This is a genomic window from Amycolatopsis sp. NPDC114505 (genome assembly GCF_055633615.1).
In genome coordinates, this window is sequence record NZ_JBVKDV010000007.1 from 226410 (window position 1) to 282999 (window position 56590).

At 69.9% G+C, this 56590-nt stretch carries 54 protein-coding genes (2 of these 54 only partly in view); 25 read left to right on the forward strand and 29 right to left on the reverse strand.

What is annotated here, in order from left to right:
- The 4 genes from ACZ7OU_RS49800 to ACZ7OU_RS49815 form a co-directional block, all read left to right on the forward strand.
- Window positions 1–805 carry the 3' end of a LamG-like jellyroll fold domain-containing protein gene (locus ACZ7OU_RS49800; RefSeq protein WP_470260708.1) on the forward strand. It extends 1694 nt beyond the left edge of the window, so only the last 805 of its 2499 coding nucleotides appear in the window; its start codon lies beyond the left edge, outside the window; the stop codon is at window positions 803–805.
- Window positions 806–889: 84 nt separating this feature from the next.
- Window positions 890–3247 (forward strand): DNRLRE domain-containing protein, encoded by a 2358-nt coding sequence (locus tag ACZ7OU_RS49805; protein ID WP_470260709.1) that lies wholly within the window; start codon window positions 890–892, stop codon window positions 3245–3247.
- 34 nt (window positions 3248–3281) lie between these two features.
- On the forward strand, window positions 3282–3680 hold the full coding sequence (locus tag ACZ7OU_RS49810; protein WP_470245590.1) for a carboxymuconolactone decarboxylase family protein: 399 nt from the start codon (window positions 3282–3284) through the stop codon (window positions 3678–3680).
- Window positions 3677–4342 carry a Rossmann-fold NAD(P)-binding domain-containing protein gene (locus tag ACZ7OU_RS49815; RefSeq protein ID WP_470260710.1) on the forward strand — a complete coding sequence of 222 codons (666 nt, stop codon included), beginning with the start codon at window positions 3677–3679 and terminating at the stop codon, window positions 4340–4342. Before ACZ7OU_RS49810 ends, ACZ7OU_RS49815 begins: the two co-directional genes overlap by 4 nt.
- Here ACZ7OU_RS49815 and ACZ7OU_RS49820 read toward each other — a convergent pair.
- Genes ACZ7OU_RS49820 through ACZ7OU_RS49830 form a run of 3 tightly spaced genes read right to left on the reverse strand, consistent with a single transcriptional unit; the run spans window position 4302 to window position 6797 of the window.
- Window positions 4302–4964: a TetR/AcrR family transcriptional regulator gene (locus ACZ7OU_RS49820; protein ID WP_470260711.1), complete on the reverse strand. Its 663-nt coding sequence runs from the start codon at window positions 4962–4964 to the stop codon at window positions 4302–4304. The two genes, ACZ7OU_RS49815 and ACZ7OU_RS49820, sit on opposite strands and share 41 nt — an antisense overlap.
- 19 nt (window positions 4965–4983) lie before the next feature.
- The gene (locus ACZ7OU_RS49825) at window positions 4984–5400 is read right to left on the reverse strand and encodes a PGPGW domain-containing protein (protein ID WP_470245593.1); all 417 of its coding nucleotides are present in this window, start codon (window positions 5398–5400) and stop codon (window positions 4984–4986) included.
- Window positions 5367–6797: a serine hydrolase domain-containing protein gene (locus ACZ7OU_RS49830; protein ID WP_470260712.1), complete on the reverse strand. Its 1431-nt coding sequence runs from the start codon at window positions 6795–6797 to the stop codon at window positions 5367–5369. Before ACZ7OU_RS49830 ends, ACZ7OU_RS49825 begins: the two co-directional genes overlap by 34 nt.
- A gap of 133 nt (window positions 6798–6930) precedes the next feature.
- Between ACZ7OU_RS49830 and ACZ7OU_RS49835 the strand changes: the two genes are divergently transcribed.
- Both ACZ7OU_RS49835 and ACZ7OU_RS49840 read left to right on the forward strand, forming a co-directional pair.
- Window positions 6931–7266, forward strand: a complete 336-nt coding sequence (locus tag ACZ7OU_RS49835; RefSeq protein WP_470245594.1) for an ArsR/SmtB family transcription factor — start codon at window positions 6931–6933, stop codon at window positions 7264–7266.
- Window positions 7263–7721 carry an SRPBCC family protein gene (locus ACZ7OU_RS49840; RefSeq protein ID WP_470260713.1) on the forward strand — a complete coding sequence of 153 codons (459 nt, stop codon included), beginning with the start codon at window positions 7263–7265 and terminating at the stop codon, window positions 7719–7721. The genes ACZ7OU_RS49835 and ACZ7OU_RS49840 overlap by 4 nt, the downstream gene beginning before the upstream one ends.
- Before the next feature lie 659 nt (window positions 7722–8380).
- Here the strand turns inward: ACZ7OU_RS49840 and ACZ7OU_RS49845 are convergent.
- Genes ACZ7OU_RS49845 through ACZ7OU_RS49855 form a run of 3 tightly spaced genes read right to left on the reverse strand, consistent with a single transcriptional unit; the run spans window position 8381 to window position 10517 of the window.
- Window positions 8381–8815 carry a VOC family protein gene (locus ACZ7OU_RS49845; protein WP_470245596.1) on the reverse strand — a complete coding sequence of 145 codons (435 nt, stop codon included), beginning with the start codon at window positions 8813–8815 and terminating at the stop codon, window positions 8381–8383.
- 23 nt (window positions 8816–8838) lie between these two features.
- Entirely contained in the window at window positions 8839–9426 is a 588-nt protein-coding gene (locus ACZ7OU_RS49850; RefSeq protein ID WP_470245597.1) for a CE1759 family FMN reductase, read from the reverse strand.
- Window positions 9423–10517 carry an LLM class flavin-dependent oxidoreductase gene (locus ACZ7OU_RS49855; protein WP_470260714.1) on the reverse strand — a complete coding sequence of 365 codons (1095 nt, stop codon included), beginning with the start codon at window positions 10515–10517 and terminating at the stop codon, window positions 9423–9425. The genes ACZ7OU_RS49850 and ACZ7OU_RS49855 overlap by 4 nt, the downstream gene beginning before the upstream one ends.
- A gap of 107 nt (window positions 10518–10624) precedes the next feature.
- On the opposite strand from ACZ7OU_RS49855, the gene ACZ7OU_RS49860 reads away from it, so the two are divergent.
- From ACZ7OU_RS49860 to ACZ7OU_RS49870, 3 genes are all read left to right on the forward strand, one after another.
- Window positions 10625–11953, forward strand: a complete 1329-nt coding sequence (locus ACZ7OU_RS49860; protein ID WP_470260715.1) for a phospholipase D-like domain-containing protein — start codon at window positions 10625–10627, stop codon at window positions 11951–11953.
- Between the two features lie 136 nt (window positions 11954–12089).
- Complete coding sequence (locus ACZ7OU_RS49865) at window positions 12090–14141, forward strand: DNA gyrase/topoisomerase IV subunit B (protein WP_470245600.1); 2052 nt, start codon at window positions 12090–12092, stop codon at window positions 14139–14141.
- Window positions 14142–14168: 27 nt separating this feature from the next.
- Window positions 14169–16652: a DNA gyrase/topoisomerase IV subunit A gene (locus ACZ7OU_RS49870; protein ID WP_470260716.1), complete on the forward strand. Its 2484-nt coding sequence runs from the start codon at window positions 14169–14171 to the stop codon at window positions 16650–16652.
- Window positions 16653–16704: 52 nt separating this feature from the next.
- Here the strand turns inward: ACZ7OU_RS49870 and ACZ7OU_RS49875 are convergent, their stop codons facing one another.
- A complete protein-coding gene (locus ACZ7OU_RS49875) occupies window positions 16705–17067 on the reverse strand; it encodes a hypothetical protein (RefSeq protein WP_470260717.1) in 363 nt (120 codons plus the stop codon).
- Between the two features lie 81 nt (window positions 17068–17148).
- On the opposite strand from ACZ7OU_RS49875, the gene ACZ7OU_RS49880 reads away from it, so the two are divergent.
- The 7 genes from ACZ7OU_RS49880 (at window position 17149) to ACZ7OU_RS49910 (ending at window position 28148) form a co-directional block, all read left to right on the forward strand.
- A complete protein-coding gene (locus ACZ7OU_RS49880; RefSeq protein ID WP_470260718.1) occupies window positions 17149–21504 on the forward strand; it encodes a hypothetical protein in 4356 nt (1451 codons plus the stop codon).
- 69 nt (window positions 21505–21573) lie between these two features.
- Entirely contained in the window at window positions 21574–22296 is a 723-nt protein-coding gene (locus ACZ7OU_RS49885; RefSeq protein WP_470260719.1) for a Crp/Fnr family transcriptional regulator, read from the forward strand.
- A gap of 63 nt (window positions 22297–22359) precedes the next feature.
- Complete coding sequence (locus ACZ7OU_RS49890; protein WP_470260789.1) at window positions 22360–23052, forward strand: Crp/Fnr family transcriptional regulator; 693 nt, start codon at window positions 22360–22362, stop codon at window positions 23050–23052.
- Window positions 23053–23193: 141 nt separating this feature from the next.
- Window positions 23194–24702 carry a hypothetical protein gene (locus tag ACZ7OU_RS49895; protein ID WP_470260720.1) on the forward strand — a complete coding sequence of 503 codons (1509 nt, stop codon included), beginning with the start codon at window positions 23194–23196 and terminating at the stop codon, window positions 24700–24702.
- A gap of 218 nt (window positions 24703–24920) precedes the next feature.
- Entirely contained in the window at window positions 24921–26648 is a 1728-nt protein-coding gene (locus ACZ7OU_RS49900; RefSeq protein WP_470260721.1) for a hypothetical protein, read from the forward strand.
- Window position 26649: 1 nt separating this feature from the next.
- On the forward strand, window positions 26650–26898 hold the full coding sequence (locus tag ACZ7OU_RS49905) for a hypothetical protein (RefSeq protein ID WP_470260722.1): 249 nt from the start codon (window positions 26650–26652) through the stop codon (window positions 26896–26898).
- Window positions 26895–28148: a CHAT domain-containing protein gene (locus ACZ7OU_RS49910; protein ID WP_470260723.1), complete on the forward strand. Its 1254-nt coding sequence runs from the start codon at window positions 26895–26897 to the stop codon at window positions 28146–28148. Before ACZ7OU_RS49905 ends, ACZ7OU_RS49910 begins: the two co-directional genes overlap by 4 nt.
- Before the next feature lie 5 nt (window positions 28149–28153).
- On the opposite strand, the gene ACZ7OU_RS49915 is transcribed toward ACZ7OU_RS49910, so the two are convergent.
- From ACZ7OU_RS49915 to ACZ7OU_RS49960, 10 genes are all read right to left on the reverse strand, one after another.
- Window positions 28154–29284 carry a hypothetical protein gene (locus tag ACZ7OU_RS49915; RefSeq protein WP_470260724.1) on the reverse strand — a complete coding sequence of 377 codons (1131 nt, stop codon included), beginning with the start codon at window positions 29282–29284 and terminating at the stop codon, window positions 28154–28156.
- Window positions 29281–29973 carry an SMODS-associated NUDIX domain-containing protein gene (locus ACZ7OU_RS49920; RefSeq protein ID WP_470260725.1) on the reverse strand — a complete coding sequence of 231 codons (693 nt, stop codon included), beginning with the start codon at window positions 29971–29973 and terminating at the stop codon, window positions 29281–29283. Before ACZ7OU_RS49920 ends, ACZ7OU_RS49915 begins: the two co-directional genes overlap by 4 nt.
- Before the next feature lie 62 nt (window positions 29974–30035).
- The gene (locus ACZ7OU_RS49925; protein ID WP_470260726.1) at window positions 30036–31214 is read right to left on the reverse strand and encodes an acyl-CoA dehydrogenase family protein; all 1179 of its coding nucleotides are present in this window, start codon (window positions 31212–31214) and stop codon (window positions 30036–30038) included.
- Complete coding sequence (locus ACZ7OU_RS49930) at window positions 31211–32047, reverse strand: SDR family oxidoreductase (protein WP_470260727.1); 837 nt, start codon at window positions 32045–32047, stop codon at window positions 31211–31213. The genes ACZ7OU_RS49925 and ACZ7OU_RS49930 overlap by 4 nt, the downstream gene beginning before the upstream one ends.
- Window positions 32047–32868: a MaoC/PaaZ C-terminal domain-containing protein gene (locus tag ACZ7OU_RS49935; protein WP_470260728.1), complete on the reverse strand. Its 822-nt coding sequence runs from the start codon at window positions 32866–32868 to the stop codon at window positions 32047–32049. Before ACZ7OU_RS49935 ends, ACZ7OU_RS49930 begins: the two co-directional genes overlap by 1 nt.
- Window positions 32865–33296 carry a type II toxin-antitoxin system Rv0910 family toxin gene (locus tag ACZ7OU_RS49940; protein WP_470245605.1) on the reverse strand — a complete coding sequence of 144 codons (432 nt, stop codon included), beginning with the start codon at window positions 33294–33296 and terminating at the stop codon, window positions 32865–32867. Before ACZ7OU_RS49940 ends, ACZ7OU_RS49935 begins: the two co-directional genes overlap by 4 nt.
- An 8-nt stretch (window positions 33297–33304) precedes the next feature.
- On the reverse strand, window positions 33305–34489 hold the full coding sequence (locus ACZ7OU_RS49945; RefSeq protein WP_470260729.1) for a lipid-transfer protein: 1185 nt from the start codon (window positions 34487–34489) through the stop codon (window positions 33305–33307).
- 71 nt (window positions 34490–34560) lie between these two features.
- Entirely contained in the window at window positions 34561–35868 is a 1308-nt protein-coding gene (locus tag ACZ7OU_RS49950; RefSeq protein ID WP_470260730.1) for a family 1 glycosylhydrolase, read from the reverse strand.
- Between the two features lie 67 nt (window positions 35869–35935).
- Complete coding sequence (locus ACZ7OU_RS49955) at window positions 35936–37216, reverse strand: ThuA domain-containing protein (protein ID WP_470260731.1); 1281 nt, start codon at window positions 37214–37216, stop codon at window positions 35936–35938.
- Window positions 37217–37248: 32 nt separating this feature from the next.
- On the reverse strand, window positions 37249–39075 hold the full coding sequence (locus ACZ7OU_RS49960; protein ID WP_470260732.1) for a glycoside hydrolase family 3 protein: 1827 nt from the start codon (window positions 39073–39075) through the stop codon (window positions 37249–37251).
- A 154-nt stretch (window positions 39076–39229) separates the two neighbouring features.
- Between ACZ7OU_RS49960 and ACZ7OU_RS49965 the strand changes: the two genes are divergently transcribed.
- Window positions 39230–39721, forward strand: a complete 492-nt coding sequence (locus ACZ7OU_RS49965; protein WP_470260733.1) for a mycothiol transferase — start codon at window positions 39230–39232, stop codon at window positions 39719–39721.
- Between the two features lie 14 nt (window positions 39722–39735).
- The gene (locus ACZ7OU_RS49970) at window positions 39736–40581 is read left to right on the forward strand and encodes an alpha/beta fold hydrolase (RefSeq protein WP_470260734.1); all 846 of its coding nucleotides are present in this window, start codon (window positions 39736–39738) and stop codon (window positions 40579–40581) included.
- On the opposite strand, the gene ACZ7OU_RS49975 is transcribed toward ACZ7OU_RS49970, so the two are convergent.
- From ACZ7OU_RS49975 to ACZ7OU_RS50000, 6 genes are all read right to left on the reverse strand, one after another.
- Entirely contained in the window at window positions 40578–41075 is a 498-nt protein-coding gene (locus tag ACZ7OU_RS49975; protein WP_470260735.1) for a YbaB/EbfC family nucleoid-associated protein, read from the reverse strand. The two genes, ACZ7OU_RS49970 and ACZ7OU_RS49975, sit on opposite strands and share 4 nt — an antisense overlap.
- A 6-nt stretch (window positions 41076–41081) precedes the next feature.
- The gene (locus tag ACZ7OU_RS49980) at window positions 41082–41462 is read right to left on the reverse strand and encodes a YbaB/EbfC family DNA-binding protein (protein WP_470245613.1); all 381 of its coding nucleotides are present in this window, start codon (window positions 41460–41462) and stop codon (window positions 41082–41084) included.
- A 9-nt stretch (window positions 41463–41471) separates the two neighbouring features.
- A complete protein-coding gene (locus ACZ7OU_RS49985) occupies window positions 41472–42593 on the reverse strand; it encodes a C40 family peptidase (RefSeq protein WP_470260736.1) in 1122 nt (373 codons plus the stop codon).
- Window positions 42590–42928 carry a hypothetical protein gene (locus ACZ7OU_RS49990; RefSeq protein ID WP_470245615.1) on the reverse strand — a complete coding sequence of 113 codons (339 nt, stop codon included), beginning with the start codon at window positions 42926–42928 and terminating at the stop codon, window positions 42590–42592. Before ACZ7OU_RS49990 ends, ACZ7OU_RS49985 begins: the two co-directional genes overlap by 4 nt.
- A 111-nt stretch (window positions 42929–43039) precedes the next feature.
- Entirely contained in the window at window positions 43040–43777 is a 738-nt protein-coding gene (locus tag ACZ7OU_RS49995; RefSeq protein ID WP_470260737.1) for a DsbA family protein, read from the reverse strand.
- A 72-nt stretch (window positions 43778–43849) separates the two neighbouring features.
- A complete protein-coding gene (locus tag ACZ7OU_RS50000; protein ID WP_470260738.1) occupies window positions 43850–44377 on the reverse strand; it encodes a MauE/DoxX family redox-associated membrane protein in 528 nt (175 codons plus the stop codon).
- 67 nt (window positions 44378–44444) lie between these two features.
- Between ACZ7OU_RS50000 and ACZ7OU_RS50005 the strand changes: the two genes are divergently transcribed.
- The 4 genes from ACZ7OU_RS50005 to ACZ7OU_RS50020 all read left to right on the forward strand — a co-directional run bounded on the left by ACZ7OU_RS50005 (window position 44445) and on the right by ACZ7OU_RS50020 (window position 49726).
- Window positions 44445–45275, forward strand: a complete 831-nt coding sequence (locus ACZ7OU_RS50005) for a glutamate ABC transporter substrate-binding protein (RefSeq protein WP_470260739.1) — start codon at window positions 44445–44447, stop codon at window positions 45273–45275.
- Window positions 45272–47953, forward strand: a complete 2682-nt coding sequence (locus tag ACZ7OU_RS50010; protein ID WP_470260740.1) for an ATP-dependent RNA helicase — start codon at window positions 45272–45274, stop codon at window positions 47951–47953. Before ACZ7OU_RS50005 ends, ACZ7OU_RS50010 begins: the two co-directional genes overlap by 4 nt.
- 79 nt (window positions 47954–48032) lie before the next feature.
- The gene (locus ACZ7OU_RS50015) at window positions 48033–48947 is read left to right on the forward strand and encodes an ATP-binding cassette domain-containing protein (protein ID WP_470260741.1); all 915 of its coding nucleotides are present in this window, start codon (window positions 48033–48035) and stop codon (window positions 48945–48947) included.
- A complete protein-coding gene (locus tag ACZ7OU_RS50020) occupies window positions 48944–49726 on the forward strand; it encodes an ABC transporter permease (RefSeq protein ID WP_470260742.1) in 783 nt (260 codons plus the stop codon). The genes ACZ7OU_RS50015 and ACZ7OU_RS50020 overlap by 4 nt, the downstream gene beginning before the upstream one ends.
- Window positions 49727–49762: 36 nt before the next feature.
- Here ACZ7OU_RS50020 and ACZ7OU_RS50025 read toward each other — a convergent pair whose 3' ends face one another.
- Window positions 49763–50296, reverse strand: a complete 534-nt coding sequence (locus ACZ7OU_RS50025) for a TetR/AcrR family transcriptional regulator (RefSeq protein ID WP_470260743.1) — start codon at window positions 50294–50296, stop codon at window positions 49763–49765.
- A 50-nt stretch (window positions 50297–50346) separates the two neighbouring features.
- Here ACZ7OU_RS50025 and ACZ7OU_RS50030 point away from each other — a divergent pair, with 50 nt between their 5' ends.
- Window positions 50347–51492, forward strand: coding sequence for an FAD-dependent monooxygenase (locus ACZ7OU_RS50030; protein ID WP_470260744.1), 1146 nt, complete (start codon window positions 50347–50349; stop codon window positions 51490–51492).
- Here ACZ7OU_RS50030 and ACZ7OU_RS50035 read toward each other — a convergent pair.
- Genes ACZ7OU_RS50035 through ACZ7OU_RS50045 form a run of 3 tightly spaced genes read right to left on the reverse strand, consistent with a single transcriptional unit; the run spans window position 51437 to window position 54420 of the window.
- A complete protein-coding gene (locus ACZ7OU_RS50035) occupies window positions 51437–52111 on the reverse strand; it encodes a response regulator (RefSeq protein ID WP_470260745.1) in 675 nt (224 codons plus the stop codon). The genes ACZ7OU_RS50030 and ACZ7OU_RS50035 overlap by 56 nt on opposite strands.
- Window positions 52108–53673 (reverse strand): sensor histidine kinase, encoded by a 1566-nt coding sequence (locus tag ACZ7OU_RS50040; RefSeq protein WP_470260746.1) that lies wholly within the window; start codon window positions 53671–53673, stop codon window positions 52108–52110. Before ACZ7OU_RS50040 ends, ACZ7OU_RS50035 begins: the two co-directional genes overlap by 4 nt.
- A gap of 21 nt (window positions 53674–53694) precedes the next feature.
- Complete coding sequence (locus ACZ7OU_RS50045; protein WP_470260747.1) at window positions 53695–54420, reverse strand: dienelactone hydrolase family protein; 726 nt, start codon at window positions 54418–54420, stop codon at window positions 53695–53697.
- Window positions 54421–54447: 27 nt separating this feature from the next.
- On the opposite strand from ACZ7OU_RS50045, the gene ACZ7OU_RS50050 reads away from it, so the two are divergent.
- Both ACZ7OU_RS50050 and ACZ7OU_RS50055 read left to right on the forward strand, forming a co-directional pair.
- Complete coding sequence (locus ACZ7OU_RS50050; protein WP_086863938.1) at window positions 54448–54657, forward strand: hypothetical protein; 210 nt, start codon at window positions 54448–54450, stop codon at window positions 54655–54657.
- A complete protein-coding gene (locus tag ACZ7OU_RS50055; protein WP_470260748.1) occupies window positions 54654–55397 on the forward strand; it encodes a hypothetical protein in 744 nt (247 codons plus the stop codon). Before ACZ7OU_RS50050 ends, ACZ7OU_RS50055 begins: the two co-directional genes overlap by 4 nt.
- Here the strand turns inward: ACZ7OU_RS50055 and ACZ7OU_RS50060 are convergent.
- Complete coding sequence (locus ACZ7OU_RS50060; RefSeq protein ID WP_470245628.1) at window positions 55379–55600, reverse strand: hypothetical protein; 222 nt, start codon at window positions 55598–55600, stop codon at window positions 55379–55381. The two genes, ACZ7OU_RS50055 and ACZ7OU_RS50060, sit on opposite strands and share 19 nt — an antisense overlap.
- Window positions 55601–55608: 8 nt before the next feature.
- A protein-coding gene (locus ACZ7OU_RS50065; RefSeq protein ID WP_470260749.1) for an inorganic phosphate transporter crosses the window boundary here: on the reverse strand, window positions 55609–56590 show its 3' portion. It continues 143 nt past the right edge of the window; 982 of the gene's 1125 nt are visible here — the last part of the coding sequence; its start codon lies beyond the right edge, outside the window; the stop codon is at window positions 55609–55611.

The following is a 56590-nucleotide window of genomic DNA, read 5'->3' on the forward strand; positions in this document are numbered from 1 at the left end:
CGTCTCGGCCGGCGTCTACACGCAGACCACCGACGTCGAGAAGGAGGTCAACGGCTTCTTCACCTACGACCGGCAGGTGAAGAAGATGGACTTCGCGGCGGTCCGCGCGGCGAACCTGGCCGTCATCAAGGGTGCCACCGGTGCGCCGGTGACGTCGGGTCCCTCGGTACCCGCCGGAACGCCGGGCATCGACGGCATCGCGGCCTACGGCTTCGACGAGAACACCGGCACGACGGCGGCGGACTCGGTCGGCGACCACGACGCCACGCTCGTCGGCGGCGCGTCGTGGACCGAGGGCAAGAGCGGTTCGGCGCTGGCGGTGAACGGGTCGGGCCAGTACGCCGACACGGGCGCGTCCCTGCTGAACACGGAAGGCAGCTACAGCGCGGCGGCGTGGGTGAAGTTCAACGCCGTGGGTGACGGCTTCCAGACCGTGGTGAGCCAGGACGGCGACAACACCAGCGCGTTCTTCCTGCAGTACTCGGGCCAGGACCACCGCCTGGCGATGAGCTTCGTGGGCACGCGGGCCCTGGCGCCCACGGCTCCGGAGGCGAACCGCTGGTACCACGTGGTCGGCGTCCGCGACGCGGCGGCGGGCACGCTGAAGCTGTACGTGGACGGCCAGCTGGCGGCCACGAAGAGCGTCTGCCTCGGCGACGCTTCGACGGGCCACACGGTGATCGGCCGCGGCAAGTACGGCGGCGGCCCGGTCGACTACCTCAACGGCGCGGTCGACCAGGTCCACGTCTACGACCGGGCTCTGTCCGACGCCGACGTGAGCGCGTTGTACAGCAGCGGCAAGTAAGCAACCGAAAGCACACCTGAGGCGTGTTGGACCCGGGGACCGCGATCGCGGGCCCCGGGTTTCGCACTTCAGGGGGTGAGCCTTTTGGGCTCTCGAAGAACGAAAGCGGGCATCGTCGCCGCCACGGCGGCACTGCTGCTGGCCGGCACGGCGCTGCCGGCTTCGGCCACGCAGATCACGTCGATCCAGTCGACGTCGTGGTCGTACATCGACTCGGCCCAGCCGGGGAAGAGCTTCGTCGACCCGGCCGGGGACGCGCCCATCGGCGCGAAGGTCGACCACGGCAAGAAGCACGTTTCCAAGTCCTACTTCACCTTCGACCTCACCGGGCTGCGCGGCGCCAAGGTGCTGTCCGCGGAGCTGTCCGGCCGGGAGACGGCGGTCGCCGACTGCTCGGCGCCCCGCGGCACCGAGCTGTGGGTCACGGCCCCGGCGAAGAAGGCGCCGACCTGGAACGACCAGCCGCGCGAGCTCACCAAGCTGGCCGGGCCGGGCAGCCTCGACGTCTGCCCGTCGGACTACCTCGACTGGGACGCCGGACCGGTGCTGCAGCAGGCGATCGACGCCGGCCGCACGTCGCTCACGATGGTGCTGCGCCTGCCGGACAACCAGCAGTCCAACCCGCGTTTCGGGCGCACGTACCGGCCGCTGCTGTACGTGAGCCTGGAGAAGAACCAGCCGCCGGTGACGCCGACCGCGCTCAAGACCGGTGAGCACCCCTGTTCAGAAGCCCCGCTCGTCCGCCGCGGCGGTGCCGCGATGTCGGCCACCGTCAGCGATCCGGACGACTACAGCTTCTCGGCCGAGTTCGCCTGGTGGCCGGTGGACCACCCCGACCAGCGCGCGACCGGCACGGACGACGTCTACGGCTCCGGCGCGTACTTCGACCCCGACAGCCGGCTCGCGGACGGCGTCACCTACGCGTGGCAGGTCCGCGCGAAGGACAGCCTGGCCGCGAGCCCGTGGAGCGAGACCTGCCGGTTCACCACGGACTTCACCGCACCGGCCACGGCGCCGGCGATCACCTCGACCGACTACGTGTACGAAGTGCCCGGCAAGGGCGGCATCGGCATCCCCGGCGACTTCACCCTCGACGCGGGCGGCGACACCGCGATCGTCGGCTTCCAGTGGCAGGCCGGGTTCACCGACAGCGGGTACGTCGCGGCCGACCGGCCCGGCGGCAAGGCCACCGTCCGGTACACCCCGCGCGACGACGGCCCGATGAGCATGTCGGCGAACGGCCTCGACGCCGCCGGGAACTACGGCCCGTCGGGCGACTACCGGTTCTTCGTGGCCCGCAACGGCCCGTCGATGACGTGCACGCCGGCCCGGGCCTTCCTGGGCGAGACCCGGCAGTGCGTCTTCGGCCCGCACGGCACCGACGGCGCCACCGAGTTCCTCTACAAGATCGACGACGAGCCGGAGGTCACCCTGCCCGCGGGCCCGGACGGCACCGCGGCGATCAGCGTCACCCCGGCCGACGCCGCGAAGTCCTACCGCGTCAGCGTGCGGGCCCGGATGACCAACGGGAACCTGTCCGGCGACGGCGGCGGCCAGATCGACGTCGACCGGGGCGCGCCCACGGTCGACGCGCCCGCCGACGCCATGGTCGGCAAGCCGGTCGTCCTGACGCTGCACGCCGTGCTGCCGGGGTCGGCGTCGTTCACCTACGACTGGGACTACGGCGAGCCGGCGACCGTCCCGGTGGGCCCGGACGGCACGGCGCGGGTCACCGTGGTGCCGGACCGGCCGTACTACCACACGATCCGGGTGTCCACGACGACCGCGGCCGGGCTCGTGTCGGCGACGAACGAGGAGAGCGTGCGGGTCGGCTCGGACGAGCCGACCGTCACGAGCACCGATTTCCCCGAGTGCTGCGAAGGCGGCTACGAAACCACGCCGGGCACGTTCACGTTCTCGTCGTCGCTTCCCGGCGTCGTGAGCTACACGTACTCGTACTTCGGGGCGCCGCCGGTCACCGTGCCCGCGGGACCGGACGGCACGGCGAGCGTCACCCTGACGCCGCTGAGCACCGACACGCAGTACCTGAACGTGACGAGCAAGTCCGCCGACGGATGGGTGTCGCAGCCGGGCTACTACCGCTTCCACCCGAAGTCGGCCGCCCCGCCGCTCACCTGTGACGCGACCGGCAACCTGCGGCCCGGCCAGGTGGTCCGCTGCACGCTGACGCCGGTCCAGCCGGGGTTGGCCTCGTACGGCTACCGCATCAGGGCGGACGAGACGACGCCGGACGTGGTGGTCCGGCCGAACGCCGACGGCACGGGGACCTTCGAGTTCACCGCGCCGCCGACCGACAGGAAGATCTTCCTGTACGTGGACGCGTGGAGCGCCAACGCGGCGGGGCAGCGCACGGAGACGTCGTACGAGAGCTACTACGTCGATCCGGACGCGACGGCGAGGCGGGTGACACGCGCCGTTTGACCTGGAGCCCGCTCCAACCGCTAACGTCGTGGTCATGACCGAAGATCGTTTCGAACGCGGCAAGCGGGCTCTGGTCGACCTCAACGGCGAAGAGACCGCCCAGCGCGTGCTGGACAGTCTGGAAGACGTCTCGCCGAAGCTCTCCGACAGTCTCGTGTCGTGGGGCTTCGGCGAGATCTACACGCGGCCGCAGCTCGTACCGCGGGATCGGCAGCTCGTCACGCTCGGGATGCTGACCGCGCTCGGCGGGTGCGAGCCGCAGCTGGAGGTGCACGTCAACGCCTCCCTCAACGTCGGGCTCACCCCGGCGGAGATCGTCGAGGCGCTGCTGCAGTCGGCCGCCTACTGCGGGTTCCCGCGGGCGCTGAACGCGACGGCCGTGGCGAAGAAGGTCTTCGGCGAGCGAGGACTGCTCCCGGTGGCCGGCGCATGAAGGCCGTGGTGTTCGGCGCGACCGGCATGGTCGGGCAGGGCCTGCTGCGCGAGTGCCTGCTCGACGACCGGGTCGAGGCCGTCCTCGCGGTCGGCCGGTCCGCTCTCGGCGAAGCGCACCCGAAGCTGACCGAACGCGTCGAAAAGGACCTGTTCGCCCTCGAGCCGATCACCGGCTACGACGCGTGCTTCTTCTGCCTCGGCGTGTCCTCGGTCGGGATGGCGCCGGAGGAGTACGAGCGGATCACCTACCAGCTGACGCTTTCGGTGGCCGGGAAGCTGCCGGCGGACACCACTTTCGTGTACGTCTCGGGCGCCGGCACCGACAGCACCGAACGCGGCCGGGTGCGCTGGGCGCGCGTCAAGGGCGCCACGGAGAACGCGCTGGCGAAGCTGCCGCTGCGGACGTTCTCCGTCCGTCCCGGCTACATCCAGCCGCTGGGCGGGATCACGTCGAAGACCACCCTGTACCGGACGCTCTACCGCGTCGCGATGCCGCTGTACCCGGTGCTGCGGCGGCTGTTCCCCCGCTTCGTGACGACCAACCGCGAGCTCGGCCTGGCGATGCTGGAAGTCGCCGAGAACGGCTACGAGAAGCCGGTGCTCGAGAACACCGACATCGTCACCGCCGCCGCGCGACGAGCCCGGCCAGCAGGTTCGTGAGCCCGTCGGCCAGCCCGGCCGCGAACGACGGCATCCCGCCCAGCTCGGCCGTGGCCGCCGCGACGGCGTCGGTCGGGTTGGCGTAGGGCCACGCCCCCGACACGAGGATCACCACGCCGAACGCGAACTGCCGGGCGCCGTCGGGCGACAGCTCCGGCACCCGCTTGCGGACCAGCTCGCCGAGCCGCTCGGTGCTGGCCGCCGCGCGGCGCTTGAAGCTACGGGCGAACCCCGGCGAGATGTTGCGTTCCAGCACCGGCGCCATCGCGCTGATCAGCTCGCACAGCAACCGCCGCTCGGCGAGCGTCTCGGCGATCTTCCCGGCGACACGCTCTTCGCGCGCGAAGCCGGGATCCGCCGGAGCCGGGTCGCCGAGGTTGCCTTCGAGGTCGTCGAGCCACTCCGTCCACGCCGTGTCGAGGACCTCGAGGAAGACCGCCTCGCGGCTGTCGAAGTAGCGCAGCACGTTGGACTTCGCGAGCCCGACGTGACAGGCCAGCTCCCGCAGGCTGATCTCGGCGACCGGGCGCTCGGCCAGGAGCTCCCGCGCGGCGGCGAGGATCGCGGTGCGGCGCGCCTCGATCTGCTCGGGCCGCCGGGCTCGCTGGAATCCGGCGCTCATGGCGCCGACAGTATCGTCCTCAGCCGGGGTGCACGGACTCCCGCCGCGTCTTGACCCGGCGGTAGCTCCAGATCAGCAGCGCGAAGAGGATCACCGACGACAGGATCAGGCTCGACCCGGTGCTCCAGCCGCCGAACGGCAGCGACTTCACCAGGCCCCAGACGATCCCCGCCGCCAGCAGCGCCAGCCCGGCCAGCACCGAGCCCGCGATCCGCAGCGGCGAGGACACGCTGTCTTCGGCCGCCTTCATCGCGCGGTCGCGCACCGGGTCGACGTACCGCTCGAGCGCCGGGAACTCCGACGCGAGCAGCAGGAGCCCGGCGAGCACGAGCAGCAGCCCGGGGCCGGGCAGGACGAGCAGCAGCACCCCGACGATCAGCAGGACGGCGCCCGCCACCGTGATCAGGATCCGCTTCGCCTGTTTGCCGATGCCCACTGGGTCGCTCCCCTCGTTTCGCCCGATTCTTCCTGGTTGTGGCCTCGCGTGCCACTCACGACGGCCCGCGCCCTCGCCGCGGCCACGACCAAGCCCGCCAGCGCGACCACGCCGAGCGCGGCCACGAGCCCCGGCCAGACGTAGAGCACCTGGGCGTAGGTACCCCGTCTTCCGGCGAATACCACCCCGAGCAGCTGAGGCAGGAACAGGAGCGGGACGAGCGGCAGCAACGGCGGCACGACCCGCCACCACCGCGGCTTGCGCCGGGCCCGCCGGAGGCCCAAGACGGCCAGCCCGACAGCGAGCAACGCCAGCGCCGCGAGCACCCGGTCGGCGATCACCCCCGCCGGCAGCCCAGGCTCCGGCGAACCGCCCCGGACCAGCTCCGCGATGCCCTGGGCCAGCAGCTCGGCCTCGTTGTCCAGCGACATCCCCATGGGCGTCATCACCGCGATCCCGTAGCCGTCCGGGAGCAGGATCTGCGCCGCGGTGTGGCTGAACCACTCCCCGGTGTGCGACACCTGACCGGCGCAGACGCTCCAGCCCAGCGCGTAGTCACGGCCGGGCGCGGGCGTGTGCGCGCGCCGGACCGACTCCGGGGACAGCACGCCGCCGCCGTCCCGCTGCGCGACCAGCCATTTCGCGAGGTCCTCGGCGGTGGTGACGACGCCGTGGCTGCCGCCGGTGAACCAGTCCGGTTCGGCCACCGGCACCTCGAAGCCGAAGGCCCGGACGTACCCGGCGGTCCCGGCCGGCGGCTCGTCCACAGTGGTGCTCGACGCCATCCCGAGCGGCGCGAAGAGCCGCGTCCGGAGGTACTCCGCGAACGGCTGCCCGGCCACGACCTCGACGATCCGGGCGGCCACTTCGTAGTTCGGGTTGTGGTAGTGGAACTCCGTTCCAGGTTCGCTCGCCAGGCCTGCGTCACGTAGCCGCTCGACCGCTTCGGCGAGGGTGTGCGGCTGGGGAAGCGCGAGGTCGGGGAAGGCGGAGTCGGCCATCCCGGACGTCTGGTCCAGCAGCATCCGGACGGTGATCCGCGCACCGCGGGGATCACCGAGCCGGAACTCCGGCAGGGAGCGCGTGACCGGCTCGTCGAGCCCGATCCGGCCGGCTTCGGCGAGCTGGAGCACCGCGAAGGCCGTCATGGACTTGCTCAGCGACGCGACCGGCAGCCGGGTCGACGCGGTGATCGGCGCGCCCGCGGTGTCGTGGCCGTAGCCGGCGACGCGGACGACGTCGCCGCCGTGCGTCACGGCGACCGCGGCGCCGGGCAGGCCGGTGTGGTCGAGGTAGGCGCGGACGTACCCGTCGACGTCGGTCGTGGCGGCGGTGGCCGGGGCCGGGGTGGCGGTGCCGAGCAGGAGCACGGCGAGGACGAGGAAAAGCCTGGTCATGGAGGTCAAGGTAGGTATCGCGGGCGGTCGCCGGCCGCTGCCGGACGACGTCGGCCACCCCCGACTTTCGACGGGGTCTTGACAGCCCACCTATAGTCAACACATCGGTTGATAAACAGATTGGTTGATAAAGATGACGGTTGACGAGGAGGCGCTGGACCGGGCGTTCACCGCCCTCGGCGACCCGGTCCGCCGGGCGCTGGTCGCGCGGCTGTCCCGCGGCGAAGCGACGGTCAACGAGCTGGCCGAGCCCTTCGCGATCACGAAGCAGGCGGTGTCCCGGCACATCCAGGTGCTGGAGCAGGCCGGCCTGATCACGCGCAGCCGCGACGGGCAGCGCCGGCCGTGCCACCTCGTGCCGGCCGCCCTCGAAGCCCTCACCGGCTGGATCGACACGTACCGGCTGGCCACCGAACGCAGCTACCGGCGGCTCGACGCCGTCCTGGACACCCTGGAGGAAACGCCATGAGCACCACGATCACCGCCCAGCCGGGAACGCCGTTCATCGAGATCACCCGCGAGTTCGCGGCCCCGCCGGCCGCGGTCCTGCGCGCCCACACCGACCCGGAGCTGATCGTGAGGTGGCTGGGCCCGCACGGCATGGAGATGGAGCTCGTCGAGTTCGACGCCCGCTCCGGCGGTGCGTACGACTACATCCACCGCGACGAGCGCGGCGAGTACCGCTTCCGCGGCGTCTACCACACGGTGGGGCCCGACCGGATCATCCAGACGTTCGAGTTCCTGGGCGCACCGGGAGAAGTCACGCTCGAATCGATGACGTTGACCGCCGTCGACGGCCGCACCCGCATGGTGGCGCATTCGGTGTTCCCCTCGGTGGAGGCACGCGACGCGGCGCTGGAGAGCGGGATGAGCCGCGGCATCACGGAGTCGTTCGAGCGGCTCGACAAGGTACTGGCGGACTGAGATGGCCACCGTCGTCGCGAGTTTCTGCATGTCATTGGACGGGTTCGTCGCGCGCCCCGACGATTCGGTCGGGCCACTGTTCGACTGGTACACCGCGGGAGACGTGGAGGTGCCGATGGTCGGCTACCCGATCACGTTCCGCGTTTCACCTTCGAGCGCGGACTACTTGCGGTCCTTAATGGACACGGCCCGAGACGGCGCGTTCGTCTGCGGGCGGCGGGTGTTCGACTACACCCAGGGCTGGGGAGGCCGGCCGCCTGGCGGAGGTGCGGCTTTCGTCGTCACGCATCGGCCGCCGCCGTCGGACTGGCCTGCTTCTCAGCTGGAGCCGTTCACGTTTGTCTCTTCGGTGTCGCAGGCGGTCTCGCTGGCCAAGGCTGCCGGTGATGGGTTTGTCGGTGTGTCCGGGCCGAATATTGCTCAGCAGTGCTTGAACCTCGGGCTTCTCGATGAGGTTCGGGTTGATCTTGTGCCTGTTTTTCTCGGGTCGGGGGTTCGGTACTTTTCTTCCCTGGACACGGATGCGTCGCTTGAGCGGGTTGAAGTTGTTGCCGGGGAGGGGGTTACCCACTTGCGTTATCGGGTTCGGTACCCGGGAGACCGAACCGGCCGCTTCGACGACGAAACCGGCGCCAGAGCGCCACAACCGCGAGCACCCCTCAGTCGAGGCAGAACTCGTTCCCCTCGACGTCCTGCATCACAATGCAAGACTCATTGAACCCATCAGCGAGCAGCACCTCGACAAGCACGGCACCCAACCCGATCAACCGATCCCGCTCAGCCTCAAGCGCGGCCAACCGCTCGTCACCCACCAGCCCGGTACCCACCCGCACATCCAAATGCACCCGGTTCTTCACAACCTTGCCTTCCGGCACCCGCTGGAAGAACAACCGCGGCCCCACCCCGGACGGGTCACCACAGGCAAACGCCGCCCCCCGACGCTCCAGCGGAAGCGACCGGTCGAAGTCAGCCCAGGTGGCGAACCCCTCCGGAGGTGGCGGCACCACGTACCCCAGCACCTCGCACCAGAACCGAGCCACCCGCTCGGGTTCCGCGCAGTCGAACGTGATCTGGACCTGCCTGATCGACCCCATCACCCCACCCTAGTGGCTCCCGATCACTCCCCCGCGCCCGCCAGCAGCTGGTCGAAAGGCACGAAATCCGTCACGGCCGCCACCGCGGGCCGTCCCGCGGCCAGGGAAGCCAGCTCCGCCCCCGCCTTCTCGATCCGTCGCTGCAGCGCGCCCTCTCCGCTCCCCCAGTCCGACGAAGCCGCGTACACCCCCGTCGCCACCGGGTCCGCCTTCAAATAACCGAACAACGGCCGCAGCTGGTAGTCCAGGACCAGCGAGTGGCGCTCGGTTCCGCCCGTCGCGCCCAGCAGGACCGGCTTGCCCACCAGCGAGTCCGCGTCCAGCACGTCGAAGAACGACTTGAACAGCCCGCTGTACCCGGCCGTGAACACCGGCGTCACCACGATGAGCGCGTCCGCTTCCACCACCGTCGCGATCGCCGACCGCAGCGCCGGGCTCGGAAACCCCGTCAGCAGGTTCTTCGTCACGTCCAGGGCGATGTCGCGCAGCTCCACCACCGAAACCGACACCGGCGAATCGGACGCCGCCACCGTCGCCGCGGCCAGGCGGTCGGCCAGCAGCCGGGTCGACGACGGGACCGACAGCCCCGCCGTCACCACCGCGAGCTTCATGCCGACACCGCCTCGGAAGCCGAAGCCGACGCAACCAGCGAAGCGTGCGTAGGCGCGTCCGGCACGTGCGCCGGCCGCATCGAGTCCAGCTCCTTGCGCAGCACCGGGACCACCTCGGAACCCAGCAGGTCGAGCTGCTCCAGCACCGTCTTCAGCGGCAGGCCCGCGTGGTCCATCAGGAACAGCTGGCGCTGGTAGTCACCGAAGTGCTCGCGGAACGTCAGCGTCTTGTCGATGACCTCCTGCGGGCTCCCCACGGTCAGCGGCGTCTGGTCGGTGAACTCCTCCAGCGACGGCCCGTGGCCGTACACCGGCGCGTTGTCGAAGTACGGGCGGAACTCGTTCCACGCGTCCTGGGACTTGGGCCGGATGAACGCCTGCCCGCCGAGCCCGACGATCGCCTGGTCCGCCGTTCCGTGGCCGTAGTGCTCGAAGCGCTGGCGGTAGAACGCGATCAGCTGCTGGAAGTGCGACGTCGGCCAGAAGATGTGGTTGGCGAAGAAGCCGTCGCCGTAGAACGCGGCCTGCTCGGCGATCTCCGGGCTGCGGATCGACCCGTGCCACACGAACGGCGGGACGTCGTCCAGCGGCCGCGGCGTGGACGTGAAGCCCTGCAGCGGCGTGCGGAACTTGCCTTCCCAGTCGACGACGTCCTCGCGCCACAGCCGGCGCAGCAGCGCGTACTTCTCGATCGCCAGCGGGATGCCCTGGCGGATGTCCTCGCCGAACCACGGGTAGACCGGGCCGGTGTTGCCGCGGCCCATCATGAGGTCGACGCGGCCGTCGGCGAGGTGCTGCAGCATCGCGAAGTCCTCGGCGATCTTCACCGGGTCGTTCGTGGTGATGAGCGTCGTCGACGTCGACAGGATGATCTTCGACGTCCGCGCCGCGATGTGCCCCAGCATCGTCGTGGGCGACGACGGCACGAACGGCGGGTTGTGGTGTTCGCCGGTCGCGAAGACGTCGAGCCCGACCTCCTCCGCCTTCAGCGCGATCCGGACCATCGCCTTGATCCGCTCGTGCTCCGTGGGGGTGGTGCCGGTGGTGGGATCGGCCGTGACGTCGCCCACCGAGAAGATTCCGAACTGCATGACGTGCTCCCTTCGCGACCCTCATCTTACATGCGCGTTCAACTACTTCCAAGCAAGAGATATTCCGGCCGTCAAAGCCGTAGGGGGCACCAAGTAAGGTCTGGGACATGGACGCGGAGCTCGGTCGGCTGGGTCTGGCAGAACGTTCGGTACGACTACTCACGGGCCGCGACATCTGGGGCTCGATCACCCCACTGCTCGCGCCTCGCCGGAACCTGGTGGCCGCCTTCGGCCACGTCGGTCCCGGTGCGGCTGCCCTGTTGCCGTTGGAACCCGGCGACACGGTGATCACGGACGCGAGCCTGGACACCGTGCTGTCCGGTGCGACGAGCCCGCACGCCCTGCTGCACTGGGTGAAGGCGGGCGTGATCGTGCACTCGCTGCGCGGGCTGAACGCGAAGCTGGTGATCGCCGAGGACGACCCGTCGTTCGTGGTCGTCGGCTCGGCGGACGTCACCGCCGCCGGTCCGCGGCAGCTGTTCGAGGCGGTGACGGTCTCCCACGAGAAGCACACCGTCGAGGAGGCCCAGGAGGCCTGGCTCGAGTGGTGCGACCTGGCGGGCCCCGCGCTGACGGCGAGCGACCTGGAGCCGCTCCTGGAGCAGTACGGCGCCGGCAAGCCGGTGACCGCGCAGCGCCCCGCCGCCCCCGCCCGTTCCACTCCGCCCGCCCGGCCCGTCGTCACGAGCCGCCCGGCGACCCCCGTCCGGCCCGCCGCCGCGACGCCGGCGCCGTCGCCCGTCCGCCCCGCCCCGCCCGCTCCGGCGCCGTCCCCGGTCCGGCCCGCTCCGACACCGCCGCCGGAGCCCGCGCCGGTCGCCGAGGTCGCGCCGCCGCCCGCCCCGGTGGAGACGCCGGCCCCGGAACCGGTTGCGACAGCAGCCGTCGTGACCGAGCCGGAAACCGGCGACACGCCGGAGACGCAGACCGACGTACCTCGCCCCTCCTGGCCGCGCCCGGCCGAGCTGTACCTCGTCAGCCTCGTCGAGGGCGGCGAGCCGTCGGCGGAGGCCGAGTACCGGCTCGAAGAGCTGGCGCGCGAGTACACCCATCCCGGCGAAAACGGCGAACAGCCGTTCCGCGTCGAGCTGTTCTGGGCCGACGACGGCCAGGGCCAGGACCCGCCGCGCACGCTGCGCGCCGGCGTGCACGTGATCCGCGTCTACAGCCAGAAGCAGGGCCGGGCCCTGGTCGGGTCGCGGATCGAGGCCCCCGGTCTCGTGCTGCAGGCCCACACCGACGAGTTCGCCTACCCGCGCCGCACCTACTGCTACATCCTGACCCGGGAGTCGTCCGCGCGGCCGGCGTTCGGCGAGCTCCGCAAGGGCCTCGCGACGATCGGCGAAAAGCCGAACTTCCGGAACAGCTTCCAGGTCCCGCGGAAGATCGAAGCCCTGCTCGGCCTGTGGCCCGACCTGGGCTACGACCCCAAGTAGCGAGCGGCGCGCGCCACTCCGGAGCAGGGAGCGCGCGGAAGTTGTCGGGGTGGGCGGATATCCTGCAGTACGGTGCAGGCCGAGTCCGCACCACCACCAGCACTTTTCGCGAGCCACGATCCGGGAGAACGACCCTGTGACTGCCGAGACCTTGTACGGGGCCGACGACCTGACCCATCTCGAAGGTCTCGAGGCCGTCCGCAAACGCCCCGGGATGTACATCGGCTCCACCGACAGCCGGGGCATCAACCACCTCTTCTCCGAGGTGGTCGACAACTCGACGGACGAGGGTGTCGCCGGCCACGCGACGCGCGTCGTCGTCACCCTGCACGCCGACGGCAGCGTCCAGGTGGACGACGACGGCCGCGGCATCCCCACCGGCACCCACGCGAAGTCCGGTTTGTCCGGCGTGGAGCTGGTGCTGACCCGGCTGCACGCCGGTGGCAAGTTCGGCGGCTCCGGCTACAAGACCTCAGGCGGCCTGCACGGCGTCGGCGCTTCGGCGGTCAACGCGCTGTCGCACCGCTTCGACGTCACGGTGAAGCAGGACGGCAAGGTCCACCAGATGTCGTTCAAGCACGGCGTCCCCGGCACCTTCGACGCGCCCGGCCCGAAGGCGAAGTTCACCCGCCGCTCCGGGCTGAACCTCGTCGGCAAGATGAAGCGCGGCGAACGCGGCGGCACGTCGATCCGCTACTGGTACGACTCGCGCTACTTCGAGTCCGGCGCGGCGCTGGACGTCGAGGGCGTGCGGGCCAAGCTGCGCAACACCGCGTTCCTCGTCCCGGGTGTCACGTACGTGCTGCGCACCGCGATCGAAGACACCATCAACGAAGAGACCTTCCACTTCCCGCACGGTCTCGCCGACATGGTCGACTTCCTCGCCCCGTCGGGCGAAAAGCCGGTCTGCGGCACGCTGCTGATCACCGGCGAGGGCACGTACAAGGAGAACGCGGCGGACGCGGCGGGCGTCATGCAGTCCAATGTGGAGCGCCGGGCCGAGGTCGAGGTGGCGCTGCGCTGGGGCACCGGCTACGAGCGCACGGTGGAGTGCTTCACCAACACGATCCGCAACGTCCACGGCGGCACGCACCGCCGCGGCTTCGACCGCGCGATGGCGAAGGCGTTGCAGGACGCGATCTCCAAGACCCGCGGGCTGCTCAAGCCCAAGGAGGACATGCCGACGATCGAGGACGTCCTCGAGGGCATGACCGCGGTCATCCACGTCCGGCTGCCGGAGCCGCAGTTCACGTCGCAGACGAAGGACGAGCTGTCCACCGCCGGCATCACCCGCGTCCTCCAGGGCATCGTCGACAAGCACGTCAAGGCCTGGACCGAGGACCGCAAGACGAAGTCCGAGGCCAAGGTCGTGCTGCAGAAGGTGGTCGACGCCTCCCGCGTCCGGCTCACCCAGAAGCAGCAGAAGGACGCGGCCCGGCGCAAGACCGCGCTCGAGGGCGCGGCGATGCCGCCGAAGCTGGTCGACTGCCGCACCACCGGCGTCTCCCGCAGCGAGCTGTTCCTGGTCGAGGGTGACAGCGCGCTCGGGTCGGCGCGCATGGCGCGCGTGTCGGAGTACCAGGCGCTGCTGCCGCTGCGCGGCAAGATCCTGAACGTGCAGAAGGCGTCGCTGGGCGACACGCTGAAGAACGCCGAGATCGCGTCGATCGTGCAGGTCCTCGGCGCAGGCACCGGGCGCACGTTCGACCTGACGACCATGCGCTACGGCCGCGTCATCCTGATGGCGGACGCGGACGTCGACGGCTCGCACATCCGGACCCTGCTGATCACGCTGTTCGCGAAGTACATGCGCCCGGTGATCGAGGACGGCCGGCTGTACGCGGCGATGCCGCCGTTGCACAAGCTCGTCACCAAGGGCCGCAACCCGGAGACGCACTTCACCTTCACGCAGCAGGAGATGGAGTCGAAGTTCGCCGAGCTGGAGCGGGCGGGCAAGAGCATCGTCACGCCGGTGCCGCGGTTCAAGGGCCTCGGCGAGATGGACGCCGACGAGCTGTGGGACACCACGATGAACCCGGCCAGCCGCTCGGTCCGCCGGATCACCATGGACGACGCCGAGGCCGCCGAGGGCGCGCTGGAACTGCTGATGGGTGAGAAGGTCGAGCCCCGGCGGAACTGGCTGGTCGCCTCTTCGGACCGGATCGACCGCGACGCCATCGACGCTTAAATTTCGCAGCTACCAAGGAGTTCAGCCGTGGCACGCCGCAAGGGCACCACCACCAAGGTCGATCCCAGCGCGTTCGACTCCGCCGGGGCGAACGTCTTCGACAACTCGCTGAAGACCGAGATCGAAGACAGCTACCTGGAGTACGCGTACTCGGTCATCCACTCGCGCGCCCTGCCGGACGCGCGGGACGGGTTGAAGCCGGTGCACCGCCGGATCCTGTACTCGATGAACGAGAACGGCTACCGCCCGACGCACGCGTACGTGAAGTCGTCGCGCGTGGTCGGCGACGTGATGGGCAAGTACCACCCGCACGGTGACGTCGCGATCTACGACGCGATGGTGCGGCTGGCACAGGACTTCTCGCTGAACGTCCCGCTCATCGACGGCCACGGCAACTTCGGCTCGCCCGACGACGGCCCGGCCGCGTCGCGGTACACCGAAGCGCGCATGTCGCCCGAGGCGATGCAGCTGGTCGGCGAGCTCGGCGAGGACACCGTCGACTTCCGCCCGAACTACGACGGTTCGCTCGAAGAGCCGACCGTGCTGCCGGCGGCGTTCCCGAACCTGCTGGTCAACGGCACTTCCGGGATCGCGGTCGGGATGGCGACCAACATGATCCCGCACAACCTCGGCGAGGTCGTGGCGGCCGCGCGGTGGCTGATCACGCACCCCACCGCGACGCTCGACAAGCTGATGGAGTTCGTCCCCGGCCCCGACCTGCCGACCGGCGGCAGCCTGCTGGGCCTCGACGAGGTGCGCCGCGCGTACGAGACCGGCCGCGGCGTGGTCCGGATGCGCGCGAACTGCGAGACCGGGCCCCTCGAGGGCAGCCGCGGGCGGCAGGCGATCACCGTCACCGAGCTGCCCTACGGCGTCGGCCCTGAGAAGGTGATCGAGAAGATCACCGACGAGGTCAACAAGTCCAAGCGGCTCACCGGCATCGCCGACGTCAAGGACCTCACCGACCGCGAGAACGGCACCCGGCTGGTCATCGAGTGCAAGGTCGGCGTCAACCCGCAGGCCCTGCTCGCGGACCTGTACCGGCTGACGCCGCTGGAGCAGTCGTTCGGCATCAACAACCTGGTGCTCGTCGACGGCCAGCCGCAGACGCTGGGGCTGAAGGAGCTGCTGGAGGTCTTCCTCCGGCACCGCTACGAGGTCGTCACGCGGCGCACGAAGTACCGGCGCCGCAAGCGCGAGGAGCGGCTGCACCTGGTCGACGGCCTGCTGGTCGCGCTGCTGAACATCGACAAGGTGATCAAGCTCATCCGCGAGAGCGAGAACGCGCAGGCCGCCAAGGACGGCTTGATGACGCGCTTCAAGCTGTCGGAGATCCAGGCGACGTACATCCTCGACACCCCGCTGCGCCGGCTGACCAAGTACGACCGCCTCGAGCTGGAGTCGGAGCAGGAGCGGCTGCGCGAGGAGATCGCCGAGCTGACCAAGATCCTCGACGACGAGTCGGTGCTGAAGAAGCTGGTCTCGGCGGAGCTGGCGAAGATCGCGAAGGACTTCCCGACCGAGCGCCGCACGTCGCTGATCGACGGTGACCTGAAGGAGGTCCTGGCCGCGTCGAAGCCGTCCGGGCCGCTGGAGGTCACCGACGACCCGTGTCAGGTGATCCTGTCGGCGACCGGGCTGGTGGCGCGCACCGCGGCGGAGTCCGAGGAGTCGACGGAGACGCGCCGGCGCAACGGCCGCGTGAAGCACGACGCCGTCGCGGCGGTGGTCCACACGACCGCGCGCGGGCAGGTGCTGCTGGTGACGAGCCGCGGCCGGGCGTTCAAGACGGACGTGCTGCCGTTGCCGGTGCTGCCGGAGCAGGCGGGCACGGTCTCGCTGCGCGGCGGCATGGCGGCGCGCGAGCTGGTGCCGTTGGAGAAGGGCGAGACGGTCGTCGGGATCGCGCCGCTGGGCGAGCAGGCGGCGAGTTCGCCGGGCCTGGCGCTGGGCACGAAGGCCGGCGTGGTGAAGATCTGTTCGCCGGAGTGGCCGGTCCGTTCGGACGAGTTCGAAGTGATCTCGCTGAAGGACGGCGACGAGGTCGTCGGCGCGACGTGGCTGAAGGACGGCTCGGAGACGCTGGCGTTCGTGTCCTCGGAGGCGGCGCTGCTGAAGTACGCGGCCTCACTGGTCCGCCCGCAGGGCCTGAAGGGCGGCGGCATGGCGGGCATCAACGTGGGCGCGGGCACGGTGGTGTTCTTCGGAGCGATCCGCACGGACGACGACGAGCACGGCGAACCCCTGGTCATCACATCGTCCGGCCAGAGCGTGAAGGTAACGCCGTTCAGCGAGTACCCGGCAAAGGGCCGCGCGACGGGCGGAGTCAGGGCCCAGCGCTTCCTGAAGGGCGAGTCGGCCCTGCGAGTGGCCTGGATCGGCCCCCGCCCAGCGGGCGCGGCCCGCAACGGAGACCCGGTGGAGCTCCCGGAGATCGACGTCCGCCGAGACGGTTCGGGCCACGCGCACCCAGGCCCGGACGTGGTAGGCCACCTCATCGAGCGCGACTGACTGAGACCGGTGCCGGCGTTGTCCCGTGCGGGGCCGCTCCGGCACCGGTCGTTCAGGTTTCTTCGGGCATGGGAACGCCAAACAGTGGACAGCCGGGCAGTTCTCCCGGCGCCGCTCGCACCACCCGGTCGCAGAGCGCACGAGGACATCGGTGCGTTCTCGTCAGGCCGTATGCCACGAACAGGTCGTCGTCGACGATGCCGTGGCGGACCGTCTGGTTCTCCTCCGCCGCGGTGAGCCGGACTACTTCCGCCTCGAACGCCTGCCAGCCGCCGAGGGTGTCGTTACCCGCGCGCGTCTGCGCGAGCAGTGTGTCGAAATCTCGGCGCAGTCCGTACCAGTCGGCGTCGCCGACGATGCGCCGAAATCGGGTGCACAGATCAGTCCACCTGGTACGACGTGCGTTCTCCGACATACGACCTCCGGTGTTTCCGCCGGTGACAGGACCTCGGTAGAGTGTCAGCCTACGCATGGACGCCTCGCCGGGGAGGTTCAGGTGGCCCACGTCGAGATTCTTACGCAGGACGGTAAATTGCCGCCCGATTGGAACGGCATGGTCCGGCACGCGCTGCAGCGAATCAGCGACTCCGAATCAGGCTGGCAGGGGCCGGTCGAAACCATCGAGATCACTCGCGTGATCGAGGGCGGCCGGAGCGACGCCGTTGTCCTCGAAATCGTCCTCCGTGCCGGTGGAGAATCCCGGCAACGCGTCGTGAAGATCGGCCCGGCAGACGAAATGGCCGCCGAGTACGCCAACTACAGCCGTTTCCTGCCCGGATACCCGGCCACTGTGTGCGCACCCGTCGTGGGAGCGACCCCGGGGGCGGTGGACGCCGCCGCGGCGCGTGAGGGTGAAGTCGAAGCGGTGGTGTATACGCACGTCGCCGACTACGCGGGCCGGCCGCACACGCCCGCACCCACGCTCGAAGACCTCGTCCGGCAGGCCTTCGACGACCCGACCACCGTGCCGGAAGTCAGGTACATGATCGGCGAGCTGTTCAGAAACATGGCCACCCCGTTCCACAACCGGCTGAAGCTGCGCGAAGCATTGTCCCTGCGGGATCTGAATCCGTCACTGGGCCCGGATCTCGTGCTCAAAGCCGCACCGGTGCAGGAAAAGCCCATCTATGCGGAGGACGTGCTCGACGGCTCTCTCGGCTCACGCGAATTCCGTCCCGGGCGGGAACTGCGCGTAGCGACTTCCGGCAGTCCCGAGATCCGGATCGAAGTGCGCGGCGGCCATCCCGGCGACGAACCCGCCGGCCATGTGCTGCGGAGTCGATTCACCGATCAGCGCAACAAACTCGACGGTGCGTTCGCAACCCTCGAGCGAGCGGAGAAGTCGGTCGTCGCGGACGGGGTGCGGACCGCCGATCCGGCCGCCGGACTCCGGGCCTCCCTGACGGATCGGCGCTTCGGCCGGGTTCGCGGCGTGGTGCACGGGGATCTCAACGCGCGCAACGTGATGTGCGTCGATCGTCGGCCGATGGTGATCGATTTTGCCCGGACGGCCGACGACCAGCCGATCCTCTCGGACGCGGCCTGGCTGGAGATCAGCCTCCTGCGCGACGTCTTCGCTACGCTGCCGTACGCGGACCTCGTTCGGCTGCAGCGCCTTCTCGCGCTCGCCACGCGGATCAGGCCACTGGTCAACGAGGTCGCCAAGCTCGAGACGACCTTGGACGACCTCCTCACCGGACCGGCGCTCGTGGTCTTCCGGATCCTCCACGAGGTACGGGTCAGTGCCCAGCGGGCGTTCCCCGTCTCCGACGCCTGGCTCGACTACCTGGCTCAGCTGCACGTGTCGGCCTACCGCACGGTCAAGTGGGACGGGCAAAACGACGCCGAGCTGCGCGCGGTGCACGCGGCCGCCGCGGTGGCCGCCGAATGGCTCACCGACGAAGGACCATTCACCCATTGGGACGAACTACCAGAGCTCCTGCGACGGCTCTCGCCGATCATGGATCTCACCCACCCGGATGCGGTGACGGTGGTGACCGGTCTGCTGACCGCCGTGGACGCGCGGCACCCGGGTGTCGAAGCGCCCGGAGTCGACGAACTGAGGGACCGGTTCGTCCGGGCGCGATATGTCGACCGGGCACGAGAGCTGGTCGTCGAGCTGTCCCGCGAGCACAGCGCGTTCCACGAGACAGGTGCCATCTCCCGACATGACGTCTCGGCCGTACTGGCCGGCGGCCCCGGCGCCGGGAAGTCCCGGCTTCTCCGCGAACTGGCCTACCGGAGCGCGATCGACATCGCCGGCCCCGGACCACTGACGAGCCCACTGCGGCTGCCACTTCTGATGACCGCCGCCGACCTTCTGCCGGGCTTCGTGCCACTGTCGCAAGAAGCACTCGTGCTCGGCGCACCCCACATCCTGCTCGACGGACTGGACGAGGTGTCCGCCGAAGACCGCACTCGAATCGCCGCGTGGTCCCGTGAACTGCTGGCCCGCTACCCGCGAGTCCGCCTGACAGCGGCGGCACGCAACGGCGCATGGGCCGCCGACGCGTTCGCGATTCCGATGATCGAACTGGAACTCTGGGACAGCGAGGAAGTCAACTGGTACCTCAGGGGTCGCGGTTTCCCGGAGTCGATGACAAACGAGCTGGAACAGGAAATCGTCGACGTCCACCGCACCGACGGCGGAGCGTCGCCCGGATTCGTCACCATGATCGCCGAAGCCGCATTGAAAGCGAGGCGGCTGCTGCCGATCGGTGACTCGTACGAAAAGTACTTTGTCGGAGACATCACCGAAGACACCGTGAAATCGCTGGTTCCGCTCGCCGCGGCCGCGGTCGATACCTTGGCGCCCGTGCGATCCGACGCCGATGTCACCACCCTTGTGGACCACGGGATCCTCGAGGTCGTCGGAGAAGGCGTACGGTTCGTGAGATTGGCTGTACGTGACTTCTTCGCCGCACAGGCGCTCTTGGCAGGCGGCGACTTCGTCCGGCAGCGCGCACGCGCGTTCGCTTGGCGGGAAATCTGTCTGCTCGCGGCGAAGCTGCCGAACATCCCCGACGCGGTGGTGGACCTGATGGTCAGCAGTGTCGGTACAGCCGATCCGCGCTTCGCGGCGCGGTTGCTCTCCTTCCGGCCGAGCGCAGCGCTCGCCCACCTCCCAGCTTGGACGGCTGTGCTGAGCGACGAGGCAGCAGGTCCGTACGCGCACCGAGCCGCGGCGGAGGCCCTGCTCCTCACCGGCATTTCGCCGGCTCTCCAGAGTCTCGGCACTGTTCTCCTGGACCGGGGTACTCCCGTGTCGACTCAGGTCGAGATCTTCGCAGCAGTCGAGCAGGAGTTCATCCGGCGCCGCGCCGACCTGGCGTTCAAACCCTGGCTTCGCCACGTTCTCGGCGCGGTGCTGACCGGTGACTACGCCCCTGACACGCAGATCGCGGCGATCGAGGTGATCGACATGGGCGATGTCCAGGGGCTGGAAGTTCTCCTGGCGGACCTGCTCATGTCCGGTGAACCGCGGGTCGCCGGCGTCGCCGACGAGTTGTTGGCCGCGTTCGGTGTGGTAGTTCCGAAAAGCATGGAGACGGTCCGGGCCACCCTTGTCTCGAGCCGCCTCGAACGGCTCGAGAAACTCCTTCCGACGTTGTCCGGCAGCGCCGAGATCCGAGCTGCCGGCGAACTGCGACTCAGGCTGCTCGAGCGAGTGAAATCCGGGCCACAGCTGCTGCGCAGGCGGTTCTCCTACGGCGTCGGGTACTCCGTCGCCGACCTTCTCACCGGGGTACCGCTCGAGAAGCCACCAGCGGCTTCGGCGTCCCGATTGGCGGATCTTCCGGCGGACGACGCCGCGGCGGTGGCCCACCGAATACTTTCGACGGACCACGGATCGGATGAAGACCGGGAAGCGCTGGTTCTTTCCGCTCAGGTGGACTCCCCGTTGCACCTCTTGCTGATCGCCGCCGAGGCGGTCACTTCGCCTGGCGGGATGGAGCACGCGGCCGATCTGGTCACGGCTCTGGCCGAGGTCGTGACGGCGGATCGGATCGAAGGCCTGGCCGCCCTCTCCCACGCCGTCACGAAGTACGACAGTCGTCGTGGGTTCGCCGTGAGGTGGCACGCGACCCGGGTGCTTCGCGACCGCGATCTCGCGGCGCGCCGGCATTGGCCTTGGATCACGATGATGGCTCACAGCAGACCCGCACCTGCGCTCCTCGGCAGTTTCCTGGTAGAGCGGATCGACGGCGCCATCGAGGAACTGGCTCACTACGCGCCGACCTGGGACGGCCAGTACCAGCGAGTGCAGCTCAGCGCCGCCGCACAGCATTTCGTGCTCGAGAACCATCGCGACGACGACGTCGAATGGGCACTCGCGGCAGCGGCTGCCGGGCTCGCCGAAGCAGTTTCCTCCGTACTGGAGGTCGCCGGGAAGCGCGAACTCGCTACCGTCACGGAAACAGTTTCGACCGGCCGTTATGGAATCGTTGAAATGGCGCCACACGCCCGACTTCTCGCCGCGCTGGGCGGACTCGCCCGCGAGACCGGTCAAGTCACCCAGGCACACCGCCTGCTCGAAGAATTCGACACCTCGGATCTGCATTCGAGCGTCGAAGTCGGACGGCTGACCGGGCTGGCGTTTCTCGGCGACTGCGAGCCGCTGTTCCGGGCCGTACCCGGCGACGGCGGCCCCCTGGACCAGGCATCCCGCCAGGCGATCCGCTGGTGGTTGCCTGGCCCGAGAAGCCCGGCCGGGTTCCGCGAACCGGGGGACGTCGCGGCGGTCCTGTTGGAGCTGTCAACCGAAGCTGGAACAACGCCAAGCCGCCGGTCCCTGCTCGAAGAAATGATCAACAAACTCGAACAATCGCATGGGTCACTTTTAGCCCGCTGATGGAAAATTGGGCCGAACGGGTTGTAACACTGACACCTTTTCGGGCGAGCCTAGTGAGGTGAAACAGGCATGCTCGGCACGGAAGAGGTGAGATCGCCTGTGGCCGCCAGCGATCGGATACTGCCGGACCAGGGACTGTTCACCGCACTGTCCCCTTCGACCGTTTCCGGGCTGCTCCGGATCGGTGCCGGGCGTGTCTTCCAGCCCGGTGACGTGCTGGTTCGCGAAGGGGAGTCGACAACCTACGTCGTCCTCCTGCTTACCGGCTGCGCGAAGGTCACCGCGACGACCGCTGACGGAGGTCGGGCCCTGCTAGCGGTCCGCGGCGGCGGGGAGCTGGTCGGCGAGCTTTCCGGACTTGACGGACAACCCCGCTCGGCCACCGTCACCGCGGTCGGGGAACTGACCACGCGGGTGGTGGGCCGAGCCGAGTTCGAAAACTTCCTCTTCCGTCATCCGGACGCGGCAATGGCCGTCAACCGGATGGTGGCTGCCAAGTTGCGGTGGTCGACAGAGCGCCGCATCGACTTCAGCGGATACGACGTGGCAGTGCGCTTGGCCCGGATCCTCGTCACACTCGTCTCGTCCTACGGCGGGCTCACGTCCCGCGGCTGGGAGATCGGCTTCCCCCTCACCCAGCCCGAGCTCGCGGAGCTGATCGGTGCCGCCGAGCCGACCGTGCACAAGTCACTCACCGAACTGCGCCGCCGGAAGGTGCTGGACACGGGGTACCGACGTATGACGATCATCGATCTGCCCGCGTTGCGCATCGCGGCCGGACTGGCAACCTGAAACACCGAATCCCGTGCCAGCACGGGGTTCGGTGACGCCGGACACGGCACAGTGCGGTCGGTGATGGGCGAGAAGTGGCCGCGCTATTCCCTGCTCGGCAGGCTCGGCAAGCGGACGCGGGAGACGTTGCTCGGGCTCGGCACGCCGGTGGGCTACGAGGCACACCAGCGCATAATCCGCCAGGGCGACTCCGCGCGGCACACCCTGCTCGTCCTCAGCGGTCTGCTCAAGATCGTGGTCGATACCGAGCGGGGCCGCGACGTCGTGCTCGCGGTCCGCGGTCCGGGCGACCTGCTCGGCGAGATGGCGACCCTCGAACGGCGACCGCGGTCGGCACATGTGATCACCTGCGTCCCGGTCGAGGGAAGGATCATCCACAGCCCGGACCTGAACGACTTCCTCGAGCACAACACGGAAGCGTGCCTGGCCATGGCCAGGGTGCTGAGCGAACGGCTGCGCGGCTCCGACCGCCGGGGCATCGACGTCATGGTGTGCCCGGCTCCGGTGAGAGTCGCCAGGACACTTTTGGAGGTCACGCGGCGCTGGGGTGAAACCGGTGCGGCGGGCAAGGTCGGCATCCCCCTTTCACAGAAGGACATCGCCTCCCTGGCCGGCACGGGACTGAGCTCGGTGGAGAAGGCGTTCAAGCTTCTCGAAGAGGCGGGCGCGCTCGATCGCCGCTACCGGCAGGTCTTCGTCACCGACTTGAGCTGTCTGCGTCGATTCGGCGAACTTCCTGACGAAATCCCGTACTAGTACGGGGTCGGCGGTCGCGTTCTGTCACAGAGTGAGGGCCGTCATCCCCGTGCCACCGCCGTTCGAAGGACTTCTCCGCATCTGGGTGCGGGCCTTCTGGCCGACGTCGTTGGGCACGAACCGCGCTGAAAGGGTTTCTCGATGCCGACTCCCCGGGACAGGGTCCAGCAGGTGCGCAAGGCCGTCGGTGGACTCGGCAGGCGCCGAGCCGGGCCGGAGTCGGGCGAGGACGTTTTCGCCCGCGCCTACCCCGAAACCGTGCGGGTGACCGAGCGCTACCACTACGAGCAGGAGATCTCCCGGAACTCCTCCACCCGGCGCAGCAGGACGCCGACGGGCGAAATCGAGATCGTCGTGCCGTTCGACGGCGCCGACCACTTCACGCGCCAAGCGTGCGACGACGTCGCGACCGCGATGCAGCGCCGACCCTCGGACGAGCCGGCCACCGCGCTGATCGGGCACATGCTGTTCGCCGGTCACCAGCAGAGCGATCTGGGCGAGCAGCTGGGCCTAGACGACACCTACGGCGCGCTTCCCATCCGCGTCCCGATCACCGGCGAAGGCGGCCCGAGCAAGATCGACGAGCTGAGCGGCGACCGGCTCGCCTGCGTGATCAGCCACGACTACGCACCGAAACCCGGGCTCCTCGAAGTGGTTCCGATCGACGTCGAAGTCGGGCTGCTGGACCCGGACACCGTGGGCGACGCCGACGAGCTGCCGCGGAGCCGACAAGGCGAGATGGACTTTTCGAAGCTGAGCCAGCAACCGAACTTCGAGTCGTTCCTCTGCTTGGTGGTCCAGGTAAGGCTGGTGCTGCCGTGGAAAGAAGACCGGGAGCCGCCGAACCCGGTGATCGACCGGGTTGCACTCGATTGGCCGTCCATCACATCCCTGCGCGCGCTCACACTGCACAGCAACGGGAACGAGATTCCGATCACCTACAACCCGGTCGAGCGCAGCATCGAATGGCGCGACGTGCCGCTGCACGCCAAACCACCCACCAAGGGACGGGAAGACGAGCTCGAATATCTCAGCGCACCGATGGTGCTGGTCATCGAGCAGCCCGGTGAGCTCTACCAGCAGGTAAGCCTGGACGGCCGCGTCGAGGTGAAGATCCCGGACTACCTGCTCTCGGGCATGCGCACCAGGCTGTTCGACGGGTCCGGGCGCAAGACCGAGCGCAGCGGACACGAAGAGGTCAGCTGGGTCAGCTCGCGCATCCACCTCATCCTCGATGACGCGTTCGCGAAGCGCACTCTGCGGCCGCACCAGCACTTGTACTTCGACGAGATCATCCCGGAGGACGCGCGCATCGCGGACATCGAAAACGCCCTGCGCACCAGGGGATTCACCATTAGGTTACAAAGTTCCTCGGACAACGGGACGAAACGTCAGTGGGTGCGCCGAGCAGAGCGCTCGGAAGGACCGGAGAAGCTGGTGCTCACGGTGTACGTCGAAGGCACCCGGCATGAAACCGAGCGGCAGATCCAGCGCGGCGGGCAGACCTTCACGACCACGTTCCCGAGCGGCGAGCTCAGGTTGTTCATGTACGGCGCTCTGCCACGGACGAGCAGGACGATCACCCGCGAGATGAACGCGCTGCACGCCGTCCTCCGGGATCGCTTCGCCCGCATCCGAGCCTCGCACTGACCCAGCACGAGAGGACTGAAATGTCTGTCAAGATCCGGGCCCGCGCCCCCCAAGCCCGGTGCCATCGTTGCGGATCGTCGAAGATCGCGGCGTTGTGCCACCACTGCGGCCGCCCGCTGTGCCCAGAACACCGCTCGGGACCGATCGTCACCAGCGAGTTCGACGGTCTGGGCTTCCAAAAAGCCGAACCGCGGCACTGCGACACCCACGAACACGTAGTGAAACCACCGATCCGCAAGTTCGTCTACGTCGCGGGCGGAGTGGCCGTCCTGGGTATCCTGCTGATGTTCGCCTCGGTGGTGACCGGACTGGTCCTGCTTCTGCTCGGCGTCGCCGGCGGGACGCTCGCCTGGTTCGAAGATCACCGGCGGACCGTCGCGGCGTTCGAGAACCGGCCCAAAGTGCCGCTCGTGCCGAGCATCGACTCCGTCCGGGTGCGCGAAGTCGTGCAGGGCAGGCTCGTGCTGGACGAACACGGGACCTACCACAGTTCCGTGACACCGGTCGAAGGTGCCATCACCCTGGGCATGACCTTCGGCCGCCCGGATCAGGACCGGCTCCGGGACTACCGCGCGAAGTACCGGCTCGGCCCCGAACAGGACGTCGAGTTCTCGGCCGGGTACGCGGTGCTGCTCGGACGGGCCGGTCTCGAGTTCACCGACCGGGCCCTCACTCCACCGGTGCTGCCGTTGCACGGTCTGGTCCACGAACACCGGTTCCTGTCCGCACCCGAGAGTCGGACCGGCGCCAAGTGGCAGCTCGACCTGGCTCATCGGCTCACCAGTGCACCCGAGGTTGACGCGATCCCACTCTGGCTGACCCCATCGCTGGTGCCCGAGTCGGACCAGCGGGCACTTCAGTTGGACCTGCAGTGGCTGGGCAGCTGGCCGTCTGACGACGCAAGCCTCGAGGCCGACAAGGTCGAGCGGTTGACTCTGCACGTCCCGGTGTCCTGGGGGAACGTCGAGTTCGTCTCCGACAGCCCGATGGTCGGCAGTCAGGCGGATCCCGAGACCGGCGGACGGCTGATCGAGTGGAAGCAGCTACCGCTGGGGGCCTTGACCGACCACCGGTTGACCCTGTCGGTCCGGTTCGAAGACCGGATCCGGCTGACCGACGTGATCACCGGCTCTCTCGTGGTCTCGTTCAAGGGAGCGCTTTCCGGCTTGGAAGGCGTCAAGTTCTACCACCCGATGGGCGGCCCCCGGACCAGCCGGTACGAAAGCGAGGTGAAGACGGAGGTCACCGCCGACCTCTCACTGAGCCTGAACGGCGTGCGGTACCAGGACGTGCGCGTCGTGCCCGACCACAAGAAGGACGACCCCACGGCGTGCCCGGAGAGCCATGAGTTCCCCGGCGTCATCCCGGACCACGAGACGTTGATCGCGCTGACGGACGCGATGAGCGAAAGCGGCTACTACGTCAAATGGGTCATCGGGCATTCACCGCGCAGCGGCGATCGGGAGAACGCGCTCAACCGGGCGTGGGACGTCGGCGGGCGACTGTACGAAGGTGTCTTCCCGGTCGATTTCTACGTCGGGCTGACCGGCGAAGAAGTTTACGGCGGAGACATTCATGCCGAAGCGGGCGACAGCAAGGTGCGGCTGTCGGTCAAAGGCGCGTTCGCAAGCAAGGAGATGGAAGACCGCATCGAGTCCGTCTGGCACGGGCTGAACGACATCGTGGGCGAGACGCTCAAAGCACGGACGAAGCCCGGGGCGAACGGCCGGAACCACGACGGAGCACACCGGCCGAAGCACGCCGGGGCGAAGACCGACGAGCGCGCGGGCTCGTTCGAGGACCTGCGCCGTCGCCGGAGCGATCTCCAGACTGCTGTGCTGGAGGGGCGGATCTCGGAACAGCTCTTCCGGGAGCTAGACGGCCAAGTGGAACGCGAACTGGCCGAGCTGAACCGGGCGGACGACCGGTGGAATGGGGAGGACTGAAATGGCCTGGGAGTGCAGCGACTGCAACGCTCGTGAGGACGAGAAGGAAAAGGTGATCGTCGACGCGGTCTGCCACCACTGCGGCAAGCCGCTCTGCCGAGACCACCAGGTGATCGTGGGACAGGACGAGGCGTTCGCCTCGGGCGCGACCGGGGAGTCTGCACCGCAGGACCGCTCCGCCGTGCACTGCGAGAGCTGCCGCCGGACCCACCACTCTCGGGCCACCCTGCTCGAAGGACTACCGACGTGATCACAGCCGACCTGCTCGCCGGGGACCTGACCGTCGGCAAGCCTGCGGACCTGACCCTCCGGCTGACCAACGAGGGTGAGCACCTCTGCACGAACATAGTCTTCACGCTCCGGCTACCGCCTCAGGTCACAGCGGTGCGAGGCAACCGCGCGGTGGAGGTGGCGCGGTTGGAGCCCGGGGAAAGCTTCAGCACGCTCGTCCGCGTCCGCCCGATGAAGGTCGGCTGGTGGACGGCCGGCAGCGCCAACTTCTCCTTCCGCGATCACCGTGGCGCGGCGTTCCGCGTTTCCGACTTCAGCGCACCGCTGGCGGTAGTCGCGCAGAAAGCGGAGGTCAAAGGGCCGCCACCGAGTTTCGAAATCGCGTTGTCGACGCCAGTGCTGGCACACCGTGAATGGGACACCCTGCGCGGTTACGTGACCAACACCGGCGAAGCCCCGATCAGGTGGGGCAGGCTGACCCTGCAGGGCCCGTTCGAGGTCGACCCCAACGGCGTCGTCGCCGACCTCGGCCACCTGCGGCCGGGCGAAAACGAGGCTTTCGCGTTCCACGTGCTGACGCGGGAAACCGGCCGCGAGGTGCCGGTGCACGTGAGCGCGCTGTGCGTCGACGAGTTTGCGCAGCGCGTGGAGACCGCGCGGAAGCTGACTGTGCAGGTAGGGCACAGGGCGAGTCCCGACTCCGGACAGGTGCGGATCCTCTACCTGTCGGCGAACCCCACTGACAGTGATCAGCTCAGACTGGCCGCGGAGGTGCGAGACATCAAGGAAGCGCTGCGGCGGGGCGCGCAGCGCGACCGCTTCGCCCTCGCCGAGCAAGGAGCGCTGCGGGCCAGGGACCTGACCCAGGCGCTGCTCGACTTCTCTCCGCGCATCGTCCACCTGTCCGGGCACGGGGCCGAAGACGGCAGGTTCGTCGCCGAAGCCGATGACGGCAGGCAACGCGTGCTGTCCACGGCCGGGATTGCTGCCTTGTTCGCAGAGGTGTCCGACACGGTCGAATGCGTCATCGTCAACGCCTGCTACAGCGAAGCGCTCGCTCAGGCACTGTCGGAGCACATCAACTACGTGATCGGGATGCGCAGCTGGATCGGCGACCGGTCGGCGATGGACTTCAGTGTGGCTTTTTATATGGCGCTGGTCGCCGGGCGCGCGATCGAGCCCGCTTACCGGGTCGGCCGGGCAACGATGATGACCGGGGAGAGCCACGGTCGTGGCGGTGAGGTGCCGGTGCTGTTTCGCCGGCCCTGACCAGCTCAGCTGGACGGTACGTAGACCCAGGCCCGTTCGGCGAAGTTCTTTTCCGGCAGCCGGGCTTCGACCGCCGCGAAGTCCGCCGGGTCGAGCGAGCCGTACCCGTCCGCGATGATGTCGGTGAAGAGCACGTCGGACACGATGAGGGCGAAGTCCGCGTCCCGCCGGTGGATCAGCGCCGCGCGGACCGGTGCGCTGTCCAGCAGGCGGTGCACGGCGATGGCCGCGCCGCCGAGCCAGCCGTTCACACCGGCGGCGACGTGGCCGCGGTGCAGCGCGACGCGCAGCCGAAGCCGCGCGTGCGCGTTGAGGTCCGCGTTGATCAAGGCGAGCCCGGTCCGGATCCCCGAAACGAGGCGCGGGATCACCACCGACTCGTCGACTCCCGCGGGCATGATCGAGAACTGGCCGTCACCGGACTGCTGCAGGTCGACGTCCGCCTCGTGCAGCCCCGCATGCCGCCGCGCCTGCTCGAGCACGGCGACCAGCCGCTGCTGAGAGCGGGCGGCTTCGACAGTGGTGAACCTGCTGTACGACTCGGTGTCCGCGGCCAGGCACAACCGCACCGCCGGCGCTCGGGTGCTGACCGGCCGGTCCGGGCCTGATGCCGAGTGGGCATCCTGCGTCCAGCCGTCCGGAGGGGTTACCGAGAACCGCGTGGGCTGGCAGCCGCCGTGGGTGCGGCGGCCCCGGCCTCGGCCGGTACGCAGGGTCGTGTCCATCCGCAGGAACCCCGTCACCTCCGTGACGTCCACAGGCGCGCGCAGCACTGCCCGCATGCTTCCCGCCAGTGGGATCGGAGCATCCCCCAGCGGTTCGCCGAGCAACCAGCCACAACCACCGGGAATCTCGGAAACGGCCATCGGTGTGTTCGGTGTCGAAGCCGCACCGGTCGCCTCCCACACGACGACCCGCGTGTCGTCGAACCCCACCACCAGGTGTGCCGCCACCAGCGTGCCGCCGAGGCCTGGTTCCAGCGTGAACCGCCCGTGCAGTTCGAAGAATGCCGTGCCGGGCGGCGGTTCGGCAGCGGGCACAGCGGCGGCCAGCGCGACGCGCGGCGGGTCGAACCGGACCTCGCCGAGCCATCGGCCGCGGCTGATGAGGTCCGCCGCGACGGGGTCGCTGGTCACCGGACCGGCGGGAGATCGGGGGCGAGCCGCACCGGACCGGCGAGGAAAGCACTCTGCGGCGCGATGAGGGCCCGGCCGAGGCGGCCGTGCACGATGTCGTCGAAGCCTGCGCAGATCACCCCGACGCAGCTCTCCGTGCGACCTGCTTCGAGCAGTTCACGACGCAACCGCACGGCGTCGGGGTGCACCGTCGCCAAATCTCGCACGTCGAAGCCACGCACCTGCAGATACGGCTTCCCAGGCACTGCTGCGGGCCTTTCGAGTACTGTCCGGACTGGTGTGAAGACGAGCGATCGGGTGAGCGGCTCTGCCGCTCCGAGGCCGACTTCGGCCAGTTCCTCCCGCAGCTCGCGACGCAGGCATTCCGCCGCGGTTTCCCGGTAGGCGCCGGTCGCGAACCAAGCTTGGAACGCCCGCAGCGAGCCGGCGGGCAGGATCCCGCGGAGATCACCCTTCATCTTCTCGGCACCGGCCGTCGTACGATCCGGCTGGAACCCCCAGGATTCGAGCAGACGAACCGCGGGCGGGTGGATCTTGACGACCCCACCCGGTGGCCCGTAGGCGCCCGGCCGTTTGGGAGAGTCGAACAGCACGTACCGGTCGTCGTCGGTCACCCGGAGCAGGGCGCTGAACGAAACACGCACCGGATGACGCCGCTTAGCGGTTCTGAATCCCGCCGAGAAGTCCACAGCCGGCTCCTCCCTCACCGTCCCGTCCACGATGACACAGCGGCGGCCGTGGTGGGAGTCGATCAGGCCAGCAGTGCCTTCGCGATGTGCGTCACCTGGATCTCGTTGCTGCCTGCGTAGATCATCAGCGACTTCGCGTCCCGGGCCAGCTGCTCCACCCGGTACTCCGCCATGTACCCGTTCCCCCCGAACAGCTGCACCGCCTCCATCGCCACCTCCGTCGCGGCCTCGGACGAGTACAGCTTCATCGCCGATGCCTCCGCCAGCGAAGGGCGCTTCCCCGCGCGCAACTTGGCCACCGTCTGGAACACCATGTTCTGGACGTTCAGCCGCGCCACCTCCATCTTCGCCAGCTTGAGCTGGATCAGCTGGAAGCGGCCGATCTCCTGGCCCCACAACCGACGGCTCTTCGCGTACTCGATGCACAGCCGCTGGCACTCGTTGATGATCCCCAGCGACAACGCCGCCACGCCGACGCGCTCGGCCGCGAAACTCTCCCGCGCACTCTCGGAACCCGACGACGACAGCAGCCGGTCCTCACCGAGACGCACGTCGTCGAAGAACAGTTCGCCGGTCGGGGAGGACATCATCCCCATCTTCTTGAACGGCTTGCCCTGCACGAACCCCGGCATCCCGCGGTCCAGCACGAACGTCAGCACCGGGCGGTCCCGCACCGGAGACCCGTCGTCCAGCTTCGCGTACACCACCACGACGTCCGCGTGCGGGCCGTTCGTGATGAACGTCTTCCGGCCGTTCAGCACATACGAGTCACCGTCGCGCCGCACGGAGGTCTGCATGCCGCCGAACGCGTCCGAGCCCGAGTCCGGCTCGGTGATCGCCCACGCGCCGATCTTCTCGAACGTCGCCAGCTCCGGCAGCCAGCGCTTCTTCTGCTCCAACGATCCCTTCGACAGGATCGTCGCCGCCGTCAGCCCCAGCGACACGCCCAGCGACGCCACGATTCCGAGGCTCACGCCGGCCAGCTCGCTGATCGCCACCAGGGCCAGCGTTTCCTGACCACCCATCGACGAAGAGCCCGAAGAGCCCGATGGCGACAACAGCTTGGAGACCGATTCACGCGCGAGCGCATCCAAGCCGAACGCCTTGAAGAGCTTCCGGATGATGTCGTACGGCGGCAGCTCCCCGCTCTCCAGGGGATCCAGGACCGGCCGGATCTCCTTCGCGATGAACTCCCGGATCGAGTCGCGGATCAGCAGGTCGGTCTCGGACCACTCGATCATGGCAGCCTCGCCGCGATGTCGTCGATCTCCCACGCGCCCTCGGTCTCGATCAGCTTGACGTCGTGCCAGCCGCCCAGCTCCGAGATCGCGCCGCCCTGGACCGCGAACACCTTGCCCGTCAGCGGACACTTCGCCGAAGCCAGGTACGCCACCAGCGGTGAGATGTTCGCCGGGGAGAACGCGTCGAACTCGCCTTCCGCCACCGGTTCCGCGAAGATCGCGCCCATTCCCGGGGTCGCCAGCGTCAGGCGCGTGCGGGCGATCGGGGCGATCGCGTTGACGCGCACCCCGTAACGCTCCAGTTCAGCCGCCGCCACCAACGTCATCGCCGCGATGCCCGCCTTGGCCGCGCCGTAGTTGAGCTGGCCCGCGTTCGGCAGGGTCACGCCGGAGGCCGAGGCCGTGTTGATCACCGACGCCGCCGGCTGGGCACCCGCCTTCGACACCGACTTCCAGTACGCCGCCGCGTGGTGCAGCACCGCCGCGTGGCCCTTCAGGTGGACCGCGATCACCTCGTCCCACTGCTCTTCGGTGATGCTCGCGACGAACGCGTCGCGCAGGATGCCCGCGTTGTTCACCACCACGTCCAGCCGGCCGAACTCCGCCACCGCCTGGTCGACCAGCTCCGACGCGCCCCGCCACGACGCCACGTCCGACGTGTTCGCCACGACCGAACCGCCGAACGAGCGGATCTCCGCGACCACCGCGGGGTCCGGCTCGATGTCGTTGACCACCACCGAAGCGCCCTCGCGAGCGAACAAAAGTGCGTGCTCACGCCCGATTCCCCGGCCCGCACCGGTGATCAGCGCGACCCGCCCATCGAGTGACCCCATCACAGCTCCGCCAGTCCGTCTTTGATCACGAGTGTGTCCCCTACCGTGGTTTCGAAGGCGTACGAGCCGGGACCCGCCGCCCAGATCGACGTCGACAGGTCCTGCCCCGGCAGCACCGGCGACGCGAACCGCACGGCCAGGCGCCGCAGTCTGTCCACAGAGGACCCGGCGACCTCGGTCAGCACCGCCCACGACGTGAACGCCATCGTGCACAGCCCGTGCGCGATGATCCCCGGCAGACCCGCCGCCCGAGCGACCTCGTCGTCGAGGTGAATCGGCATCGGGTCGCCGGCGGCCGGGCCGTAGCGGAACGTCTGGTCGTCGTCGACGTGCTGGCTCACCTTCGCGATCGGCGCATCGGAATGCGAAGAGCGGTGGGACGGCCCGAGCGTGCCGCGCTTCTCACCGGTGTCGAAGCCCCGCACGAAGAACGTCACGTACTGCTCGTTCACCAACGAACCATCCGAAGCGCGACACTCCAGGTAGACCGTCGCCCGAGTGCCCTTCGGCAGTCCTTCGTAGCCGGTCATCTTGGCCCGCGACACGAGAGAATCACCGGGCCGGATCGGCCGGTGGAACCGGAAGTCCTGCTCACCGTGCAGCACCCGGCCGAACAGCGACGTCGGCACCACCTCCAGGGCCGGCTCCAGCAGCGACTGGAACACCGGCACGATCGCGAACACCGGGCTCGCGACGTCACCGGCCCGGTGGGCCGGGATCGGGTCGTTGGTCGCCGCCGCGTACTCGGCCAGCCGCTCGCGCGTGACGTCGAACGACACCGGCTCCGTCCACTTGTCCAGGCCGGCGGGGTCGAACTTCATGCGACCAGTGCCTTGAACTTCTCGAGGGACTCGTCGAGGTTCTTCTTGCCGTCCTTCTCGACGGCCTTGCCCAGCGCGCCGACGATCATCTGGCCGGTGAACTCCGCCTCGATGGTGGCGGCCGACCCCGCACCGGCCGCCGCCACCGACAGCGAGAACCGGATCTTCACCCCCGCCATCCCGGTTCCGGAGATGACCAGCCGCGAAGGCGCTTCATAGGCGTCGACGGTCCAGGTGATCGTGTTCGCCATGCCGAGCATCGTGACGACCTCGGACACCTGGGAGCCCTGCGAGAACTCCGCCGGGACGTCGCCCTTCCACTTGGTGTGAATGGTCAGCCACTTCTCGAAGTTGTTGGGGTTGGAGAACTCCGCCCACACCTTGTCCGGCGCGGCGGGCAGTTCGACGGACGCGCTGATCTGACCCACGGTTGCTCCTAAGCTCGCTGGTAGGCGGTGACGACGGCGGCGCCACCGAGTCCGATGTTGTGCTGCAACGCGGCCCGCACGTCCGGGACCTGGCGCGCGTCCGCGTCGCCGCGCAGCTGCCAGGTCAGTTCGGCGCACTGGGCGAGCCCGGTCGCGCCGAGCGGGTGGCCCTTCGAAATGAGCCCGCCGGACGGGTTCACGACCCACCGGCCGCCGTACGTCGTGTCGCCGGAATCGACGAGCGTCCCGCCTTCGCCCTCTTCGCAGAGCCCGAGCGCTTCGTACGTCAGGAGTTCGTTGGCGGAGAAGCAGTCGTGCAGCTCGACGACCTGGAAGTCGGCCGGTCCGAGCCCGGCCTGCTCGTACACCTGGATCGCGGCCTGCCGGGTCATGTCGTAGCCGACGATGTTCTTCGCGCTGCCGTCGAAGGTGCTGCGGAAGTCGGTGGTCAGCGCCTGCCCGACGATCTCGACGGCCCGCTCGGCCAGCCCGTTCGTCTCCACGAAGGCCTCGCTCGCCAGGATCGCCGCGCCGGAACCGTCCGACGTCGGCGAGCACTGCAGCTTGGTCAGCGGGTCGTAGATCATCCTCGACGCGAGGATGTCGTCGAGCGTGTAGACGTCCTGGAACTGCGCGTACGGGTTGTTCACCGAGTGGCGGTGGTTCTTCTCGCCGATCTTCGCGAAGTGCTCGGCGGTCGTGCCGTACTTCTTCATGTGCTCGCGGCCGGCGGCGCCGAACATCCACGGCGCGGGCGGGAACAGCACCTCGGAGATCTCGGCGAGCGCCTGCAGGTGGTTGCCCATCGGCTGTTCGCGGTCGTCGTAGGTCGACCCGAGCGAGCCCGGCTTCATCTTCTCGAAGCCCAGCGCCAGCACGCAGTCCGCGCGCCCGCCGCGGATCGCCTCCGCGGCCAGGTACAGCGCCGTCGAGCCGGTCGAGCAGTTGTTGTTGACGTTGACCACCGGGATCCCGGTCATCCCCAGCTCGTAGACGGCGCGCTGCCCGGACGTCGACTCGCCGTAGACGTACCCGACGTACGCCTGCTGGACGGCGTCGTAGCCGAGCCCCGCGTCCTCGAGCGCGTTCGTGCCGGACTCGCGCGCCATCTGCGGGTAGTCCCAGTTCTCGCGCCGCCCGGGCTTCTCGAACTTCGTCATCCCGACGCCGACGACGTACACCCTGTTCGTCATGGCAACAAACATACAGACCGGCATGTATTTATCAAGAGCGGACCACAGACCCGCAGGTCAGTGGCACAAAATCAGCCCAGCGGGGCCACCGGGCCCGGGTAGCGAGCCGGGTCGAGGCAGCTGCCGAGGCCGTCGACGACCGAGCAGAACCCCGGCGGCCGCACCGGCGTGTAGCCGGCCGGGACGCCGTGGCCCGCGATCAGCTGGCGGTACGCCGCGACGGCGTCGGTCGGCCGGCGCGTCAGCGTGGCGTCCGAGCGGGCGTCCACTGTGTACAGTCCGAACCGCGGCTGGTAGCTGCCCCACTCGTAGTTGTCCGTGAGGCTCCAGTAGTTGTAGCCGATGACGTTCATGCCGTCGGCCTTCGCGCGCTGCACCCAGTAGATGTGGTCGCGCAGGTGGTCCGAGCGCGTGTAGCCGTCGGGACGCGCGTTGCCGTTGTCGGTCGGCATCCCGTTCTCGACGACGTACAGCGGCAGGTTCGGGAACTTCCGCGCGTAGTACCGCAGCGCGTAGTAGATGCCGTCCGGCTGCGGCGTCACCTTCCAGAACTCGCCGCTCGCCGCGTGGATCGCGCTGAGGTTGTCGAGGCTCGCGCCGTAGTAGTAGTCGAGGCCGGCGAAGTCGAGCTTGTCGCGCACCTGGTCGAGGAACGACGCGTCCAGGATGCCTTGCGCGGCGGGGATGTAGGCCGTGTTGCTGGACACGAGTGCGCCCGGGTCCAGCTGGTGGATCAGGTCGTAGGCCGCGCGGTGCACCTTCACCAGCCGCGCCTGCGCCCACGGCAGCTTCCAGCCGGCGAGCCCGCCGTTGGCGGTCTCGTTCTGCAGGTAGACGGTCGGCTCGTTGATCGTGATCCAGATCGCGCCGAGCCCCTTGTAGCGGTCCACGACGCGGCGGGCGTTGGCGAGCCAGGCGTCGACGGTGCGGTCGGAGTCCCAGCCACCCTGGTCGGCGACCCAGCCCGGGTAGACCCAGTGGTCGAGGGTGATCATCGGCCGCATCCCGGCGGCCACGACGTCCCGGACGACGTCGTCGTAGTAGGCCAGCTCGGCCTGGTCGACCTGACCGGGCCGCGGCTCGATCCGGGCCCACTCGACGCTGAAGCGGAAGACGTTCACGCCGAGCTGCTTCGCGCGGTCGATGTCCTCGGCGTAGTGGTGCCGGAAGTCGACGGACTGAAGGTAGGGCTCCTTGATGGACGACGTCTTCGCCTGCTCGTAGCGGCGCCAGTTGCTGTCGGGCGCGGAGCCCTCGGCTTGGTACCCCGAGGTCGCCACGCCCCAGAAGAACGGCTGGGAGGCGACGGCGGGAGCCACGCCGGCGAGGATGCCCGCCAGCAGGGCCAGGACGACGACGATCGCTCGGTTCCGGCGCACCACGGCACCCTCCTCAGCCAACGTGAAGGTCATTCATGTTAGCCGAAGAGGGGCCGTGGCGCATCCCCTAGGCGACCTTGAACGACTGAGCGGCGCTGCCGTCACAGGTCGTCTGGACCAGCTGGACGCTGTCCGCGGTGGACGCTCCCGGCACGGCCAGGCACTTGCCGCTGTGGCGGGCGACGAAGTGGTAGTACCCGCTGCCCTCCGACACCGGCTGCCACTGCTGGTTGTCGCCGCCGCTGTAGGACCACAGCTGCAGGCCGGCGTTGTCCGTCGTCGCCACGTTCGTGACGTCGATGACCTCGGCCGGGTTGGTGCGGTTGTTGATCCGGTCGAAGCCGCCGCTGGTCGCGGCGAACTGGTACTGCTGGGCCGTGGTGCCGTTGCAGGTGTACTGCTGGATCACGGTGCCGTTGGTGCTGCCGGCCGCCCGCGCGTCGACGCACTTGCCGGACGCCTTGTTCGCCACGGCGTACCAGGCCGACGGGTCGATCGTGCCGTCCGGCGGCGGGGTGGTCGTGCCGCCGCCACCGAGCCACTTCAGGCCGTCCAGCAGGAACCGGTTCTGGTCGGCGCTCTCGAACGTCGACGACAGCGCGGTGTTCGTCTCGTAGTTCATCGCGTTGTGGCCGAAGTTCGAGTAGATCATCTTGTAGTTCTTGTTCGTCCACGAGATCGGGTAGTACCCGCTGTTCCAGGTCTGGCTCGGGTCGGTGCCGATCGGGAACGTGGACTGGTCCATCGACGCCAGGATGGTGATGCTGCTGTTCTGGCGCAGGTCGTTCTGCCAGGCGTACCACTCGGACGTCGAGGACTTGATCGTCGCCGGCAGGTTCACCGTCGACGGGTGCGTGCGGTTCTCGATCTTCAGCGTCTCCGGCGTCGGGCCCCACGTGTTCGTCGTGAAGCGGCCGGTGCCGAGGAAGTCGTTGTGGAACCAGTTGGCGTACGACGGCGTCGAGCTGTCGTTGTAGGCGGTGACGTGGAAGCCGTAGAAGCCGCCGCCCGCCTGCATGTACCGCTGGAAGCCCTGGAATTGGGCCTGCGACTGCGGCTGGTCGTCGAGGAACAGGACGACCTGGTACTGGCTCGGCGTGATGGTGGTCAGCTGGTTCCAGTTGGTCGTCGAGGTGTAGGTGAAGCCGTTGGCGCCCGCCTGCTGCGGGAACCAGACGTTGGCCTCCTTCTCGAAGCTGATGTGCGCGGCGTCGTAGGTGCCGCTGTAGAACGCGAGCACCTTGAACGGCGTCGCGGCCTGCACGGCCGGAGCGCCCAGGGTGAGACCCAGGCAGGCGGCGAAGAACGCCAATATCCGGATCAGGGGGCGGCGGGATCTTGACGACATGCGTGTTCCTTCCGGTGGGGGCGGGGAAACGGTCACCAGTGGCGCGAGTAGTGCAGGCCGTAGCCGAAGGGGAACAGCGCGGGCTTGCCGTCGCCGGCGTTGATGGGCTGCTGGTCGGCGCTGCGCATCCACGTCACCGGCAGCTTGCCGCTCGGGTTGTAGTCGCCGAAGAGGACATCGGCGACGCCCTGGCCTTCGCTGCCCGGCAGCCAGGACTCGACCAGCCCGGCCCAGTCCGGCAGCTGCGCCGCGATGTCGAGCGGGCGCCCGGACACCAGCACGACCACCGTCGGCACGCCGGAGTCCTTCAGCTTCTGCAGCGTGGCGAGATCGGTGGCGTCCAGTCCCATCCCTTGTGGACGGTCGCCCTTGCCCTCGGCGTACGGCGTCTCCCCCACGACCGCCACGGCGACGTCGTAGCTTTGGTCGATCCCGGTGCCGTCCTTGGCGTAGGTGACCTTCTTCGAGTTGCTCGTGATGCCCTGCAGGATCGTGGTGCCGGGGATGACCGGGCCGCTGGTGCCCTGCCAGCCGACCGTCCAGCCGCCGGACTGGTTGCCGATGTCGTCCGCGTTCTTGCCGGCCACGAAGATCTTCTCGCGCTTCGAAAGCGGCAGCACGTGGTTGTCGTTCTTCAGCAGCACCTGGGACTCGCGGACGGCTTGGCGCGCCAGGTCGCGGTGTTCCTCGCTGCCGATGGTCTTCAGGAACTTCCGGTCGGTGAGCGGGTGCTCGAACAGGCCGAGCTCGAACTTCTTCGTCAGGATGCGCTTGTTCGCGTCGTCGATCCGCGACATCGGCACGCGGCCCTCTTGCACCAGCGTGCGCAGCGTGTCGATGAACTTCTGCCACTCGAACGGCACCATCACCATGTCGATGCCCGCGTTGATCGACGCCTCGACCTCTTCGGGGGTGAAGCCGGTCTTGCCGTCGATCTTGTCGACGCCGTTGTAGTCCGAGACGACGATGCCCTGGAAGCCGAGCTCCTTCTTCAGGACGTCGTTGATCAGGTAGGAGTTCGCGTGCAGCTTCACGCTGTTCCAGCTGCTGTAGGAGATCATCACCGAGCCGACCCCGCGCTGGACGGCGGCCTTGAACGGCGGCAGGTGGATCTGGCGCAGCTCCTGCTCGCTGATCTCGGTGTTGCCTTCGTTGACGCCGCCGGTGGTGCCGCCGTCGCCGACGTAGTGCTTGGCGGTGGCGAGGACCGAACCAGGCCGGTCCAGCCTGGTCCCCTGCAGGCCGGTGATGATCGACGTCATCTCGGTGGCCAGCTGCGGGACCTCGCCGAAGGACTCGTAGGTGCGGCCCCAGCGGTCGTTGCGGGCGACGCACAGGCAGGGCGCGAAGTCCCAGTCGATGCCGGTGCCGGAGACCTCTTCCGCGGTGGCGCGGCCGATCTTCTCGACCAGCCGCGGGTCGCGCGTCGCGCCGAGGCCGATGTTGTGCGGGAAGACGGTGGCGCCGTAGAGGCCATTGTGGCCGTGGACCGCGTCGACGCCGTAGATCAGCGGGATGCCCAGCGGTGTGGCGAGGGCGGCCCGCTGGAAGCCGTCGTACATGTCGGCCCAGGTGGCGGGCGTGTTCGGGGTCGGCTGCGAGCTGCCGCCGGAGAGCAGCGAGCCGAGCCGGCCGGTGGTGACGTCGGCCGGGGACTTCACGCCGAGGCGCTCGGCCTGCATCATCTGGCCGAGCTTGTCGTCGAGGGTCATCCGGGACATCAGGTCGGCGACCCGCACCTTCACGGGGCGCCGGGAATCCTTGTACGCCGGGCCGTTTCCGGCGAGGGCGGGGGTTTCCGACGCCACCAGCAGCCCCAGTACCACCGCGCCGATGCCCAGTCTGCGTCCGAGACCCATCCGGGTCCTCCTCGTCGAGAGACCGAAATTCACGCCTTGAATTAAGACACAGCCTTTTGGCGTTGGTCCAGACCTCTGACCGAACTCGGGTGCCGCTCAGCGGGATTGTGGATTGCGGCCATGTACTGACCTAATTCGGTTCTACGGTCTTCTCATGACTCGCGAACACGAAGACTTTCTGGGCATGCTGGCGGAAGTGCGGAAGCGCTTGCTGATCCCGGTCCGGGACATTTCGGACGCCGAAGCGGCGAAGCGCACGACGGTCAGCGAGCTGACCCTGGGCGGGCTGATCCGCCACCTCGCGACGGGCGAGCGCATGTGGCTCCAGGTGCTGAAGTCCGCGGACGGCTCGCTCCCGGACGGCATGCTGGACACGGCGCAGTACTCGATGAGCGAGACGCTGTCGCACTGGGTTTCGGCCTACGCCACCGCAGCGGCCGAGACCGACGAGTACGTGGCTTCGCTACCGTCGCTGGACGTCGAGGTCCAGCTGCCGATGACCCCGTGGTCACCGCCGGAGCCGCAGTTCTGGTCGGCCCGCCGGATCGTGCTGCACCTGATCCACGAGACGGCCCAGCACGCGGGCCACGCGGACATCATCCGGGAGGCCTTGGACGGCGCGAACTCGACCGCCCAGCTGAACTGAGCGACACTGGCCCGATGCCGGCCGTCTACAAGAACCCGCACGGGCAGCGCGAAGTGCGGCGATGGTGCACGGAAACGCTGTCCCGCGCGGACTTCCCGATCACCGGCCGGACGGTGACCACCAGCGCCGGCCGCGTCGAGCTGACGTCGGCCGGCACCGGACCGGCGCGAGTCGTCCTGGTCCCCGGCACCGGCTTCAGCGCGGCCGTGGCACTGCCGTGGCTGCGGGCGTTGTCGGCCCGGTGGCCGACGACGGTCGTCGACCTGCCCGGCCAGCCCGGCCTCAGCGACCCGCGCCGCCCTCGGCGGTCGCGTTCGGCCTGGTACGGCCGGGTGCTGGACGAGGTCCTGACGGCGACGGACGCCGAAGACGTCGTGCTGGTGGGCAACTCGCTGGGCGCCGCCGTCGTCCTGGCCGCCGGCTCACCCCGCGTCGCGGCCCGGGCGCTGGTCTCCCCCGCCGGGATCATCCGGCTGAGCGTGGATCCCCGCCTGGCTTTGGCTTCGACGCTCTGGTTACTGCGTCCGACCACCGCGAACACCCGCCGGATGCTGCGGTTGTTCGTCGGCCCCGGCGAGGAACCACCGGCGACGGAGGTCGAGTGGATGACGCTGGTGGCGGCCAGCTGCCACACGACGCTGGCCCCGCCGCCCCTGCCCGCCACGCTCCTGGCTCGCCGCGCCGAACAGCCGTGCGTCATCGGAGTCGGGGAACACGACCGGTTCCTGCCGCCGCGCCGCCTGACCCCGGCGGCGCGTCCCACACTCGGCGCCGACGTCCGGGTGTTCCCCGGCATGGGCCACCTGACCACCGCGGCGCACCTCGACGAGGTCGTCGCGCTCGTGGGCGAGCTGGCTTAGCGGTCCGAGCGCAGGGAAGCCGGGTCGAAGGAGTCCCAGTACGCGTCTTCGTCCTCGGCCTTCGTCACCGGTTCGGGTGATTCCGGCGGCGCCGCACCGAGGCGCTCCGCCCGCAGCCGCTGGAACTCCTCGACCGTCATCCCCGGGTCGTCGTCCTCGGCTCGGGCCGGCGCCGGCATGCCCGTCATCTGCTCGATCATGTACGTCATGTCTTCGCCCAGCAGCAAAGCGACCTTGTTGTAGCCGTCCTGGGTCGCCTCGCGCATGGCCGCCCGGGCGATCTCCACGACCAGCGGCCCCAGGCTCTCGCCCAGGTTCACCGCCGACGGCGCCAGCCACAGCCGCAGCAGCTTGCCGCGGCCGTCGACCGTCGCCTCCACCTGGCCGTCGAGGTCGTGGGCCGTGCCGGACGCCGACGCCAGCAGCTCGTCGACGCGCGCCATCGCCTCTTCGCGGGCCCGGGCCTGGGAAATCAGCTCACGTGTCGTGACCACCGGCGCTCACCTTCCGTACGAGTAGGTGTCGGCGTCCGGGTCGTCGTCCGGGATCGGTTCGTAACCCAGGACTTCCAGCTGCGACGCGTCCACCACCGGCGCCAGCGCGTGGTACATCTTGTCGCCCGCGCGGCGGGTCGCGCGCTGGGCCAGCTCGAGGATCTGGTCGGCGATGACCGAAGACCCGTGCCGCAGCGCCGATCGGTGGATCGTCAGCCCCGTCAGCAGCCCGCCGGGCGCGACCTGGACCTCGATGGTGCTGTCCGGGGACGACGCCTTGCCCACCACCGGGCCCGACCGCTCGAAGCGCGCGGACGCCTCGGCCCCCGCGCGGTCCGCCTGCTCGGCGATCCGCGAAGAAGCCAGGTCGATGTCGAAGTCAGCCACGATGCGAAGTTACCCCGTCGGGCGGTAGAAGCCGATGAACGACTGCCCCGCGTTCGTGGTGCGGATCTTGCTGATCTGCACCGGGTCGCCGGCCTCGATCATCTGGCCGTCGCCGATCACCATCGCCACGTGCCCGGACCAGACGACCAGGTCGCCGGGCAGCAGCTGGTCGATCGAGGGCACCTCGGCCCCGACCGTCTGCATCTTCGCCGTCCGCGGCAGCTGCAGGCCCGCGTCCTGGTACGACGTCATGGTCAGGCCACTGCAGTCGAGGCCCTGGCCGCGCGCGGTGCCACCCCAGACGTACGGCACGCCGAGCTGCGAAAGCGCGTTGCGCACGGCCTTCGCCGCGGTCTCGTTGGGCGCCATGACCTGCTTGCCGCCGGGCAGGTTGATCGCGACGCCGGAGCCGGGCTGCGGCGGGATCGCGACCGGCAGCCGCGGCTTGGACACGGCGCCGCCGCCACCGCCACCGCCGCCGCCGCCTCCGCCGTCGGAGCCCCCGGAATAGCCGCTGTTGCTGTTGAAGGAGGAGCCCACCTTCGTCGAGGACGCGCTGCTCGCCGACGTCGTCTGCTCTTCGCCGCCGCCCAGCCGCGTCCCGATGTCGGTGAGCTGGTTGATCGTCTGCTCGCTGAAGGTCGCGGCCTGGCCGGTCAGCTGGCCGATCTTCGTCTGCAGCTTCATCAGGATGTCGCGCGACGCGGCGGCGCGGCTTTCCGGCGGCTGGATGGACTTCACCGCCGCCAGCGCCTTCATCGACGCCGAGATCTCCTTGATGATCTGGTCGCGGACCTGGTCGTTCTTGATCTCGCCCAGGTTCAGCGTCTCGGCTGCCTCGGCGACGGCCTTCTCGATCTCGGCGCTCTCGTCGAGGAGGTCCTGGACCTCCTGCTCCAGGCTCTTCGACGTCGCGGTGGCGCGGTCGGTCGTCGAGCCCGAACTGGCGGAAGCGAGGTTGACGCGCTGGTCGGACGCGGTGTCGCGGGTGCGCCCCACCGACGTCTGCAGCGCGACGTGCGCGTCCCGCGCGCCGCCGATCGCGGCCGGGTCGTGGCGGAGCTTGTCCGCGAACTGGTTCGTGGTGTCCAGGCTGTGCCGGACGAGCTGGTCGGTGTGGTGCTCGGTCACGAGAGGTCGCCGCCGAGCCGCCGGACGACGTCGCCGTGCTCGCCCTCGACCGCCGCGTAGTTGCGGTCGGTCTGCCGGGCGGCGTCGCCGACCTGCCGCCAGCCGCCGCCGACGCGGTGCATCCGCTCCTGCAGCGCGCGCATCCGGCCGCTGTAGGCGCCGGAGAAGCCGGACTCGCCGCCCATCTCGGAGAAGCCGTGGCCGCCGAGCGTCACGTGCGGGCCGACGTGCTGGTCGGCCGCCCCCTTGACGTCGTCGCCGAGCGGATCGACCTCACGGGCGTACCGCGCGTACGCGCCGTCGTCGACGTGAAACCCCTGATGCGAACCGTCCACTGGCCCTCCCTGTCACCGGGAGTGCGACGTGCGCGCGCGACCCCCGGTTCCCCTTGCTGCGGGATTGAGCCTAGTCCACGGTCCGTCCCCGAGTGGGCGAATTGCCCGGACTCAGCCGGTGACCGTCGTGAGCCAGCTCGGGTCCTGCCAGTTGACGATCGCGCCGTTCGCCGTGACCGTCGGCGTGCCGAAGCCGCTCTGCCCGTTGCCGAAGTCCTGCGCCAGCTTCGGGTCTTTTTCGATCTGCTGGAAAGCGTCGTTGACCTGCTGGTCGTACGTGCCGGCGTTGATCGTCTGGGAGAACGCCGGGTCGGTGATGCCGACGTCCTGGCCGAGCTTGATCAGCTGCGCCTTGTCGTAGCCGCGCTTGCCCTCTTCGGGCTGGTTCGCGAACAGCGCGTCGTGGAACTGGAGGAACTTGCCGGCGTCGGCCGCGGCCAGCGCCGCGTTCGCCGAGTCGAGCGAGTAGCCGGGCGGGTCGGAACGGTCGTTGAGCAGCGGCACCATGTGGTAGCGCACCTGCAGCTTGCCGTCGTTGATCGCCTGCTCGACGCCGGCCTTGTAGGTCTTCTCGAACTGGCCGCAGATCGGGCAGAGGAAGTCGGCGTAGACGTCGATCGTGGCCTTCGCGCCCGTCTTGCCGACCGTGACGACCACGCCGTCGCGCTTCTGCGTGACGTCGCCGGCCAGCGACGTGCCCCCGGCGGCGATCGTCTGGCCCTCGGTCTTGTTCTTGTCCGAGATCGTCCAGATCACGCCGCCGATCACCAGCGCGGCCACGACGACCACGGCGGCGATCCCGATGATCCACTTCCGCTTGTCGGTCGATGCGCCCCTGGCCTGGGCCACCGCCTTCGCTCCCCCGGCCTGTGCGGCCTGACGACGCTTCCGAGCGGTCCGCTCAGCTCCACCCACTGTGTATCAGTTCCCTTCCGCGATACCCGAGTAGTCGGGCTCGGGTACGTCAGAGTTCCCGCGACCTCGCGCGAGCCACCCGTCGAGCGACAGCCACGTGCGCGGCCGCACCAGCAGCCAGACGGCCAGCAGCGCGAAACCGGAGTCGCGGAGGATTTCCTGCGGGTACTCGGTCTGCCCCGCCGCCACCTGGCCGCCGCCGCCGAAGCACCCGCAGTCGATGCTCAGCCCGCGCGCCCACGACTGGGCGATGCCGGCGATGAGCACGAGCAGCAGCACCAGCGCGGCGCCGGCCACCCAGCGGGTCGCCAGGCCGGCGAGCAGGAACAGCCCGAGCACGAGCTCGACGAGCGGCAGCGCGATGGCCACCACGTTCGCGAGTGCGTCCGGCAGCACGTCGTACGCCTTCACGGCGATCAGCGTCTGACCCGGATCCGCCAGCTTGAACGCACCGGAAACGAGCCAGACGGCCGCCAGCCCGACCCGGGCGAGCGTGCCGACGGCGTCCAGTACGGGTTGGGACGGTCGCACCACGCACTTAGGCTAACGGGAGGACCTGAGAACTACGTGAGGGCACGGCGGCGGTGGAGGGAGGGGCGCGATGCGGTGGCGCACGCTCCTCGGCTCGGTGTTGCTGCTGGTCACGGTGGCGGCCTGCGGGCCGGGCAAGGTCTCCCCGACCGACTCGCTGGTGACCCGCGCCAGTGCCACGGATCACCTGACCATCGGCATCCGGTTCGACGCGCCGGGCCTTTCCGAGCGCACGATCGACGGGAGATTCGTCGGGTTCGACGTCGACGTCGCTACTTTCGTCGCATCGGAGCTCGGGGTCGCGGCGAAGGACATCACGTGGCGCGAGACGACGTCCGCGACGCGCGAGACGGACCTCACCTCCGGCGCGGTCGACCTGGTCGTCGCGACCTACTCGATCACCGACAAGCGCAAGCAGCAGGTGGCGTTCGCCGGGCCGTACTTCACGACCGGTCAGGACCTGCTGGTGCGGCGCACGTCACCGGACATCACGGGGCCGGAGACGCTGAACGGGCGCCGCCTGTGCTCGGTCACCGGTTCGACGCCGGCGCAGCAGGTCAAGGACAAGTTCGCGCAGGCCGTGCAGCTGGTCGAGTACCCCAGGTACCCCGACTGCGTGACGGCGCTGCTGGCCGGCCAGATCGACGCGATGACCACCGACGGGGTGATCCTCGCCGGTTACGTGACGCGTGATCCCGAGCTGCTGAAGGTGGTCGGGAAGGCGTTCTCGAAGGAGAGCTACGGCGTCGGCCTGCGCAAGGGCGACACCCAGGGCGTCAACGCGGTCGACGACGCGATCCGCAAGATGATCTCTTCCGGCGAATGGCTGCGCTCGCTCAACGCGAACATCGGGCCGTCCGGGTACCAGCTGCCGTCCCCTCCCGAGGTCACCGAGAAGTGAAGCTGCCTGATCTGCCGGTTCGTGCGGTTCTGCCCGACGTTCTTTCGGCTTTGGACGCCCACGGCACCGCGGTGCTCGTCGCGCCGCCCGGGACGGGGAAGACGACTTTGGTGCCGCTGGCGCTGGCTTCCACCGGTGGCCGGGTCGTCGTCGCCGAGCCACGTCGCTTGGCTGCGCGCGCGGCCGCTTCCCGCATGGCCGCTCTTTTGGGTGAACCGGTCGGCGAGACGGTGGGGTACGCCGTCCGCGGCGACCGGAAGGTGTCGTCGCGGACGCGGGTCGAGGTCGTGACGTCGGGCCTGCTGGTGCGGCGCGTGCAGGGCGACCCCGAGCTGCCCGGGGTGTCGACGGTGCTGCTGGACGAGTGCCACGAGCGGCACCTGGACGCGGACCTGCTGCTGGCGTTGCTGCTCGACGTCCGCGCGGGGTTGCGCGACGACCTGCGCTTGCTGGCGACGTCGGCGACGGTGGCCGCCGGGCGCCTCGCCACGCTCCTGGGCGACGCCCCGGTGATCACGGCGACGGCGCCGACGTTTCCGGTTTCGTTCTCGTACGTCCCGCCCGCGCGAGGCGAGCGGGTGGAGGCCTGCGTCGCCAGGGCGGTGCGGACGGCACTGTCCTCAGGGGACGGTGACGTGCTCGCGTTCCTCCCCGGCGCGGGCGAGATCGCACGGACGTCGGGGATGCTGTCGTCGTCGGACGTGGACGTCTTGCCGCTGCACGGACGACTTTCGGCGGCACACCAGGACGACGCACTGCGGCCGCGTTCACGACATCGCGTCGTGCTGGCGACGGCGGTGGCGGAGTCGAGCTTGACCGTGCCGGGCGTGCGCGCGGTGGTGGACTCCGGGCTGGCGCGGGTGCCGCGAGTCGACCACCGGCGCGGTCTGCCGGGCTTGGCGACGGTACGGGTTTCGGCGGCGGTGGCCACGCAGCGCTCCGGGCGCGCGGGTCGTGAGGGGCCGGGGCGGGCGTACCGGTGCTGGGCGTCGCATGAGCAGGCGTTGCTCCCGGCGTACCCGGAGCCGGAGATCAGGACGGCCGAGCTGGCCCGGCTCGCTTTGGAGCTCGCGTGCTGGTCGACACCGGACGGCAGCGGGTTGGCGTGGTGGGACCCCCCGGGCGAGGGCGCGCTGGCGGCGGGGCGGGCGTTGCTGGCGACCCTGGGGGCGACTTCGGACGGAGTGGTCACCCCGCGCGGGCGGCGGATGGCGGAGCTGGGGTTGCATCCGCGGTTGGCTCGGGCGCTCCTCGACGGGGCGGGAGCGGTGGGGGCTCGGAACGCGGCCGAGGTGGTGGCGTTGTTGGACGCGGGCGCGACGCTGACGGACGTGGAGGCGGAGCTGAGGCGCCTGCGCGCGTCGAACGACGAAGGTTCGCGACGCTGGAAGCGGGACGCCCGCCGGCTGGAGGGCCTGGTCGCGGACCGCCCGGCCCGGCAGGGAGTGACCGGTCGTTCTGCCGCGGCCAAGACCGAACCCGATCAGGTACCGACCGATCGTTCCCTCGCCGCCAAGAACGAACCCGCCCCCGGCCGAGTACCAACCGATCGTTCTCCCACGAGCGAGACCGAAACCTCCTCCGGCCGGGCAGCGACCGATCGTTCTCCCACCAGCAAGAACGAACCCGACTCCGCCCAGGCACCGACCGATCGTTCTCCCAACGACAAGAACCAACCCGCCCCCAGCCGAGCACCGACCGATCGTTCTCCCGCAAGCGGCAGCCGCGCGAGCGACGCCCACCGACCGGACCCCGCGCTGGTCGTCGCGCTCGCGCATCCCGAACGGCTCGCTCGGCGACGGCCCGGTGGCGCACCCGTCTACCTCATGGCCGGCGGCACCGCCGCCGAACTCCCGCCCGGCAGCAGGCTCGACGCCGAATGGCTGGCCATCGCCGAAGCGACCCGCGACCCCGGCCGCGTCCACGGCACCATCCGCCTCGCCGCGGCCGCCGACGAAACCCTCGCCACCCGCGTCGGCCCCGTGTCCGAAGTGGACGAAGTCACCTGGGACGGCGATGTCGTCGCCCGCCGCGTCCGCAAGCTCGGCGCGATCACCCTGTCGGAGAAGCCACTCAAAAACCCCGACGTCCACGACGCCCTCGTCACCGGCCTCCGCGAGAACGGCCTCGGCCTCCTCAAGTGGAGCCAAGACGCGACCCGCCTGCGCGAACGGATGGCCTTCCTGCACCGGGTGCGAGGCGAGCCGTGGCCGGCGGTCGACGACCAAGCCCTGCTGTCCGATGTAGACAGATGGCTCGACCTCTCCAGAGCCCGGCGCAAGTCCGACCTCGCCACCATCAACGCGGGCACCGCCCTCAAAGCCCTCCTACCCTGGCCGGAAGCGTCCAAACTGGACGAACTGGCCCCGGACCGGCTGGAAGTCCCGAGCGGCTCGCACATCCGCGTCGACTACAAAGGCGACCAGCCGGTGCTCGCCGTCAAGCTGCAGGAAACGTTCGGCTGGAACGAAACCCCCACCATCGCCGGCGTCCCGGTGGTCCTGCACCTGCTCTCCCCCGCCGGCCGCCCCGCCGCCATCACCGCGGACCTCGCGAGCTTCTGGACCACCGGCTACCCCGCCGTCCGCGCCGACCTGCGCGGCCGCTACCCGAAGCACCCCTGGCCGGAGGACCCCACGACGGCCGCGCCGACCCGCCACACCCGCCGCCGTACCTGACAAAGCCTGACGAAAGTCGGGGGCCGGTCGCGACCGTCGGCCGATGTCCCGGCGTACCCGGAAATCCCAGACTGAGGTCATGATCACACTCAGGGGACTCACGAAACGCTACGGGGAAAAGACCGTCGTCGACGCGCTCACCTGCGACGTCGCCCAAGGCCAGGTGACCGGCTTCCTCGGTCCCAACGGCGCCGGGAAGTCGACGACCATGCGGATGACCGTCGGGCTCGACCACCCGCAGGCCGGCGAGGTCCTGGTCGGCGGCAAGCGGTACGCCGAGCTGCGGCACCCGCTGCGCGAGGTCGGCGCGCTGCTCGACGCCAAAGCGCTGCACCCCGGCCGCAGTGCCGGGAAGCACCTCACCGCCATGGCGCGCAGCAACGGCATCGCGACGAGCCGCGTCGAAGAGGTGCTCGCGACCGTCGGGCTCACGGACGTCGCGGGCAAGCGGGCCGGGCAGTTCTCGCTCGGCATGGGCCAGCGGCTCGGGATCGCGGGCGCCCTGCTCGGCGACCCCGGCGTCCTGATGTTCGACGAGCCGGTCAACGGCCTCGACCCGGACGGCGTCCGCTGGGTCCGGCAGCTGATGCGCTCGCTGGCCGCCGAGGGGCGGACGGTGTTCGTCTCCAGCCACCTGATGAGCGAGATGCAGCTGACCGCCGACCACCTGATCGTGATCGGCAAGGGCAAGCTGCTGGCCGACGCGCCGGTCGCCGAGTTCATCGCGGGCAACTCGCGCACGACGGTCTCGGTGCGCGTCCCGGCCGACGGTGAACGCTCGAAGCTCGACGCCCGGCTGCGCGCCGAGGGCGGGCTGACGCACCCCGGTGAGCCGGGCGAGCTGGTGGTGGACGGCGTCGACGTCACCCGCGTCGGCGATCTGGTGCACGAGCTGGGAATCCGCGTCCACGGGCTCGCCGAACGGACGGCTTCGCTCGAGCAGGCGTACATGGAACTGACCGCTTCTTCGGTGGAATACGGGGTGTCGGCATGACCACGACCGAAGTGCGCGGCGGCGGCCTGTCCGGCGCGGTGGCCGCGGAGTGGACGAAGTTCTGGTCGGTCCGGGCGACGTGGTGGTGCCTGATCGCGGGGGCCGCGCTGATGCTGGGCTACAGCACCCTGTCCGGGATCGCCCAGCACTTCGACGACGACCCCCAGGCGGCCAACACCATCGCCCTCGGCGGCGGCTTCTACCTGACGCAGTTCGCGGTGATCGCGCTCGCGACGCTGTTCGTCACGAGCGAGTACGCCGGCGGCGGCATCCGGTCGACGCTGCTGTGGACGCCGGTCCGCGAGCGGGTCGTGCTCGCCAAGGCCGCGATCCTCCTACCGGTGCTGTTCGCTTACGGCGTGGTCCTTTCCTGCGCGGGCATGGCGCTGGCGGGAGCGGTGAAGGACGGCCACGGCCTCCCGACGACCCTCGAAGGCGGCTTCACGACGGCATTCGGCATGGGCGGCTACTTCGCCCTCCTGGGGCTGCTCTGCACGGGCGTCGGCTGGGCGCTGCGCAGCGCGGCCGGGACGCTGGTGACGGTGATCGTGCTGCTGGTGCCGCTGCCGCTGATCGTGGCGTCGCTGGGGCTGCCGGAGCTGATCTCGTACTTCCCGGGCATCGCGGGGGTGAACGCGATGGTCGAGGCGGGGCAGCCGAACCCGATCACGATGGCACCGGCGCCGTACGCGCCGTGGGTGGGGTTGCTGATCTGCGCGGCCTGGGCCGGGGCGGCGCTGCTGGCGGGCACAGCGGTGGTGCGCCGCCGCGACGCTTGACCGCGGAGGAGACCGGCCCTCCCCCGAGGGCCGATCTCAGCCGATTCCGATACCCGCCAGGATCTCCCGCGCGCTCACCACCAGCGACTCCCGGGACGGCGCGACCGAAGCCCCGGCCAACGCGCCGAAGATCGTGCCGTCCATCCAGTCGACCACCAACGCCGCGTGCCGGGGCGGGTCGGACGACCCCGCCGCCGCCAGGGCTTCCGTGGCCAGCCGGCGGATCAACGCTCCGCCCGAGTCGTACTCCGCGCGCAGCTCCGGACGCCGGGTCGCCTCCAGGGCGAACTCGTAGCGCGCCAGCATCCGGGTCCGGCCCGGGCCCAGCGCCTCGGCCACGTATCCCGCGATCGACTCCGCCAGCCCCGCCGACGGCGCCGGCGCCTGGTCCAGCTCGACGATCCGCGCGAACGTCAACGACAGCAGCGCCGCCCGCGTGCGCGCGTAGTACGACGTCGAACCCACCGGCAACCCCGCCGCACGGTCGACCGCCCGGTGCGTCAGCCCGCGCATGCCCTCCGCCGCGATCACCTCGATCGCCGCGTCGCCGATCACCGAAAGCCGCTCCACGGAGAGCACTCTACAGGTGTAGAGTCCTCTACAGATGTAGAGGAGGAGCCATGCACGCGATCGTGGTCGGCGGCGGCATCGGCGGACTGGGTGCCGCCGCGGGGCTGCACCGGATCGGCTGGACCGTCACCGTGCTCGAGCAGGCCGAGGAGTTCGGGGACGTCGGCGCCGGGATCTCGCTCTGGCCGAACGCCCTGCGCTGCCTCGACGAACTGGGCGTCGACCTGGGCGAGCACCTCGCCCCGCAGCACGAGGGCGGGTTCCAGGACCGGCGCGGCCGGCGCGTCACCCGCTTCGACTCCGCCGCCTTCGAACGCATCCACGGCCGTCCGCTCGGCGCGATCCACCGGAAGGACCTGATCGCCGCGCTGCGGAACGCCGTCCCGGCCGAGCGCCTGAAGACCGGCGCCGAAGTCACCGAAGTGCACGAAGACGGCCTGGTCCGCTTCACCGGCGGAGAGCTGCGAGCCGACGTCGTCATCGCCGCCGACGGCATCCGCAGCCCGATCCGCCACGCGCTCTTCCCGCGCCACCCCGAGCCCGTTTACTCCGGCAGCACGGCGTTCCGCGGCGTCGCGAAGTTCCCCGGCGCGCGGCTCAGCACGAGCTTCGACCGGGGCACCGAGGTCGGCGTCCTCCCCCTGACCGGCGACGACGTCTACTGGTGGGTCGCCGCCCTCGCGAAGCCGGGAAACCGGCCGGCCGACCCCAAGGAGTACCTGCGACAGTCCACAAGAGACTGGCACGACCCGATCCCGGCGCTCATCGACGCCACCCCGCCGGAAGCCATGCTGCACCACGACCTCTACCACCTGGGCACGCCGCTCGAGACGTACGTGAAAGGCCGGGTGGCCCTGCTCGGCGACGCCGCCCACGCGATGCCGCCATTCCTCGGTCAAGGCGGCTGCCAGGCCCTCGAAGACGCGACCGTACTGGCCCACCATTTGTCTACAAAGGACATCGACGGAGCACTCCTGGCCTACGACGGCGAACGGCGGCCACGCAGCCAGAAGGTCGCCCGCGAGTCCGTCCGGATGGGCAGGATCGGCCCGCAGCTGGCCGCCCCGGTCGCGGTCGGGCTCCGCACCGCCCTGCTGAAAGTCCTCCCGGCTGCGGTGACCGTCCGCGTCGGCCAGGACATCACGGGGTGGCGTCCACCGCGTCTCCCCCGACCAGTCCCGCCTCGTACGCCGTGATCGCCGCCTGCACCCGGTTCTTCGCCCCGAGCCGGGTCAGGATCGTGCTCACGTGCGCCTTCACCGTGCCCTCGACGACGAACATCTTCGCCGCGATGTCCGCATTGGACAGTCCGGAACCCACCAGTGTCAGCACTTCCCGCTCGCGTGGCGTCAGGGACGCGACCTTCGACCGCGCCGCCGCGGCCCGCGAAAGCCGGCCGCCCGACAGCCGCGCGATCACCCGCTGCGCCACCTTCGGCGAGAGGAACGCGGCCCCGTCGGCGACGGCGTGGATGCCGGCCAGCAGCTCGCGCGGGTCGCCCGACTTCAGCAGGAACCCGCCCGCGCCGAGCCCGAGCGCGCGCTCGATGTACTCGTCCTCGCCGAACGTCGTCAGCATGATGACCCCGGTCGACGGCAGCAGCCGCCGGATCTCCTCCGCCGCGCCCAGCCCGTCCAGCCCGGGCATCCGGATGTCGAGCAGCACGACGTCCGGGTGGGTGGCGAGCGCCTGCGACACCGCGGAACGCCCGTCGGCGGCCTCGGCGACGACCTCGATGCGGGCGTCCGCACCGAGGATCGCCGCCACCCCCGCCCGCATCAGCGCCTCGTCGTCGGCCAGCACGACCCTGATCACGAATCCTCCTCGCTGAACCAGATCTTCGAAACGAGCTTCCCGTCGGTGAAGCACAGCCGGTAGGCGGCGTAGTCGTTGTCGAGCCACGATCTTCCGGTGCCGTAGTACTCGCACTCGGCACCGGGGACCGGAGGCGGCTCGCCGCGCACGGGACGCGCGGACCGCTGGCGTTCCGGCAGGCTCAGCTCCGCGCGCGACTGCCCGACCCGCATCCGCTCGTAGGCCCCGGCGGGCAGCTCCGAGGAGTTCCACTGGTAGAGGAACGCGATCCCGCTGACCACGAGGAGCACGCCGAACAGCGCGACCGGGATGGTGACCGCCTGGATCAGGCTGCGCCGCACGTCGCGCCGGGCCAGCTCCAGTGCCCGGGCCGACGTCGACTGCCCGACGGCGTCGTCGGCCGCCTCCCGCCGTTCCGGGGTCTCCTCGACCGGCTCGGCGCCGTGCGGCAGCTCCGCGGTCACGGCGAACCCGCCGTCGCGGGGGCCGGCGTGCAGCGTCCCGCCGACGAGCCGGACGCGCTCGCGCAGGCCGATCAGCCCGAGGTGCCCGGACGCGGCGCCGGGCAACGGTCCGGCGGGCCGCGGCGCGTTCACGACACTCACCGAAGTCTGCGCGCCGGTGCTCGTCACGCGCACGGTCACCGCGGCGCCGGGCGCGTGCTTCGCCACGTTCGTCAAGCCTTCCTGCACCACGCGGTAGGCGGCGCGGGCGACCATCGGCGGCGCCAGCTCACTGTCCACGCCCGCGTCGATGAGCAGGCCGGACGCGCGGGCGCGGGCGATCAGCTCGCCGAGGTCGCCCTGCACCGGCTCGACCGGGGCGGCGTCCTCGCGCAGGACGCCGATGATCTCGCGCAGCCGTTCGGTCGCGGCCGCGGCGCTGGTCCGCAGCTGCGTGGCCGCGGCACGCCCGCCGTCGCCGAGCCCGTCCGCGACCTCCAGCGCCGCCGCGCGGACCGCGATCAGGCTCAGCTCGTGGCCCAGCGAGTCGTGCATGTCGCTGGCGATCCGCGCGCGCTCCCGCAGCCGTGCCTGGTCGGCGACCAGGCGCTGCCTGCTCTCCATCTCCTCGGCCCGGCGCCAGCCGGTGCGCGCGAGCTCGCCGCGCACCCGGACGTACCGGCCGAGCAGCCACGGCGACAGCCCCGCGAACACCAGGATCGCCATCATCGAGCCCCAGTCGCCGAGGCCGTCGGGCGCGACGAGCAGCGACACCGGGATGCCCAGCAGCGCGACGGCCCCGCCGATCACCACGGCGGGACGGGCCCGTTCCATCCGCAGCGCGGCCTGGTAGCTCATCGCCACCAGCACGAACACCGTCCACACCGGCACCCGGTCGCCGTAGGGGAACGGGACGGTGAGCGTCCCGACCAGTGCGATGCCGAGTGAGACGACGGGGTACCGCCGGGCCGTCACGACCGAGCCCGCGACGACGGCGAGACCGGCGACGAGCTCCCAGGTCCGCTCGCCCAGCGCGTCGGCGACGACGGTGAAGGCCAGGAACAGGCCGAGGACGACGTCCAAGACCACGCGCCACCTGCGCTTCGTCACCTCTCGCACAGGTTCGAAGCTACAAGCACGTCAGCGGGCCGGACCACTGCCGAAAGTCAAGGTGTCCAGGAAGGCCAGCGTCTGCGGCCAGGACAGCGCGTATGCGTCGGCGTTGACGGTGGTGCCGTGCCGTGAGGAGTCGCTGAAGCCGTGTTCGGCGCCCGGGAAGTGCTGGGTGAACGTCGCGCCGCGCGGCCGGGACTGCAACGCCGTCTGCAGCCGGGCGAACGTCTCGTAGGAGACGACGGTGTCGGCTTCCGGATAGGCGACGAGCACCGGCGCGGCGATCGATGTCGACAAAGCGACCGTGTCGAGGTCGTGGTTCGGCGGCGCCGGCTGACGGATCGTCGGGTGGTACGCGACGACGCCGGAAAGCCGCTGTTCACGGGCAGCGAGCAGAAGCGCGAACCGGCCGCCGAGGCACCAGCCCATGACCCCGGCCGACGTGCAGCCGAGGTCGCCGAGCAGGTGGTCGAGCAACGCCGTCTGCTCCGCCAGCGCGGTCTCGTCCCGCAGTTCGCCCAGCTTCGCGCCGAGGTCCTCGCGGGAGGTGTTGTCGGTGCTCGCGCCGTGGAAGACGTCCCAGGTCAGCGCCGTGATCCCGCGACCGGCCAGCTCGCCGGCCCAGGCCCGGACCTGCTCGCCGATGCCGGTGATCATCGGCAGGAGCAGCATCCCCCGCTCGGACCCACCGGCCGGGCGGGCCAGGTACGCGGAAAGGTCGCCGACACGGACGGTGGACGTCTCGATGCTCATGTCCCGCATGATGCATGATGATCCACCATGGCCGAGCGCACACTCGCCGAACAGTTGGGCGGCTACCTCCCCGAAGGCATCGAGGCCCTCGAAGAGCACGAGCGGCAGGACCTCGCCGACGCGCTGCGCGACGCGCGCAGGCGGCAGGCGAAAGCGCTCGCCGAAGCGGGCGAAGAGGGCCTCCGGTACGTCCCCGCGCTGCTGCGTGGAGCGGTCCGCAAGGCGGTCGGGCTGTGACGAACTACGAAGCCGAAGCCGAGATCCTGAAGCTCGCGCGCGTCCTCGCCGTCGAGCCGGCCCGGCTCGAGTACCTCGCCCGCGTCGACGCCGACGACCTGCGGGCGTTCCGCGAGCAGGTCACCGACACGCTGTTCGACGCGAACATCGCCGTCCTGCAGCGGATGGCGCTGGCCGCGCGGCTGCTGCCCGGCGGGGTGCTCGCCAAGATCGCCGAGAAGGTGTTCGGCCCGCTGCTGTGCGCCCGGATCGCCGGGGTGGTCGACGTCGCGCGCGGCGTCGACGTCGCCAAGCGGCTGCACCCGCGGTTCCTCGCCGAGGTCGCGGCCGAGCTCGACCCGCGGCGCGCGAGCGCGATCATCTCCCGCATCCCCCTCGAAACCGTCCTCGCGGTGGCGAACGAACTGGCGCGCAAGCAGGACTGGATCACCCTCGGCCGGTTCGTCGGGCACCTGCCGGACCCGACCGTGCGGCGGGCCCTCGACGAGATCGACGACCCCGGCCTGCTGCGGATCGCGTTCGTGCTCGACGACAAGAGCCGCATCGACCACGTCGTCGGCCTGCTCCCGGCCCACCGGCTCGGCCGGCTGATCACCGCCGCCGGCGCCGACGAAGACCTGTGGACCCCGGCGCTGGACATGCTGAACCACCTGAGCGCCGAGCGCCGGGGCGCGCTGGCCCCGATGCTCGGCGGGCTCCCGGACGGGCTCCGGGAACGCGCTCAGGCGACGATCAAGTAGATCCCGTAGCCGACGATCGCCGCGCACAGCACGAAGCAGATCACCGCCCCGGCCAGCGGTCCGGTGCCCGAGGCACCCGATTCGCGGGCCGATTCGCGGTGCGAAAGCCCGACTACCCCGAAGGAGAACAGGCTCGTCAGCACGACCACCGAGGCCAGCGCGACGACGAAGACGAGACCGAGGGAACCCCAATCGATGTGCACGGCGCTCCTCAGGCGTTGGCCGGCTGCGCGGCCGGCTCGGACTCGTTGATGGAGTTGGCGTTGACCGGGTTCCGCTTCGACGCGAGGTAGATGCCCACGGCGACGACGACCCCGGCGAGGCCGATCAGGACCGTGCCCCAGGTGCCGAGCGTCGAGACCTCGGCGGCGACCGCGCCGACGATCGCGGCGGCGGGCAGCGTCAGCGCCCAGGCCACGACCATCTTCCCGGCGACGCCCCAGCGGACCTCGGCGAGCCGGCGGCCCAGGCCCGAGCCGATGATGCCGCCCGAGCAGACGTGCGTGGTCGAGAGCGCGAACCCGAGGTGCGCCGAGGTGAGGATGACCGCCGCGGCGCTGGTTTCGGCCGCGAAGCCCTGCGGCGTCTGGATTTCCGTGAGCTTCTTGCCCATCGTCTGGATGATCCGCCAGCCACCGAGGTAGGTGCCCAGCGCGATCGCGGCCCCCGCGGTGAGGATGACCCAGATCGGCGGGTTCGAGCCCGGCGCGAGCGAGCCCGACGCGATCAGCGTCAGCGTGATGACGCCCATGGTCTTCTGCGCGTCGTTGGTGCCGTGGGCGAGCGAGACCAGCGACGCCGACGCGATCTGACCGGCCTTGAAGGTCTTGCCGACGGTCTTTTCCTTGGCCCGGGCGGTGATCCGGTAGACGAGGAAGGTGCCGAGCGTCGCGACGATCCCGGCGACGATCGGCGAGGCGAGCGCGGGGATCAGGACCTTCTCGACGACCTTCCCGAAGTGGACGGCGTCCGAGCCCGAGGCGATCCAGGTGGCGCCGATCAGCCCGCCGAACAGAGCGTGCGACGAGCTCGACGGCAGCCCGATGAGCCACGTCACCAGGTTCCACACGATCGCCCCGACCAGGCCGGCGAAGATGATCACCGGCGTCACCTTGGTGTCGTCGACGATGCCGCCGGAGATCGTCTTCGCGACCTCCACCGAGAGGAACGCGCCGACGAGGTTCAGCACGGCG

Bases quoted from the DNA above. Each gene is read 5' to 3' on its own strand.
- ACZ7OU_RS49855 (WP_470260714.1), bottom strand. From the start codon at position 10,517: ATGCAGTTCGGAATCTTCTCGGTGGGCGACGTCACGGCCGATCCCACC.
- ACZ7OU_RS49945 (WP_470260729.1), bottom strand. From the start codon at position 34,489: ATGACGAACAGGGTGTACGTCGTCGGCGTCGGGATGACGAAGTTCGAG.
- ACZ7OU_RS49845 (WP_470245596.1), bottom strand. From the start codon at position 8,815: ATGGGGTCGATCAGGCAGGTCCAGATCACGTTCGACTGCGCGGAACCC.
- ACZ7OU_RS49840 (WP_470260713.1), top strand. From the start codon at position 7,263: ATGAGCACCACGATCACCGCCCAGCCGGGAACGCCGTTCATCGAGATC.
- ACZ7OU_RS49860 (WP_470260715.1), top strand. From the start codon at position 10,625: ATGGACGCGGAGCTCGGTCGGCTGGGTCTGGCAGAACGTTCGGTACGA.
- ACZ7OU_RS49885 (WP_470260719.1), top strand. From the start codon at position 21,574: ATGCTCGGCACGGAAGAGGTGAGATCGCCTGTGGCCGCCAGCGATCGG.
- ACZ7OU_RS49830 (WP_470260712.1), bottom strand. From the start codon at position 6,797: ATGACCAGGCTTTTCCTCGTCCTCGCCGTGCTCCTGCTCGGCACCGCC.
- ACZ7OU_RS50015 (WP_470260741.1), top strand. From the start codon at position 48,033: ATGATCACACTCAGGGGACTCACGAAACGCTACGGGGAAAAGACCGTC.
- ACZ7OU_RS49815 (WP_470260710.1), top strand. From the start codon at position 3,677: ATGAAGGCCGTGGTGTTCGGCGCGACCGGCATGGTCGGGCAGGGCCTG.
- ACZ7OU_RS49810 (WP_470245590.1), top strand. From the start codon at position 3,282: ATGACCGAAGATCGTTTCGAACGCGGCAAGCGGGCTCTGGTCGACCTC.
- ACZ7OU_RS49890 (WP_470260789.1), top strand. From the start codon at position 22,360: ATGGGCGAGAAGTGGCCGCGCTATTCCCTGCTCGGCAGGCTCGGCAAG.
- ACZ7OU_RS49835 (WP_470245594.1), top strand. From the start codon at position 6,931: ATGACGGTTGACGAGGAGGCGCTGGACCGGGCGTTCACCGCCCTCGGC.
- ACZ7OU_RS49965 (WP_470260733.1), top strand. From the start codon at position 39,230: ATGACTCGCGAACACGAAGACTTTCTGGGCATGCTGGCGGAAGTGCGG.
- ACZ7OU_RS49875 (WP_470260717.1), bottom strand. From the start codon at position 17,067: ATGTCGGAGAACGCACGTCGTACCAGGTGGACTGATCTGTGCACCCGA.
- ACZ7OU_RS49905 (WP_470260722.1), top strand. From the start codon at position 26,650: ATGGCCTGGGAGTGCAGCGACTGCAACGCTCGTGAGGACGAGAAGGAA.
- ACZ7OU_RS49895 (WP_470260720.1), top strand. From the start codon at position 23,194: ATGCCGACTCCCCGGGACAGGGTCCAGCAGGTGCGCAAGGCCGTCGGT.
- ACZ7OU_RS50020 (WP_470260742.1), top strand. From the start codon at position 48,944: ATGACCACGACCGAAGTGCGCGGCGGCGGCCTGTCCGGCGCGGTGGCC.
- ACZ7OU_RS49960 (WP_470260732.1), bottom strand. From the start codon at position 39,075: ATGGGTCTCGGACGCAGACTGGGCATCGGCGCGGTGGTACTGGGGCTG.
- ACZ7OU_RS49850 (WP_470245597.1), bottom strand. From the start codon at position 9,426: ATGAAGCTCGCGGTGGTGACGGCGGGGCTGTCGGTCCCGTCGTCGACC.
- ACZ7OU_RS49930 (WP_470260727.1), bottom strand. From the start codon at position 32,047: ATGGGGTCACTCGATGGGCGGGTCGCGCTGATCACCGGTGCGGGCCGG.
- ACZ7OU_RS50050 (WP_086863938.1), top strand. From the start codon at position 54,448: ATGGCCGAGCGCACACTCGCCGAACAGTTGGGCGGCTACCTCCCCGAA.
- ACZ7OU_RS50045 (WP_470260747.1), bottom strand. From the start codon at position 54,420: ATGAGCATCGAGACGTCCACCGTCCGTGTCGGCGACCTTTCCGCGTAC.
- ACZ7OU_RS49955 (WP_470260731.1), bottom strand. From the start codon at position 37,216: ATGTCGTCAAGATCCCGCCGCCCCCTGATCCGGATATTGGCGTTCTTC.
- ACZ7OU_RS50005 (WP_470260739.1), top strand. From the start codon at position 44,445: ATGCGGTGGCGCACGCTCCTCGGCTCGGTGTTGCTGCTGGTCACGGTG.
- ACZ7OU_RS49925 (WP_470260726.1), bottom strand. From the start codon at position 31,214: ATGATCGAGTGGTCCGAGACCGACCTGCTGATCCGCGACTCGATCCGG.
- ACZ7OU_RS49935 (WP_470260728.1), bottom strand. From the start codon at position 32,868: ATGAAGTTCGACCCCGCCGGCCTGGACAAGTGGACGGAGCCGGTGTCG.
- ACZ7OU_RS49970 (WP_470260734.1), top strand. From the start codon at position 39,736: ATGCCGGCCGTCTACAAGAACCCGCACGGGCAGCGCGAAGTGCGGCGA.
- ACZ7OU_RS49820 (WP_470260711.1), bottom strand. From the start codon at position 4,964: ATGAGCGCCGGATTCCAGCGAGCCCGGCGGCCCGAGCAGATCGAGGCG.
- ACZ7OU_RS50030 (WP_470260744.1), top strand. From the start codon at position 50,347: ATGCACGCGATCGTGGTCGGCGGCGGCATCGGCGGACTGGGTGCCGCC.